General features: G+C 73.7%; 58 protein-coding genes and 1 riboswitch (1 of these 59 only partly in view). Of the genes, 29 read left to right on the forward strand and 29 right to left on the reverse strand.

Annotated elements, in window-relative coordinates; all coding sequences use genetic code 11:
- Positions 1-118 precede the first annotated feature (118 nt).
- A complete protein-coding gene (locus ACFY2K_RS25780) occupies positions 119-1051 on the reverse strand; it encodes an ROK family protein (RefSeq protein WP_380531803.1) in 933 nt (310 codons plus the stop codon).
- Between the two features lie 348 nt (positions 1052-1399).
- On the opposite strand from ACFY2K_RS25780, the gene ACFY2K_RS25785 reads away from it, so the two are divergent.
- Positions 1400-2638 carry an extracellular solute-binding protein gene (locus tag ACFY2K_RS25785; RefSeq protein WP_375888710.1) on the forward strand — a complete coding sequence of 413 codons (1239 nt, stop codon included), beginning with the start codon at positions 1400-1402 and terminating at the stop codon, positions 2636-2638.
- Positions 2639-2707: 69 nt separating this feature from the next.
- Here ACFY2K_RS25785 and ACFY2K_RS25790 read toward each other — a convergent pair whose 3' ends face one another.
- Complete coding sequence (locus ACFY2K_RS25790; RefSeq protein ID WP_375888707.1) at positions 2708-3052, reverse strand: cupin domain-containing protein; 345 nt, start codon at positions 3050-3052, stop codon at positions 2708-2710.
- Between the two features lie 92 nt (positions 3053-3144).
- Here ACFY2K_RS25790 and ACFY2K_RS25795 point away from each other — a divergent pair, with 92 nt between their 5' ends.
- Positions 3145-3411: a DUF3263 domain-containing protein gene (locus ACFY2K_RS25795; RefSeq protein WP_387714310.1), complete on the forward strand. Its 267-nt coding sequence runs from the start codon at positions 3145-3147 to the stop codon at positions 3409-3411.
- 317 nt (positions 3412-3728) lie between these two features.
- The gene (otsB, locus tag ACFY2K_RS25800) at positions 3729-4568 is read left to right on the forward strand and encodes a trehalose-phosphatase (protein WP_387714313.1); all 840 of its coding nucleotides are present in this window, start codon (positions 3729-3731) and stop codon (positions 4566-4568) included.
- Here otsB and ACFY2K_RS25805 read toward each other — a convergent pair.
- Complete coding sequence (locus tag ACFY2K_RS25805) at positions 4555-6021, reverse strand: trehalose-6-phosphate synthase (RefSeq protein WP_387714316.1); 1467 nt, start codon at positions 6019-6021, stop codon at positions 4555-4557. The two genes, otsB and ACFY2K_RS25805, sit on opposite strands and share 14 nt — an antisense overlap.
- Before the next feature lie 38 nt (positions 6022-6059).
- Complete coding sequence (locus tag ACFY2K_RS25810) at positions 6060-7064, reverse strand: glucosyl-3-phosphoglycerate synthase (RefSeq protein WP_380530520.1); 1005 nt, start codon at positions 7062-7064, stop codon at positions 6060-6062.
- Positions 7065-7213: 149 nt separating this feature from the next.
- Positions 7214-7349: riboswitch (SAM riboswitch) on the forward strand.
- A 17-nt stretch (positions 7350-7366) separates the two neighbouring features.
- Here ACFY2K_RS25810 and thrC point away from each other — a divergent pair.
- The 5 genes from thrC to ACFY2K_RS25835 all read left to right on the forward strand — a co-directional run bounded on the left by thrC (position 7367) and on the right by ACFY2K_RS25835 (position 12202).
- Positions 7367-8647 (forward strand): threonine synthase, encoded by a 1281-nt coding sequence (gene thrC / locus ACFY2K_RS25815; RefSeq protein ID WP_380530517.1) that lies wholly within the window; start codon positions 7367-7369, stop codon positions 8645-8647.
- Positions 8648-8675: 28 nt separating this feature from the next.
- A complete protein-coding gene (locus ACFY2K_RS25820) occupies positions 8676-8954 on the forward strand; it encodes a MoaD/ThiS family protein (protein ID WP_375888691.1) in 279 nt (92 codons plus the stop codon).
- Positions 8955-9500: 546 nt separating this feature from the next.
- Positions 9501-9704 carry a cold-shock protein gene (locus tag ACFY2K_RS25825; RefSeq protein WP_030289665.1) on the forward strand — a complete coding sequence of 68 codons (204 nt, stop codon included), beginning with the start codon at positions 9501-9503 and terminating at the stop codon, positions 9702-9704.
- A gap of 356 nt (positions 9705-10060) precedes the next feature.
- Positions 10061-11683 carry a chaperonin GroEL gene (groL, locus tag ACFY2K_RS25830; RefSeq protein WP_375888688.1) on the forward strand — a complete coding sequence of 541 codons (1623 nt, stop codon included), beginning with the start codon at positions 10061-10063 and terminating at the stop codon, positions 11681-11683.
- Positions 11684-11845: 162 nt separating this feature from the next.
- Entirely contained in the window at positions 11846-12202 is a 357-nt protein-coding gene (locus ACFY2K_RS25835) for a hypothetical protein (protein WP_375888685.1), read from the forward strand.
- 160 nt (positions 12203-12362) lie between these two features.
- Here ACFY2K_RS25835 and ACFY2K_RS25840 read toward each other — a convergent pair whose 3' ends face one another.
- On the reverse strand, positions 12363-13004 hold the full coding sequence (locus ACFY2K_RS25840; RefSeq protein WP_387714323.1) for a hypothetical protein: 642 nt from the start codon (positions 13002-13004) through the stop codon (positions 12363-12365).
- Positions 13005-13101: 97 nt separating this feature from the next.
- Here ACFY2K_RS25840 and ACFY2K_RS25845 point away from each other — a divergent pair, with 97 nt between their 5' ends.
- The 3 genes from ACFY2K_RS25845 (at position 13102) to ACFY2K_RS25855 (ending at position 15245) form a co-directional block, all read left to right on the forward strand.
- Positions 13102-13479, forward strand: a complete 378-nt coding sequence (locus tag ACFY2K_RS25845) for a PadR family transcriptional regulator (protein ID WP_375888681.1) — start codon at positions 13102-13104, stop codon at positions 13477-13479.
- Positions 13476-14435 carry a hypothetical protein gene (locus tag ACFY2K_RS25850; RefSeq protein WP_375888679.1) on the forward strand — a complete coding sequence of 320 codons (960 nt, stop codon included), beginning with the start codon at positions 13476-13478 and terminating at the stop codon, positions 14433-14435. Before ACFY2K_RS25845 ends, ACFY2K_RS25850 begins: the two co-directional genes overlap by 4 nt.
- 123 nt (positions 14436-14558) lie before the next feature.
- On the forward strand, positions 14559-15245 hold the full coding sequence (locus ACFY2K_RS25855) for a copper homeostasis protein CutC (RefSeq protein WP_375888678.1): 687 nt from the start codon (positions 14559-14561) through the stop codon (positions 15243-15245).
- 62 nt (positions 15246-15307) lie between these two features.
- Here ACFY2K_RS25855 and ACFY2K_RS25860 read toward each other — a convergent pair whose 3' ends face one another.
- Positions 15308-17365 (reverse strand): HelD family protein, encoded by a 2058-nt coding sequence (locus tag ACFY2K_RS25860; RefSeq protein ID WP_375888675.1) that lies wholly within the window; start codon positions 17363-17365, stop codon positions 15308-15310.
- A gap of 301 nt (positions 17366-17666) precedes the next feature.
- Between ACFY2K_RS25860 and ACFY2K_RS25865 the strand changes: the two genes are divergently transcribed.
- Positions 17667-17828: a hypothetical protein gene (locus ACFY2K_RS25865; RefSeq protein WP_375888673.1), complete on the forward strand. Its 162-nt coding sequence runs from the start codon at positions 17667-17669 to the stop codon at positions 17826-17828.
- Positions 17829-17834: 6 nt separating this feature from the next.
- Here the strand turns inward: ACFY2K_RS25865 and ACFY2K_RS25870 are convergent, their stop codons facing one another.
- Both ACFY2K_RS25870 and ACFY2K_RS25875 read right to left on the reverse strand, forming a co-directional pair.
- On the reverse strand, positions 17835-19472 hold the full coding sequence (locus ACFY2K_RS25870) for a DNA repair helicase XPB (RefSeq protein WP_380638945.1): 1638 nt from the start codon (positions 19470-19472) through the stop codon (positions 17835-17837).
- A gap of 91 nt (positions 19473-19563) precedes the next feature.
- Positions 19564-19965 (reverse strand): hypothetical protein, encoded by a 402-nt coding sequence (locus ACFY2K_RS25875; protein WP_375888670.1) that lies wholly within the window; start codon positions 19963-19965, stop codon positions 19564-19566.
- Positions 19966-20073: 108 nt separating this feature from the next.
- On the opposite strand from ACFY2K_RS25875, the gene ACFY2K_RS25880 reads away from it, so the two are divergent.
- The gene (locus ACFY2K_RS25880; RefSeq protein WP_375888668.1) at positions 20074-20325 is read left to right on the forward strand and encodes a hypothetical protein; all 252 of its coding nucleotides are present in this window, start codon (positions 20074-20076) and stop codon (positions 20323-20325) included.
- A gap of 33 nt (positions 20326-20358) precedes the next feature.
- Here ACFY2K_RS25880 and ACFY2K_RS25885 read toward each other — a convergent pair whose 3' ends face one another.
- On the reverse strand, positions 20359-22860 hold the full coding sequence (locus tag ACFY2K_RS25885; protein WP_387714330.1) for a helicase C-terminal domain-containing protein: 2502 nt from the start codon (positions 22858-22860) through the stop codon (positions 20359-20361).
- A 242-nt stretch (positions 22861-23102) separates the two neighbouring features.
- On the opposite strand from ACFY2K_RS25885, the gene ACFY2K_RS25890 reads away from it, so the two are divergent.
- Positions 23103-23981: a hypothetical protein gene (locus ACFY2K_RS25890; protein WP_387714333.1), complete on the forward strand. Its 879-nt coding sequence runs from the start codon at positions 23103-23105 to the stop codon at positions 23979-23981.
- Positions 23982-24057: 76 nt separating this feature from the next.
- On the opposite strand, the gene ACFY2K_RS25895 is transcribed toward ACFY2K_RS25890, so the two are convergent.
- A complete protein-coding gene (locus ACFY2K_RS25895) occupies positions 24058-24684 on the reverse strand; it encodes a TetR/AcrR family transcriptional regulator (RefSeq protein ID WP_375888658.1) in 627 nt (208 codons plus the stop codon).
- Between the two features lie 110 nt (positions 24685-24794).
- On the opposite strand from ACFY2K_RS25895, the gene ACFY2K_RS25900 reads away from it, so the two are divergent.
- Both ACFY2K_RS25900 and ACFY2K_RS25905 read left to right on the forward strand, forming a co-directional pair.
- A complete protein-coding gene (locus ACFY2K_RS25900; RefSeq protein WP_387714336.1) occupies positions 24795-25472 on the forward strand; it encodes a hypothetical protein in 678 nt (225 codons plus the stop codon).
- An 88-nt stretch (positions 25473-25560) separates the two neighbouring features.
- Positions 25561-26067, forward strand: a complete 507-nt coding sequence (locus ACFY2K_RS25905) for a hypothetical protein (RefSeq protein ID WP_380526315.1) — start codon at positions 25561-25563, stop codon at positions 26065-26067.
- Here ACFY2K_RS25905 and ACFY2K_RS25910 read toward each other — a convergent pair.
- Positions 26060-26932: an alpha/beta fold hydrolase gene (locus tag ACFY2K_RS25910; protein ID WP_380526313.1), complete on the reverse strand. Its 873-nt coding sequence runs from the start codon at positions 26930-26932 to the stop codon at positions 26060-26062. The two genes, ACFY2K_RS25905 and ACFY2K_RS25910, sit on opposite strands and share 8 nt — an antisense overlap.
- Positions 26933-26998: 66 nt before the next feature.
- Here ACFY2K_RS25910 and ACFY2K_RS25915 point away from each other — a divergent pair, with 66 nt between their 5' ends.
- Together ACFY2K_RS25915 and ACFY2K_RS25920 are read left to right on the forward strand one after the other, a co-directional pair.
- The gene (locus ACFY2K_RS25915) at positions 26999-27601 is read left to right on the forward strand and encodes a TetR/AcrR family transcriptional regulator (protein ID WP_375888650.1); all 603 of its coding nucleotides are present in this window, start codon (positions 26999-27001) and stop codon (positions 27599-27601) included.
- Between the two features lie 124 nt (positions 27602-27725).
- Positions 27726-28793, forward strand: a complete 1068-nt coding sequence (locus ACFY2K_RS25920) for a fatty acid desaturase family protein (protein ID WP_380526309.1) — start codon at positions 27726-27728, stop codon at positions 28791-28793.
- Between the two features lie 77 nt (positions 28794-28870).
- Here ACFY2K_RS25920 and ACFY2K_RS25925 read toward each other — a convergent pair whose 3' ends face one another.
- Both ACFY2K_RS25925 and ACFY2K_RS25930 read right to left on the reverse strand, forming a co-directional pair.
- Positions 28871-29326, reverse strand: coding sequence for a hypothetical protein (locus ACFY2K_RS25925; RefSeq protein WP_380593368.1), 456 nt, complete (start codon positions 29324-29326; stop codon positions 28871-28873).
- A 210-nt stretch (positions 29327-29536) separates the two neighbouring features.
- Positions 29537-30244: a carbon-nitrogen hydrolase family protein gene (locus ACFY2K_RS25930; RefSeq protein WP_380593369.1), complete on the reverse strand. Its 708-nt coding sequence runs from the start codon at positions 30242-30244 to the stop codon at positions 29537-29539.
- 226 nt (positions 30245-30470) lie between these two features.
- Here ACFY2K_RS25930 and ACFY2K_RS25935 point away from each other — a divergent pair, with 226 nt between their 5' ends.
- A complete protein-coding gene (locus ACFY2K_RS25935) occupies positions 30471-30953 on the forward strand; it encodes a hypothetical protein (protein WP_380593370.1) in 483 nt (160 codons plus the stop codon).
- Between the two features lie 14 nt (positions 30954-30967).
- Entirely contained in the window at positions 30968-32308 is a 1341-nt protein-coding gene (locus tag ACFY2K_RS25940) for a VanZ family protein (RefSeq protein WP_387714341.1), read from the forward strand.
- Between the two features lie 3 nt (positions 32309-32311).
- Here the strand turns inward: ACFY2K_RS25940 and ACFY2K_RS25945 are convergent, their stop codons facing one another.
- Together ACFY2K_RS25945 and ACFY2K_RS25950 are read right to left on the reverse strand one after the other, a co-directional pair.
- Positions 32312-32503: a DUF397 domain-containing protein gene (locus ACFY2K_RS25945; protein ID WP_387714344.1), complete on the reverse strand. Its 192-nt coding sequence runs from the start codon at positions 32501-32503 to the stop codon at positions 32312-32314.
- Positions 32504-32513: 10 nt separating this feature from the next.
- On the reverse strand, positions 32514-33563 hold the full coding sequence (locus ACFY2K_RS25950; RefSeq protein ID WP_387714347.1) for a helix-turn-helix domain-containing protein: 1050 nt from the start codon (positions 33561-33563) through the stop codon (positions 32514-32516).
- 53 nt (positions 33564-33616) lie between these two features.
- Between ACFY2K_RS25950 and ACFY2K_RS25955 the strand changes: the two genes are divergently transcribed.
- Positions 33617-33982 carry an ATP-binding protein gene (locus ACFY2K_RS25955; protein ID WP_387714350.1) on the forward strand — a complete coding sequence of 122 codons (366 nt, stop codon included), beginning with the start codon at positions 33617-33619 and terminating at the stop codon, positions 33980-33982.
- An 11-nt stretch (positions 33983-33993) separates the two neighbouring features.
- Complete coding sequence (locus tag ACFY2K_RS25960; protein WP_380638932.1) at positions 33994-34245, forward strand: hypothetical protein; 252 nt, start codon at positions 33994-33996, stop codon at positions 34243-34245.
- 177 nt (positions 34246-34422) lie between these two features.
- Here the strand turns inward: ACFY2K_RS25960 and ACFY2K_RS25965 are convergent, their stop codons facing one another.
- Entirely contained in the window at positions 34423-34791 is a 369-nt protein-coding gene (locus tag ACFY2K_RS25965; RefSeq protein ID WP_380593375.1) for a nuclear transport factor 2 family protein, read from the reverse strand.
- A 70-nt stretch (positions 34792-34861) separates the two neighbouring features.
- Between ACFY2K_RS25965 and ACFY2K_RS25970 the strand changes: the two genes are divergently transcribed.
- Positions 34862-35737, forward strand: coding sequence for a LysR family transcriptional regulator (locus ACFY2K_RS25970; RefSeq protein ID WP_380638930.1), 876 nt, complete (start codon positions 34862-34864; stop codon positions 35735-35737).
- Positions 35738-35762: 25 nt separating this feature from the next.
- Positions 35763-36218, forward strand: a complete 456-nt coding sequence (locus ACFY2K_RS25975) for a nuclear transport factor 2 family protein (RefSeq protein WP_380638928.1) — start codon at positions 35763-35765, stop codon at positions 36216-36218.
- A gap of 29 nt (positions 36219-36247) precedes the next feature.
- Here the strand turns inward: ACFY2K_RS25975 and ACFY2K_RS25980 are convergent, their stop codons facing one another.
- On the reverse strand, positions 36248-36835 hold the full coding sequence (locus ACFY2K_RS25980) for a TIGR03086 family metal-binding protein (protein WP_380638926.1): 588 nt from the start codon (positions 36833-36835) through the stop codon (positions 36248-36250).
- 64 nt (positions 36836-36899) lie between these two features.
- On the opposite strand from ACFY2K_RS25980, the gene ACFY2K_RS25985 reads away from it, so the two are divergent.
- Complete coding sequence (locus ACFY2K_RS25985) at positions 36900-37691, forward strand: DUF6597 domain-containing transcriptional factor (RefSeq protein ID WP_380526285.1); 792 nt, start codon at positions 36900-36902, stop codon at positions 37689-37691.
- A gap of 12 nt (positions 37692-37703) precedes the next feature.
- Here the strand turns inward: ACFY2K_RS25985 and ACFY2K_RS25990 are convergent, their stop codons facing one another.
- From ACFY2K_RS25990 to ACFY2K_RS26010, 5 genes are all read right to left on the reverse strand, one after another.
- On the reverse strand, positions 37704-38405 hold the full coding sequence (locus tag ACFY2K_RS25990) for a VC0807 family protein (RefSeq protein WP_387714355.1): 702 nt from the start codon (positions 38403-38405) through the stop codon (positions 37704-37706).
- A 150-nt stretch (positions 38406-38555) separates the two neighbouring features.
- Positions 38556-39545: an ABC transporter substrate-binding protein gene (locus tag ACFY2K_RS25995; protein ID WP_380526282.1), complete on the reverse strand. Its 990-nt coding sequence runs from the start codon at positions 39543-39545 to the stop codon at positions 38556-38558.
- Positions 39546-39615: 70 nt separating this feature from the next.
- Entirely contained in the window at positions 39616-40467 is an 852-nt protein-coding gene (locus ACFY2K_RS26000; RefSeq protein ID WP_375888600.1) for an ABC transporter ATP-binding protein, read from the reverse strand.
- Positions 40464-41513, reverse strand: coding sequence for a FecCD family ABC transporter permease (locus ACFY2K_RS26005; RefSeq protein WP_380593378.1), 1050 nt, complete (start codon positions 41511-41513; stop codon positions 40464-40466). Before ACFY2K_RS26005 ends, ACFY2K_RS26000 begins: the two co-directional genes overlap by 4 nt.
- Positions 41514-41586: 73 nt before the next feature.
- Positions 41587-42639 (reverse strand): FecCD family ABC transporter permease, encoded by a 1053-nt coding sequence (locus tag ACFY2K_RS26010; RefSeq protein WP_380526277.1) that lies wholly within the window; start codon positions 42637-42639, stop codon positions 41587-41589.
- Between the two features lie 99 nt (positions 42640-42738).
- Here ACFY2K_RS26010 and ACFY2K_RS26015 point away from each other — a divergent pair, with 99 nt between their 5' ends.
- The gene (locus tag ACFY2K_RS26015) at positions 42739-43383 is read left to right on the forward strand and encodes an HAD family hydrolase (protein WP_387714360.1); all 645 of its coding nucleotides are present in this window, start codon (positions 42739-42741) and stop codon (positions 43381-43383) included.
- On the opposite strand, the gene ACFY2K_RS26020 is transcribed toward ACFY2K_RS26015, so the two are convergent.
- Positions 43380-43619, reverse strand: a complete 240-nt coding sequence (locus ACFY2K_RS26020; protein ID WP_380399235.1) for a hypothetical protein — start codon at positions 43617-43619, stop codon at positions 43380-43382. The two genes, ACFY2K_RS26015 and ACFY2K_RS26020, sit on opposite strands and share 4 nt — an antisense overlap.
- A 498-nt stretch (positions 43620-44117) precedes the next feature.
- Between ACFY2K_RS26020 and ACFY2K_RS26025 the strand changes: the two genes are divergently transcribed.
- Positions 44118-44501, forward strand: coding sequence for a cold-shock protein (locus ACFY2K_RS26025; protein WP_350504961.1), 384 nt, complete (start codon positions 44118-44120; stop codon positions 44499-44501).
- 13 nt (positions 44502-44514) lie between these two features.
- On the opposite strand, the gene ACFY2K_RS26030 is transcribed toward ACFY2K_RS26025, so the two are convergent.
- From ACFY2K_RS26030 to ACFY2K_RS26045, 4 genes are all read right to left on the reverse strand, one after another.
- The gene (locus ACFY2K_RS26030; protein WP_380593380.1) at positions 44515-45366 is read right to left on the reverse strand and encodes a menaquinone biosynthesis family protein; all 852 of its coding nucleotides are present in this window, start codon (positions 45364-45366) and stop codon (positions 44515-44517) included.
- Entirely contained in the window at positions 45359-46120 is a 762-nt protein-coding gene (locus ACFY2K_RS26035) for a futalosine hydrolase (protein WP_387714364.1), read from the reverse strand. The genes ACFY2K_RS26030 and ACFY2K_RS26035 overlap by 8 nt, the downstream gene beginning before the upstream one ends.
- Positions 46121-46131: 11 nt before the next feature.
- The gene (locus ACFY2K_RS26040) at positions 46132-46662 is read right to left on the reverse strand and encodes a hypothetical protein (RefSeq protein ID WP_375888585.1); all 531 of its coding nucleotides are present in this window, start codon (positions 46660-46662) and stop codon (positions 46132-46134) included.
- 93 nt (positions 46663-46755) lie between these two features.
- Positions 46756-48120 carry an MFS transporter gene (locus ACFY2K_RS26045; protein WP_375888857.1) on the reverse strand — a complete coding sequence of 455 codons (1365 nt, stop codon included), beginning with the start codon at positions 48118-48120 and terminating at the stop codon, positions 46756-46758.
- 608 nt (positions 48121-48728) lie between these two features.
- Here ACFY2K_RS26045 and ACFY2K_RS26050 point away from each other — a divergent pair.
- Positions 48729-49610 (forward strand): DUF3027 domain-containing protein, encoded by an 882-nt coding sequence (locus tag ACFY2K_RS26050; RefSeq protein WP_375888854.1) that lies wholly within the window; start codon positions 48729-48731, stop codon positions 49608-49610.
- Between the two features lie 467 nt (positions 49611-50077).
- Positions 50078-53374, forward strand: a complete 3297-nt coding sequence (locus ACFY2K_RS26055) for a sacsin N-terminal ATP-binding-like domain-containing protein (RefSeq protein ID WP_380526272.1) — start codon at positions 50078-50080, stop codon at positions 53372-53374.
- A 2-nt stretch (positions 53375-53376) separates the two neighbouring features.
- Here the strand turns inward: ACFY2K_RS26055 and ACFY2K_RS26060 are convergent, their stop codons facing one another.
- Both ACFY2K_RS26060 and ACFY2K_RS26065 read right to left on the reverse strand, forming a co-directional pair.
- Positions 53377-53586 carry a hypothetical protein gene (locus ACFY2K_RS26060; RefSeq protein WP_380526270.1) on the reverse strand — a complete coding sequence of 70 codons (210 nt, stop codon included), beginning with the start codon at positions 53584-53586 and terminating at the stop codon, positions 53377-53379.
- Between the two features lie 56 nt (positions 53587-53642).
- Positions 53643-53769, reverse strand: the end of a protein-coding gene (locus ACFY2K_RS26065) for an HAD-IC family P-type ATPase (RefSeq protein WP_380526268.1). It continues 2333 nt past the right edge of the window; only the last 127 of its 2460 coding nucleotides appear in the window; its start codon lies off the right edge, out of view; it ends in the stop codon at positions 53643-53645.

Consider the following 53769-nt stretch of genomic DNA (forward strand, 5'->3'; position numbering starts at 1 on the left):
GCGGGGGAGAGGGCGGCGATGCGCTCGCCCTGGACGGCCAGGCGGCCGCCGTCGACGACCCCGCCGGGCAGGACGAGCCGGGCGCCGGACAGGGCAGTGCGGTCACGGTCCGCGCTGGTCACGCGGTCACCTCCATCGAGAGCAGGTCCCAGGCGAGCAGGCCGGCGCCCAGGGACGCGGCGGTGTCTTTGAGCATGGCGGGTACGACCTTCGGGGGCATCTGGAAGGTCAGGCGCTCGGTGACCGCAGCGCGCAGCGGGGTGAAGAGCGTGTCGCCGGCCTCGGCCAGTCCGCCGCCGACGATGACCGTGGACGGGTCGAGCAGGCTCTGGGCCAGCACGATGCCGTCGGCCAGCGCGTCGACCGCGTCCTGCCAGACGGCGCGGGCGCGGTCGTCCCCGGCGTCCACCGCGGCGGCGCAGGATGCCGCGTCGGCGTCGGGGTCACCGCTGGCCTCGGCCCAGGCGCGGGAGACGGCCGAGGCGGAGGCCAGCGTCTCCAGGCAGCCGCGGGCGCCGCAGCCGCACTGCGGGCCGCCGGGGCGGACCACGACGTGGCCGATCTCGCCGCCGTAGCCGTGCGCGCCGGCCTCGATCCGGCCGCCGATGCCGATGGCGCCGGCGATGCCGGTGCCGAGGGCGACGAACAGGAAGCGGTCGACGCCCTGACCCGCGCCGATCCGCCCTTCGGCCAGCCCGCCGGAGCGCACGTCGTGGCCGAGGGCGACCGGCAGGCCCCCGAGGCGCTCGCCGAGCAGCTCGCGCAGCGGGAGGTCGCGCCAGCCGAGGTTGGCGGAGAAGACCGCGATCCCGTTCTTCTCGTCGATCGTGCCGGGCACGGCCACGCCGGCCGCCAGCGGGGCGTGCCCGAAGCGGGCGCGGCCCTCGTCGGCGAGGTCGGCGGCGAAGCCGAGGATGGCGGCGACGACGGCGTCGGTGCCGTGTTCCCGCCCGGTCGGTCGGCGTGCTTCGAACAGCACGGAGCCGTCCTGGGCGAGCAGCGCGGCCTTCATGCCGGTGCCGCCTACATCGAGTGCGATGACGTGCTTCACGGAGGACAGTTTCCCTTGGTCGGGTCGAAGAGGTCTAGTCCAGTTGTCGGATTGGTCTGGTCCATACTGGGTGAGCTTTGTCTCGGCTGCGGCGGTGTGCGCGGCTTTGTGCCCCGGAGTCCGGCTGAGGGCCTCCGTTCGCCTGTTGTTGCGCATCGTGCAATGAACCAGGGCACTTCGGTAACTACTCGACGGGCGGGGGCGAGTGGTGTGGACCAGTGTGCGAGCGGTTTGGGAGTGTGGCGCTCCCCCCTGCCGGATTCCCTCGTCCGGCTGTAGTTCCCTCTGAAGGCGGTACCCGCGTTGGACAGGCGCGCCCACGTTTCCCTCCGTGTGCTCGGTACGGCGTTGGCCGGAGCACTGGTGCTCACCACGGTCAGCGCGTGCAGCGGGCAGGGCGACGGGCCGGTCACGCTCAAACTGGTCGCCGCGGACTACGGGGAGAACGCCGAGACCGGCTCCAAGCACTACTGGGACGAGGTCTCCAAGGCCTTCGAGGCGGCCAACCCCGGCATCAAGGTCCAGGTCGAGGTCGACAGCTGGACCGACATCGGCAAGAAGGTCGACGACATGATCGCGGCCGGGAAGTCGCCCGACCTGCTGCAGACCGGCGGCTTCGCCGAGCAGGTCGCGGCGGACCGGCTGTACGCGGCCGCGGACGTCCTCTCGATGGACACCCAGGCCAAGTTCATGGACAACTTCTCGCACGCCGGGCAGGTGCTGGGGACCCAGTACGGGATCCCCTTCGTCTCCTCCTCGCGGGTGCTCTTCTACAACAAGGCGATCTTCAAGCAGGCCGGGATCACCCAGCCGCCGACCACCTGGAACGAGCTGCGGGCCGCGGCCGAGAAGATCAAGGCCAAGGTGCCCGGGGTGACCCCGTACGGGCTGCCGCTGGGGCCCGAGGAGGCGCCGGCCGAGTCGATGCTGTGGACGCTGAGCGGGGGCGGCTCGCTCTCGGACGACGTCGGCAACTACACCATCGACAGCGACCAGAACCAGGCGACCTTCACCTGGCTCAAGAACAACCTGGTCAGCACCGGGCTGACGTACCCGGACCCCGGCAAGATGAACCGCACGCCGGTGTTCCAGGACTTCGCCTCCGGGAAGGTCGCGATGCTCAACGGGCACCCGACCCTGCTGCGGATGGCGTCCGCCGGGAAGATCGACTTCGGGACGGCGGTCATCCCGAAGAAGGACGGCGTGGGGAGGACCGGGAGCCTCGGCGTCGCGGACTGGATGATGGCGTTCAAGGCCAACGGGCACAAGAACGAGATCAAGAAGTTCCTGTCCTTCGTCTACACCAAGGACTACCAGCTCAAGTTCGACGAGCAGTACAACCTGCTGCCGGTGACCCAGGACGCCTTCAACCAGATGTCCTCGGACCCCAAGCACGAGGACCTCAAGCAGTTCGCGGTGGGGCTGACCAACGCCAGCTTCTACCCGTTCGGGGACCCGGCCTGGGGTGAGGTCAGCAACCGGATCAAGACGGGGATCGGGCAGGCCGTGACCGGGGACCCGAAGCAGGTGCTGCAGGGGCTGCAGGACGCGGCGATGAAGGAAGCGGGCCGGGTCCGCAAGCAGTGAGGCCCCCTGCCGGGGGGGCGGGGGGCGGGGGGCGGGGGGCTCACCGCGAGGGCCGGTGCCGGGGCGGGGTCAGGGGAGCGTGATCGCGTAGGCCTTGCGGAGGGTCTCGTGGACCGTCCAGGTGGTGCGGTCGCCCTCGCGCAGGACGGCGCAGTCGCCGGGGCCGACGGACAGGGTCGGGCCGCCCTCGATCTCGATGGTGGCCCGGCCGCTCAGCACCACGAACATCTCGTCGGCCTCGACGTCGGTGACCACGCCCGGGGTGATCTGCCAGATGCCGCGCAGCTGGCGGCCGTCGGGGGACTCGGCGAGGACCTTTCCGGTGACCTCGGGGGTGCCGGAGACGATCTGGGACGGGTCGAGGGGCTCGGGGTCGAGGTCGGCGGTGGGGATGTGGACGGCGAAGCTGGTCATGGGGGTGACGCTAGCCGGGCGGGGGCACCGGGGTGGGGGGCAGAGTGTGTCGGGGGCGCGTCCGAGAATGACACTTCGTAGGTCCGTGGGGGATGCGGGGGGATGTGCGGAGGTGGTGCGTGGTGGGCGAGCCGAGTGGGCTGAGTGAGCGGGACCGGGCGGTGCTGGCGCTGGAGGGGCGGCAGTGGCGGACGGCGGGGGCCAAGGAGCGGGCGATCCGGGAGGAGCTGGGGCTCTCCTCCACGCGGTACTACCAGGTGCTGAACGGGTTGTTGGACCGGGAGGAGGCGTTGGCGTTCGCGCCGGTGCTGGTGAATCGGTTGCGGCGGGTGCGGGAGGGGCGGCGGGGGGCGCGGTGACGGCCGCTGCGCGGGGCTGTTGGTGGGTGGGGGGCTCTCGGGAGGGTGGGTTGGTCCGGGGGCGGTTCCGGGGGTGGGCGCTCCGGGGGCTGGGTGATTTTCCGACCGCCGACCCTCATCGAGGGGGGGGTGAGACCGTTGGCGGTCGGAAAATCACCCGTTACGCCCCTCTCCGCACCCACCCCCTCCACCGCCCCCTCCCGCAGCGCGTCCCTCTCGCCTCGGTCGGGTGGGGAGGTGGGTGGGGGGTGGGTGTTGGTGGGGGCGCGGGTGTTGGTGGGTGGGTGCGTCCTTGGGGGCGGGGTATGGGTGTCGGTATGGGTCTTGACGAGATGGTGGTGCCGGCGACCGAGGCCGGGCGGGACGGGTTGCGGGCGGTGCTGGCGGCGCCCGGTGAGGCGGTGGTCGCCCTGGACTTCGACGGGACGTTGGCGCCGATCGTGGCGGATCCCTCGCGGGCGCGGGCGCATCCGGGCGTGGTGGGGGCGTTGCGGGGGTTGGCGGAGGTGGTGGGGGCCGTCGTGGTCGTGACCGGGCGGCCGGCGGGGTTGGCGGCGGAGTACGGGGGGTTCGCCGGGGTGCCGGGGCTGGTGGTGCTGGGGCACTACGGGGCCGAGCGGTGGGAGGCGGGTGAGCTCTCGGCGCCGGAGGTGCATCCGGGGGTCGCGGGGGTGCGGGGCGCGTTGCCGGGGGTGTTGGAGCGGGTGGGTGCGCCCGAGGGGACGTGGGTGGAGGACAAGGGGCGCTCGGTGGCGGTGCACACGCGGCGTACGGCGGAGCCGGAGCGGGCGCTGGAGTCGTTGCGCGGGCCGGTGGGGGAGTTGGCGGCCGAGTACGGGCTGGTGGTGGAGCCCGGGCGGCTGGTGCTGGAGTTGCGGCCGCCGGGGGTGGACAAGGGGGCGGCGCTGACCGGGTTCCTGCGCGAGCGCGGGGCGCGGGCGGTGCTGTACGCGGGGGACGACCTGGGGGACGTGGCGGCGTTCCGGGCGGTGGAGGAGTTGCGGGGGCAGGGGCTGGCCGGGCTGTTGGTGTGTGCCGGCGCGGTGGGGGACGCGCCGGTGCGGGAGCTCGCCGACCTGGCGGACGTGGTGGTCGACGGGCCCGACGGGGTGGTGGAGCTGTTGGGGGCGCTGGGGGAGGCCCTCAGAGGGCGTTGAGCTGGTCGAGGAACCACTGCTGCGGGGGGAGCGCGGTGGCCGCGGCGGCCAGGCGCTTGGTGCGGTCGGCGCGTTCCCCGGGGCTCATGGTGAGGCCGGTGTGCAGGGCCTCGGCGGTGGCGATGACGTCGTACGGGTTGACGGTGAGGGCGTCGTCGCCGAGTTCGGCGTGGGCGCCGGCCTCGCGGGACAGGACGAGGGCGCAGCCGTGGTCGGAGACCACCGGGACCTCCTTGGCGACCAGGTTCATGCCGTCCCGGATCGGGTTGACGAGGGCCACGTCGGCGAGGCGGTAGGCGGCGAGGCTGCGCGGGAAGTCGTCGTTGACGTGCAGGATCAGGGGCTGCCAGGCGGGGGTGGCGAACTCGGCGTTGATGGCGGCCGCGAGGCGTTCGACGGCGGCGGTGTAGTCGCGGTACTCGGCGAGGTCGGTCCGGGACGGGTAGGCGAAGGCGATGTGGACCACCCGGTCGTGCCACTCGGGGCGGGTGCGGAGCAGGTGCCGGTAGGCCTGGAGGCCGCGGACGATGTTCTTGCTCAGCTCGGTGCGGTCGACCCGGACGATGGTGCGGCGGTCGCCGACGGCGGCCCGGAGGGCGGCGAGGCGTTCGTCGACGTCGGGGCGGTGGGCGCGTTCGCGCAGGAAGTCGGCGTCGGCGCCGAGGGCGTGCACGCCCAGGTGGGTGGTGCGGCCCTCGTGGGTGACGGTGAGGGCGGCCGGGTCGAAGGCGGCGCCGAGCAGGTCCTCGCAGCAGGCGGCGAAGGCGCGGGCCCAGCGTTCGGTGAGGAAGCCGGCCCGGTCGGCGCCGAGGATGCCGGTCAGGACGGCCCGGGCGACGTCGTCGGGGAGCAGCCGGTAGTACTCGGGCGGCGCCCACGGGGTGTGGGAGAAGTGGCCGATCCGCAGGTCGGGGCGGGCTTCGCGGAGCAGCGCCGGGGTGAGGGAGAGGTGGTAGTCCTGGACCAGGACGGCGGCTCCCGGGGCGGCCTCGGCGGCGAGGGCGTCGGCGAAGGCGGCGTTGTACGCCCGGTAGGCGGCCCACTCGGTGCGGAAGCCGGCGTCGAAGGAGGGCGCGGTGGGGGTCGCGTAGAGCAGGTGGTGGACGAACCAGAGGGTGGAGTTGGCGACGCCGTTGTAGGCGCGGGCGAAGGTCTCCGGGTCGATGTCGAGCATCCGTACGGCCTGTCCGCCGACCTCGTGCCCGGCGAGGTCGAGGCGGCCGGCGGGGGCCTCCCGGGCGGCTCTGCGGTCGGCGTCGCTCAGCGCGGCGCAGACCCAGACGGCGGTGGGGTCGTCGATCGCGGACAGGCCGGAGACCAGGCCCCCGCCGCCGCGGCGCAGGGTCAGCGTGCCGTCGTCGGCGGTGCCGAAGGACACCGGTCCCCGGTTGGAGGCCACCAGGACGGGGGCGGTTCCGGTCGCACTCGAACGTTCGGTCGTGAGATCGCCCATGGTTGGGATGTTGCCGGGGGGTCGGGGCGGCAAACCCGTCAGCGGCGGGTGGCGTATTCCGGGACGGTGTGCATCGGGGGGCGTTCCAGGGCCGTCACGGGGTGGGTGTGGGCGGTGAAGGCGCGGGTGTGGGGGTCGCGGGTGAACTGGGTGAGGTGGGGGTGGACGAGGTCGGCGGAGGCCTTGAGGCGGTGGGAGCGGTCGAGGCGTTCCAGGGCGGTGCGGTAGATGGTGGCGGCCATCCGGCCGAGGGCCTGGCCGTCCTGGTGGCGGTGGTGCCGCACGCCGACGTCGACCTGGGCCAGCGCGTCGAGGCCGACCTGGTCCAGGGCGTCGACCAGGAGGCCGAGTTCGACGCCGTAGCCGGTGGGGAAGGGCAGCCGTTCGAGCAGTGAGCGGCGGGCCGCGTACTCGCCGCCGAGGGGCTGGACGAAGCCGGCGAGTTCCGGCCAGTGGAGGTTGAGCAGGGGGCGGGCGACGAGTTCGGTGACCCGGCCGCCGCCGGCCGGGACGATCGCGCCGCTTTCGGTCTCGAGCGGGCGGTCGTACATGGCCTTGACCAGGTGGATGTCGGGGTCGGTGAGGAGCGGGCCGACGATGCCGGAGACGAAGGCCGGGTCGAACTCGCGCAGGTCGGCGTCGATGAAGCAGACGATGTCGCCGTGGGTGACCAGCAGGGAGCGCCAGAGCACCTCGCCCTTGCCGGGGACGGCGGGCAGCCGGGGGAGGATCCGGTCTCGGTGTTCCACCCGGGCGCCGGCCTCGGCGGCGACGGCGGCGGTGGCGTCGGTGGAGCCGGAGTCGACCACGACGAGTTCGTCGACGAGCGGGATCCGGTCCATGAGCTCGCGCCGGACGGTGCGGACGATGTCGCCGACGGTGGCCTCCTCGTCGAGGGCGGGGAGGACGACGCTGACCGTCCGGCCGGTGCGCCGTTTGGCGGCGAGGAGGGCGTCGACCGGCCGCTCGGCCGCGCTCCACGAGCGGCGGCGGAGCCAGGACGCCGCCTGTGGGAGGAGGGCGTGGGTCGGTTCGGCGGGCACGGTGACTCTCCTCGGCGGGATCGGGTGGGACGGGTCATCTCGCTTGGCGGACGGTCCCGTTCAGGGTTGGCGCCTTCGGATACAGTCTTCGTACAGCGGTCGGACCTTTGCACGCCGGGGTCGCCGCTGCGCACCACCACAATTTCACAAGCTCATCCAGAGGGACTGAGGGAACGGCCCGTTGACGTCCCGGCAACCTTCTCGCTCGGCTGTCGTTGACAGGCCCCGGCGGGACAGGTGCCAATTCCGGCCTGTGGCGCGACCGCGCCGCGGGGAAGATGAGGAGAGAGGCCTCCGCCATCATGGCTATCGACATCGCCGCACCTGTTTCCGTCGACCTCGGCCCCGCCGCCGCCCTGTCCTGTCGGGAGTGCGGAACCCGCTTCCCGCTCGGCCCCAGCTTCGCCTGTGTGGAGTGCTTCGGGCCGCTGGAGATCGCCTACGAGTTCGGCGGCGAGCGCGCCGAGGAGCTGCGCAGGCGGATCGAGTCCGGCCCCGCGTCCATCTGGCGGTACGCGCCGCTGCTGCCGGTGCCGGCCGACGTCGCCTCGAAGCCCAACCTGAACCCCGGCTGGACCCCGCTGGTGAAGGCGGACAACCTGGGCCGGGAGCTCGGGTTCACCGCGCAGCTGCACGTCAAGGACGACTCGGGCAACCCGACGCACTCGTTCAAGGACCGGGTGGTGGCCTGCGCGATCGAGGCGGCCCGGGCGTTCGGCTACACCACGCTGTCCTGCTCGTCGACCGGCAACCTGGCCGGTGCGGTGGGTGCGGCGGCGGCCCGGGCCGGGTTCCGCTCCTGCGTGTTCATCCCGCACGACCTGGAGCAGGGCAAGGTCGTGATGGCCGGGGTGTACGGCGGTGAGCTGGTCGGCATCGAGGGCAACTACGACGACGTGAACCGGTTCTGCTCGGAGCTGATCGGGGACCCGGCCGGCGAGGGCTGGGGCTTCGTCAACGTCAATCTGCGGCCGTACTACGGCGAGGGCTCCAAGACGCTGGCGTACGAGATCTGCGAGCAGCTCGGCTGGCGGCTGCCGGAGCAGATCGTCATCCCGATCGCCTCGGGCTCGCAGCTGACGAAGATCGACAAGGGTCTGCAGGAGCTGATCAAGCTGGGCCTGGTGGAGGACCGGCCGTACCGGATCTTCGGCGCCCAGGCGGAGGGCTGCTCGCCGGTGTCGGCGGCGTTCAAGGCCGGCCGGGACGTGATCAGGCCGGTGAAGCCGGACACCATCGCCAAGTCGCTGGCGATCGGCAACCCGGCGGACGGCCCGTACGTGCTGGACATCGCCCGCCGGACCGGCGGCGCGGTGGAGGACGTCACGGACGCGGAGGTGGTGGCGGCGATCCGGCTGCTGGCCCGGACCGAGGGGATCTTCGCCGAGACCGCGGGCGGGGTGACCGTCGGTGTGCTGAAGAAGCTCGTGGAGACCGGTCAGCTGGACCCGTCCAAGGAGACCGTCGCGATCAACACCGGGGACGGCCTGAAGACGCTGGACGCCGTCTCCGAGGCGGGCATGACCGCCGTCATCCGCCCGACGCTGGACTCCTTCCACGCCGCCGGCCTCGCGTCCGTCTGATCCACCCCCCCACCCCGCTAGGAGAGTCATGAGCGCCAACGTCCGCATCCCCACCATCCTGCGCACCTACACCGGCGGTGCGGCCGAGGTGCCCGCCGAGGGGGCCACCCTGGGCGAGGTCATCGCCGACCTGGAGCGCAACCACGCGGGCATCGCGGCCCGGATCCTGGACGACACCGGCAAGCTGCGCCGCTTCGTCAACGTGTACGTGAACGACGACGACGTGCGGTTCGCCGAGGGCCTGGCGACCGGGATCGCGGACGGTGCGAGCGTTTCGATCATTCCGGCGGTGGCCGGCGGCTGCTGAGCCGTTCCCGCTTCCCGGCCGTCCGCGCGTACGGAATTCCGCTCTCCGTACGCGCGGACGGCCGTCGGCATTTCGGTGGGAATATTTTCGGTCCGAGTCGGAGTAGAGTGTGGCTCTGCTGGGAACAGGGCTTCCCCTTCCGGCGGTGGGTGCTTCGCCGGAGCCCGTCCGGGCGCTGAGACCGGCCCGGGGCCCGGGCGGTGAAACATGTCAGGCAGATGTCAGAATTCCTGCAGGCATTTGAGTAATTCGTCCGCTATGTCCGGCGCTAATTGCCGATTTCCTCCCGGTTTGTTCGCTCTTGTCTCTCGACGGGGCTGCGGAATTCCCGGCGGCGGACCCTGTTGCAGAGGGCGTCGATCCGGATACATTCAGCGGCGGTCGACGTAATCAACCGCTCACGGAAGCCGTCCGGCGCCCCCGTGCGGAGGATTGCGGCGTGCACGGCTGCGTCCAGGGGGGTTCCCCGGGCCGGCCTTCAAACCAGACCCGGGCCCGCGACCTGCTGGCCCGTGAAGGGCCAGCACAGCACTAGGGGAGTTCGGAATGGCTCAGGGCACCGTCAAGTGGTTCAACGCGGAGAAGGGCTACGGCTTCATCGCGGTCGACGGTGGTGCGGACGTCTTCGTCCACTACAGCGCGATCCAGATGGACGGCTACCGCACCCTCGAGGAGGGCCAGCGGGTCGAGTTCGAGATCTCCCAGGGACAGAAGGGCCCGCAGGCGGACATGGTCCGCGCGGCGGTCTGACCTCTTCCGGAACCCAGGAGCTCGGCGCGGCCCACGGCTGGTGACCACTCGCTTCTCGACGGGCCCGTACGACACGCGTCGTACGGGCCCGTTCGCTTTCCCGCGCCGGGCCGTCCGGGGTGCCGGGCGGGGGCGGGCGGAGGTGGGCGGCGGCTCGCGGGTCGGCCGTGGGGCTTGCACTCGACCACCCGGAGTGCTAATCATTGGCGTTAGCACTCACAGTGTGAGAGTGACAGCGGACCGGGTCGGTGAGGCCCCCGGGAGCGGCAGGGGAATGGACCTCCGCACACCAGGGCCGTCCGTCGCGGGCACCCCTTGGTCCGAGCAGTCGACCGTGTCCCGGAGGACCACTTCTGATGGCCAAGATCATCGCCTTTGATGAGGAAGCTCGCCGCGGCCTTGAGCGTGGCATGAACCAGCTCGCCGACGCGGTGAAGGTCACGCTCGGCCCCAAGGGCCGCAACGTCGTGCTGGAGAAGAAGTGGGGCGCCCCCACGATCACCAACGACGGTGTCTCCATCGCCAAGGAGATCGAGCTCGAGGACCCCTACGAGAAGATCGGCGCGGAGCTCGTCAAGGAGGTCGCCAAGAAGACGGACGACGTCGCGGGTGACGGCACCACCACCGCCACCGTGCTCGCCCAGGCCCTGGTTCGCGAGGGTCTGCGCAACGTCGCCGCCGGCGCCAACCCGATGGCCCTCAAGCGCGGTATCGAGAAGGCCGTCGCCGCCGTCTCGGACCAGCTGCTGGCCCAGGCCAAGGACGTGGAGACCAAGGAGCAGATCGCCTCCACCGCCTCCATCTCCGCCGCTGACACCCAGATCGGCGAGCTCATCGCCGAGGCCATGGACAAGGTCGGCAAGGAAGGCGTCATCACCGTCGAGGAGAGCAACACCTTCGGCCTGGAGCTCGAGCTCACCGAGGGCATGCGCTTCGACAAGGGCTACATCTCCGCCTACTTCGCCACCGACCTGGAGCGCATGGAGGCGACGTTCGAGGACCCGTACATCCTCATCGCCAACTCCAAGATCGGCTCGGTCAAGGACCTGCTCCCGCTGCTGGAGAAGGTCATGCAGAGCGGCAAGCCGCTCGTCATCATCGCCGAGGACGTCGAGGGCGAGGCCCTGTCGACCCTGGTCGTGAACAAGATCCGCGGCACCTTCAAGTCCGTCGCCGTCAAGGCCCCGGGCTTCGGCGACCGCCGCAAGGCCATGCTCGGCGACATCGCCATCCTCACCGGTGGCACCGTGATCTCCGAGGAGGTCGGCCTCAAGCTGGAGAACGCCGGCATCGACCTGCTGGGCACCGCCCGCAAGGTGGTCATCACCAAGGACGAGACCACCATCGTCGACGGTGGCGGCGACAGCGACCAGGTCGCCGGCCGCGTGAACCAGATCCGCGCCGAGATCGAGAACAGCGACTCGGACTACGACCGCGAGAAGCTCCAGGAGCGCCTCGCCAAGCTGGCCGGCGGCGTGGCCGTCATCAAGGCCGGCGCGGCCACCGAGGTGGAGCTCAAGGAGCGCAAGCACCGCATCGAGGACGCCGTCCGCAACGCCAAGGCCGCCGTCGAGGAGGGCATCGTCGCCGGTGGTGGCGTCGCGCTGCTGCAGGCCGGTGTCGCCTTCGACAAGCTGGAGCTGGAGGGCGACGAGGCCACCGGTGCCAACATCGTCAAGGTCGCGCTGGAGGCCCCGATCAAGCAGATCGCGACCAACGCCGGCCTGGAGGGTGGCGTCGTGGTGGAGAAGGTGCGCAACCTCCCCGCCGGTCACGGCCTGAACGCCGCCACCAACGAGTACGTCGACCTGGTCGCCGCGGGCATCATCGACCCGGCCAAGGTCACCCGCTCCGCGCTGCAGAACGCCGCCTCCATCGCGGCGCTGTTCCTCACCACCGAGGCCGTCATCGCCGACAAGCCGGAGAAGGCCGCCGCGGCCGCCGGCGGCGGCATGCCGGGCGGTGACATGGACTTCTGATCCTGATCGGACTCCGATCGGATCGGCTGATCCTCGTCCGCGTGGGCGGTTCCCTTCGGGGGGCCGCCCACGCGGCGTTTCCGCCCCGGGGCGTTCCGGCTCCGGGGCGTTGCGGTCCCGGATCCGTTTTGAAGCCACGGGCGGGCCGCGGAGAATGGACGGATGGCTTCCGACGACATCGAGACCGCCCTGCACAACGCCCGGGCCCAGATCCTGGCCGACCTCACCGCGCGGGACGTGGCGGACGCCGCCGTCGTCTCGCTGGTGGAACAGGCCGTCACCCACCGCCGCTGGTGGCTGGAGCAGTGGCCGGACGGCACCGAGTACGTGCTCGGGCTGGTCGCCCAGGACGTCCAGGACGCGCTGCTGGAGGCGTACGGCCGGTGGCCGCTGTGCACCGGCTGCGCGGCCGACGGGGACCCGCACGCGCTGAGCGTGGAGCCCGAGCTGGGGCCGGAGCCGCACTGGGTGTGCGGCAAGCAGGGGGCCGTGGTGGCGCCGGTGGGGGAGCTGGGTTAGGGCCTGTCCGGCGGATCTTGGCAGATCAGCGCGCGGCGTTGGGCGCCCGGCTGGGCGTGCGCCCGAGTCGGCCTCGTACTGGACGTACTTGGGCGATTCGGGCGTGCGTCCAGGCGGGATGCCCGGCGTCGCGCGCCTGGCAAGATCCGCCGGACAGGCCCTAGTCCTCCAGGCGCTGGAGTTCGGTGGTGAGGTTGGTGCGGGCCGGTTCGGCGAGGCGCCGGTGGGCGTCGGGGGTGCGGTAGAGGGCCGGGAGCGCCAGCAGGTGGCGCAGGACGGCGGCGCGGCCGGTGCGGAAGTCCGGCTCGGGGACGAAGGCGTACTCCTCCCGAACGGCGGCCGCGTACGCCGCGTAGGCCTCGGGGGTGCCGCCGAGGACGGCGAGGTCCGCGTCGCAGAGCACCTCGCCGTCGCGGTCGCCGGGGGCCGGGGCGTGGCCGACGGTGAGCAGGACCAGCCGTTCGACCTCGGCGACGCGCTCGGCGGGCAGGCCGACGGCGGTCAGCGCGCGGACGGCGAGGGCGGCGCTGCGCTCCTCGTTCTCGGTGCGGTCGGGGCGGTACACGGCGTCGTGGAACCAGGCGGCGAGCCGGACGGTGTCGGGGTCGGCCGCGTGCCCGGCGAGCGCGTCGACGTGGCGCAGGACGGCGCGCAGGTGCTCGGCGGTGTGGTACCGGCGGCGCGGGTCCGACCAGCGGCGCAGCAGTTCGCGGCCGTACGGCTCGGGGTCGTCGGTGGCGCCGCAGCGGTGCAGCAGGGCGGTCCAGGCGGTGAGCAGGTCCTCGGTCGGCATGGGGCACATTGTGGCGGGTCTGGTCGGGGCGAGGCGGGTCGGACCGGGTCGGATCGGCACGGGCCGGTACTGGACCTATAGGTAGGTTGACGATATATGTAGTCGTATGACAGAACGCTCCATGCAGGAGCCCACGCTGCTGCTGCTCACCGCCCTGGCCGACCAGCCCAGACACGGCTACGCGCTGATCCAGGAGGTCGCCGCCATCTCGGACGGCCGGGTCAAGATGCGTACCGGCACCCTGTACGGCGCCCTCGACCGGCTGCTGGGCCAGGGCCTGATCGAGGTCGCCGCCGAAGAGGTGGTGGACGGCCGGGCCCGGCGCAGCTACGCGCTGACCGCGGCCGGCCGGGACGCGCTGGCCGCCGAGGCCGGGCGGTTGCGGGCCGTGGCCACCGAGGCGGAGCGGCGGCTGACCAGGATCCGGTCGATGCTGCCGGGCAGGGCCGGGGAACGGCCCGCGACGGGGGGAGGACTCTCATGACCATGCCGGTGATCGGCCCCGCGCCCTCGGCGGTGCTGCGGGCCGCGCTGCGGCTCTACCCGGCGCGCTACCGGCACGAGCGCGGCGAGGAACTGGCCGAGGTGTTCGCCGACACGACGGCGGCGGGCGGCCGGGTGGCCCTGGCCCGGGAGGTGCTCGGCCTGGCGGTGTACGGGCTGCGGGTGCGGCTGGGGCTGACCGGCGGGTCGGCGGCCGGACGGCTGCTCGCGCTGGTAGCGCCGATGATCGCCGGTGCGGCGGTCGGGGCCACCATGGTGCCCTGGGCCGCCCACCTGGAGCGGACCACCAGGTGGCTCGCCTGGGACGACTCCTTCGGCAACCACGTCCGGGCGTTCGCCCCGCCGGCGGCCGCGCTGCTGCTCGGGGTGGCGGCCCTGCTGGGGCGGTGGACGGCCGTCCGGGTCACCGCGCTGCTGCTGGGCGCCATCGGGCTGTACGACCTGGGCCGGGCCGTCTGGGAGCCGGGCGGCCTCGACGTCTGGTGGGTCGGCTACATCGGGATGGCCACGCTGCCGTTCGTGGTGGCCGCGCTGCTGCTGGCCGTCGCGCCGACCGACCTGCTGCCCCGGCCGAACCTGCGGACCGCCGCTCTGGTGCTGGCCTCGGCGGTCGTCGGCGGGGTGCTGGAGGTGGTCCAGGACTGGGACGACACCAGCTTCCGGCTGGACCTCCAGTGGTTCGTGGTGCTGCTGCTCGCCCCGACCCTGCTGACCTTCGCGGGGCTGCGCGGGCGGACGGGGCCGGCCGCGGTGGGGCTGGCGGTGCTGGTGCTGACCGGGCCCGGCAGCCTGTTCAACATCTGGCGGGAGGCCCGCGGGGTCTCGCACCTGTTGCCGGTGGCGGTGCCGGTGCTGGCCGTGCTGGTCCTGGTGGCGCTGGCGGAGCGGCGGTTCGGTCGGCAGGAGTCCTTCGGGATGGTGCCGGGACGGGTGTGACCGGCTCCACCACTGGCCTGTCGCGTCCCCGCCCCCCGGCGTGACCGCACCCCCGCTCCCGGCGTGACCGGAACGGGGGTGCGGGTCTCGCCGGGGGCGGGGGGATGTGGCAGGCTGTCTGATATGTCTAGACCAATTTTCGAAGTCATCGCGCTGACGCCCCAGGACGCCCAGGCAGCCGAGTCCGGCGGCGCCGACCGGCTCGAACTGGTCACCGACATGGCCGCCGACGGACTCACCCCCTCCGTCGAGGACTTCGCCCGGATCCGGGCCGCCGTCGACCTCCCGCTGCGCGTCATGCTCCGGATCCGGGACGGCTTCGCCCCCGGCGACCTCGACGAGCTGTGCGCCCGGGCCGCCGCGCTGCGGGCCGAGGGCGCCGAGGAGTTCGTGCTCGGCTTCCTGGACGCCGGGGGCGCCGTCGACCTGGCCGCCACCACGGCCGTCGCCGAGGCGATCGCCGGCTGCCGCTGGACCTTCCACCGGGCGATCGACCACAGCGCCGACCGGGCCGCGCTGCGCGCCGCCGTCGGGGCCCTGCCCGGGCTGGACACCTTCCTCACCTCCGGCGCGGCCGCCGGGGTGGACGCCGGCCGGGAGGTGCTGTCCGCCGAGCTGGCCCGGGCGGGCGAGCCCGGGTACGCCCAGCGGATCCTGATCGGCGGCGGCCTGCGGGCCGAGCACGTCGAGGGGCTGCGGGCGGAGGGCTTCGACGCCTTCCACGTCGGCGGCGCGGTGCGGGCCGACGGCTGGCTGACGCCGGTCGACGCGGCCAAGGTCGCCGAGTGGCGGGCGATGATCGACGCCTGAACCAGGCGCCCGAGCCTGTCGGAGGGGCCGGTCCCGGTGCCGGGACCGGCCCCTTCCGCGCGTTACCCGAGCTGCTCCGGGAGCGGCTCGGCGTGCAGCACCGTCAGGCCGGAGACGGCACGGGTGAGCGCCACGTACAGCCGGCGCAGGCCGGTCCGCTCGTCCGGCTCGCCGGCCACCACCGCGGCCGGTTCGTCCAGCACCACGTAGTCGTACTCCAGACCCTTGGCCAGCGAGGCGGGGACGAGGGTCAGCCGGCTCTCGGCGCTGGTCTCGGTGCCGGGGGAGAGGTGCGCCAGTCCGGCGGCGGTGAGCAGCTCGGCGAGCCGGGGGATCCGGGCGTCGGCGGCGATCAGGCCGGTCGAGCCCTCGTGCTCCAGCGCCTCCCGGCAGGCCGCCAGGACGGCCGCGTCCAGGTCCGGCTCCGCGCCGTCGACCGGGCGGATCTCCAGGGCGCCGGGGGTGTCGCGGACGGAGGTCGCCGGGGCCAGGCCCGGGGCGATCGCGGGCAGCAGCCGGGAGGCGTAGGCGATGACCTCCTCGGGCACCCGGAAGCCCTTGGTCAGCTCCTCCACGTGCGCCTCGGGCTTGCCCAGGTGGTGCAGGGCGTCCGGCCAGCTCGCGGTCGCCCACGGGGTGGTGCCCTGGGCGAGGTCGCCGAGGACGGTCGCCGAGCCGGTGGTGCAGCGGCGGCCGACCGCGCGGTACTGCATGGGGGAGAGGTCCTGGGCCTCGTCCAGCACCACGTGCCCGAGCGAGGGCGTGCGCTGGACGAGGTCCGTCGCCTCGTCGACCAGGACGGCGTCGGCGGGGGTCCAGCGGGCGGTCTTCACCGAGCGGCCGGGCTTGGGCCAGAGCACCGCCCGCTGCTCCTCGGCGGTCAGCACGCCCTCGGCGCACGCGGCCAGGAACTCCGGGTCGGAGAGCAGCCGCAGCACCAGCTTGGCCGGGTCGACGGCCGGCCAGCACTCCTTGACCACGGCCTTGACGGCGGCGTTGCGGGCCACCGCGTCCTGCACCCGGTCGTCCGGGGCCTCGCCGCCCTGCTCCATCTTGAGCAGCACGGTGTGCGCGATGCGCTGCGGCAGGGCGTCCCGGGCGGCGCCGTAGCGGACCTCGCGGGCCTTCAACTCCTCGATGATCCCGATCAGTTCGTGTGCCGGGACACGCCAGCGGCGGGAGCCGCGGACCACCACGCAGGGTTCGGTGGGCAGCGTGATGCCCGCCCGTACGGCCCGGCGGAGCACCTCGGCCATCCGGGCGTCGCCCTTGAGCCGGGCCGCCTCCGGGTCGTCCTCGCCCCGCACCTCGACGTGGGCGACCAGCTGCTGCACGGTGGCCTGGGCGACCTCCAGCTCGCCGAGGGCCGGCAGGACCTGCTCGATGTAGGAGAGGAAGGCGTTGTTCGGCCCGATCACCAGGGTGCCGGTCCGGGCCAGCCGCTCGCGGTGGGCGTACAGCAGGTAGGCGACGCGGTGCAGGCCGACCGCGGTCTTCCCGGTGCCGGGCGCCCCCTGGACGCAGATGGTGCCCGTGATGTCGGAGCGGACGATCTCGTCCTGCTCGGGCTGGATGGTGGCGACGATGTCGCGCATCGGGCCGACGCGGGGCTTCTCGATCTCGGCCGCGAGCAGGGCGGAGGAGGTCTCCTGCTCGGCGGGGTCGGTGAGGTGCTCGTCCTCGTAGGCGGTGAGCTCGCCGCCGGTGTAGCCGAAGCGGCGGCGGCGCTCGACGTCCATCGGGTCCTTGCGGCTGGCCCGGTAGAACGGCTGGGAGACCGGGGCGCGCCAGTCGATCACCATCGGGTCGCCGTCGGCGTCGTGGACGTGCCGGCGGCCGATGTAGAAGTTCTCGCCCCCGCCGCCCTCGCTGAGTTCCTCGCTGACCGCGTGGAGGTAGTCGAGCCGGCCGAAGAACAGCGGGGTGTCGGAGAGGTCGGCCAGGGCGGCGATCCTGGCCTCGATCTGGTTCTGCAGGATGACGGCGGTGACCCAGGTGCCGGTCACGTCGCGGATGTCGAGGGACTGGACGTCCTCGCGCATCGCCCGCAGCGCGGACCGGGACGAGGCCAGGTGGTCGCGCTCGCGCTGGAGCGGGTCGGTGGTGGGGGTGGCGGGCACAGCGAACCTTCCCGGCTGCCCCGGAGGCGGGCGCAGCGGATCGATGGAGCTCACGGTGGGGTACAGCCGACCGGTTGCCGTGCGGTCGGCACCTCCCCCGGCTGCCGGCGGAAAACGCGCCAGGTACCACGGTTCGGGAGGGGGCAGACGGACGATCTTAGACCCGTGCGCCTCGGGGTTCCAGCCCCGCAGGTCTCAGGGGGTGCCGGGGGTCCCGTACACCCGCAGGAGGACGTCCGTCCTGGTGGGTACGGCCTTCGGAGTGATGCCCTGGGCCGTCCGGGTGCCTACCGTTGGAGACATGAGCACCGAGAACCGCAACCCCCGTACGGGCCCGGCCGGCGCGACCGCCGTCCAGGGCCGCCACCGCAACCCGCTGAGCACCGCCGTGCGCAACGTCGGGATCGCGCTGGACACCGCCGCGCGCGTGATCTTCCTCGGGCGCGACGGTGTCCGGTACTGAGGCCCGCTAGAGGACGTCGTCCGCGTCGATGATGCGGTAGGCGTAGCCCTGCTCGGCCAGGAAGCGCTGCCGGTGGGCGGCGAAGTCCTGGTCCACGGTGTCCCGGGCGACCACCGAGTAGAAGTGCGCCGAGTGCCCGTCCGCCTTGGGGCGCAGCACCCGGCCGAGGCGCTGGGCCTCCTCCTGGCGGGAGCCGAAGGTCCCGGAGACCTGGATGGCCACCGTGGCCTCGGGCAGGTCGATCGAGAAGTTCGCGACCTTGGAGACGACCAGGACGCCGATCTCCTTGTTCCGGAAGGCGTCGAAGAGCTTCTCGCGCTGGGCGTTGCTGGTCTCGCCCTTGATCACGGGCGCGTCCAGGGCCTCGCCGAGCTCGTCCAGCTGGTCGATGTACTGGCCGATGATCAGCGTCTGGTCCTTCTCGTGCTTCTTGACCAGGGCCTCCACCACCCGCCGCTTGGTCGCCGTGGTGGCGCAGAAGCGGTAGCGCTCCTCCGGCTCGGCGGTCGCGTAGGCGAGCCGCTCGGAGTCGGTCAGGGTGACCCGCACCTCGCAGCAGTCGGCGGGCGCGATGTAGCCCTGGGCCTCGATCTCCTTCCACGGGGCGTCGAAGCGCTTCGGGCCGATCAGGCTGAACACGTCGCCCTCGCGGCCGTCCTCGCGCACCAGGGTGGCGGTCAGGCCGAGCCGGCGGCGGGCCTGGAGGTCGGCGGTGAACTTGAACACCGGCGCGGGCAGCAGGTGCACCTCGTCGTAGACCACCAGGCCCCAGTTGCGGGCGTCGAACAGCTCCAGGTGGGCGTAGACGCCCTTCCGCTTGGTCGTCATCACCTGGTAGGTGGCGATGGTGACCGGGCGGATCTCCTTCCGGGTGCCGCTGTACTCGCCGATCTCGTCCTCGGTGAGCGAGGTGCGCTTGACCAGCTCGTGCTTCCACTGGCGGGCCGAGACGGTGTTGGTGACCAGGATCAGCGTGGTCGACTTGGCGTGGGCCATGGCGGCGGCGCCGACCAGCGTCTTGCCGGCGCCGCAGGGCAGCACCACGACGCCGGAGCCGCCGTGCCAGAAGCCCTCGACGGCCTGGGACTGGTACGGGCGCAGCTGCCAGCCGTTCTCGTCCAGGTCGATCGGGTGCGCCTCGCCGTCCACGTAGCCGGCGAAGTCCTCGGCGGGCCAGCCGAGTTTGAGCAGCACCTGCTTGATCTGGCCGCGTTCGGAGGGGTGCACCACCACGGTGTCGGGGTCGACCCGGGCGCCGACCAGCGGGACGATCTTCTTGGAGCGCAGCACCTCCTCCAGGACCGGGCGGTCGGTGGTGGTCAGCACCAGCCCGTGGGTGGGGTGCTTGGACAACTGGAGCCGGCCGTAGCGGCCCATGGTGTCCGCCACGTCGACCAGCAGGGCGTGCGGCACCGGGTAGCGGGAGTACTTCACCAGGGCGTCGACGACCTGCTCGGCGTCGTGCCCGGCGGCCCGGGCGTTCCACAGCCCGAGCGGGGTCACCCGGTACGTGTGCACGTGCTCGGGCGCCCGCTCCAGCTCGGCGAACGGGGCGATGGCGCGGCGGCAGTCGGCGGCCTTGGGGTGGTCGATCTCCAGGAGGAGAGTCTTGTCGCTCTGGACGATGAGCGGTCCGTCGTTCACGCGGGGGAGCCCTCCACTGGCTGACAGGCTGACTGACTGGGTCTGACGCAGACCCTCCAGTGTCGCTCATTTCGCGCGGAACGTGGGCGGGCTACTTCCATTCGTAGAGCACGGCCCGGCCCGCGCCGGTGGGCTCGTTGTCGAACTCGAACAGGCCGACCAGGTCGTTGAGGCGCAGGAAGGCGTCGGCGGCGCTCTCGAAGTAGATGCTGCCGCGCCAGCTGACGGCCCCGCCCTGGGTGAAGTGGCCGATGCCGCTGCCGTGCCAGCTGTAGGTCTCGCCCTTGTCGGTCATGCCGACGCCCTGGCCCTCGCCGAACAGCGAGCCGTCGGGCCGCAGCTCGGACTCGTAGGTGACGAACTCCCGGACGGAGTGGCCGAGCACCTGGCCGACGCCGGTCATCGACACCTCCAGTGCGGGCCCGCCGACCGTGGCCAGCACCCGTCGGCCGCTCTCCGTGGTGGTCAACTCCGCGATCCGGTCACCGAGCATGGTGGGTGCCTCCTTGTCGAGAACCCCCTGTTCCCGGAGTACGCCCGTGGGCGCGGCCCGTCAACTGCTCCGAGTGACCACGGTGCGTGCTCGCTCGTTGAGCCGGGCATGAAGAACTCGAAGCGCGTTCTCACCGCCCTGGCCCTGATGGGCACGGCCTTCGCCGCCACCGCCTCCTCGGCCGGCTCCGCCCACGCCCTCGCGGGCATCGGGGAGGGGCCCGGCGGGCTGCTGGCCGCCCCCGGATTCCTGATCGCCGACCAGGTCGGCGGCGGCTCGCTGCCGGTCGGCCAGGGCCAGATCGGCAGCCTGGCGGACCAGGCCGTCAAGCAGAAGATGAAGGAGTCGCAGGGGCACTGACGCCCCTTCACCTCCCGTCCTGCTCGTCCCGCGCTACTCGTCCAGTTCCGCGACCCCGGTGATCCGGTGCAGGGCGAAGGTGCGGAGTTCGTCGGCGTGGTGGTCGAAGGCGGTGACGAAGCCGCCCTCGACCTTCACCGGGTCGATGATCCGCTGGCTGGCGATGCCCTCGGCGTTGAGGTAGCCGATCCACATCCGCTCGCCGAGCAGGACGGCGGTCTGGAGGGTGGCGAGGGTCTCGGCGGCGGCGGTGCGGGGGAGTTGGCGCGGGTCGGGGGTCGGCTCGCGGCGGCTGGCGGTGGCGGCGCGGTCGCCGGCCCGGACGGCCTTGATCGCGGCGGCGAGCAGGGTGTCGTCGGGGGTCGGCGGCCCGTCGGGGACGGGCGTGGGGGCGCTGCGGGGCGGGGTGCGGTGGCTGTCCGGCCGGGTGATCAGGACGTCGCCCTCGGCGGATTCGGCGGCCGGGGCGTAGCCCATGGTGCGCAGGGCGGCGAGCAGGACGTCCGGGGCGGCCTGGGCGGCGAGCACGGTGGGGGCGAGCAGGCGCAGCCGCAGGTCGGCGGCGCGGCGGTCGGCGAGCACCTCGTTCAACAGGGCCGGGTCGTCGCAGCGCAGGTACGAGGAGGCGGCGCCGACCCGCAGGATGCCGTGCCGCCGGGCGACGTCGTCGATCAGGTAGGCGAGCGGCTGGGGGACGGGCGTACGGCTGTGCTGGGCCAGGAAGGCCTGGAGGTCGGCGGCGGTGCGGCCGGCGTCGAGGGCGCGGCGTACGGAGGTCGGGGTGAAGCGGTAGACGGTGGCGCCGCCCTTGGACTCGATGTCGGCGCAGAGCGCGAGCGCCTGGGCGAGCGGGGTGAGCAGCGGGCCGGGGGCGATCGCGGTGAGGTCCGGCTGGAGGATCACGTGGTCCAGCGGCCGCGGGAGCAGCGGGGCGAGCACCTCGGCCGGGTCGGACTCGGCGGTGAGCAGGGCGCGGGCGGGGGCGCCGAGGGCGCCGCGGCCGGTGATGCCGAGCAGTTCGGCCTCGGCGAGGGTCCAGGTGGTGAGGTCGTCGCGCAGCTCGTGGCCGTCCGGGCCGGTGGGGCCGCCGCGCAGCGGGCGCTGCCAGCGCAGGGTGGGCAGCAGTTCCGCGGCGGTGGCCGGGGTGCCGGGCGGGAGTTCGGCGAGCAGGGCGAGGGCGGCCCGGCGTACGGACGGGGCGAGGGTGCGGTCGAGTTCGGGGCCGAGGGCGGCGCGCGGCTTGCCCTTGCCGTCCTGGGTGCCGGTGAGGGCGGGGACGCGGGTGGCGGTGAGCCAGGCGGCGGCCAGGACGGACCAGCGTTCGGCGGTGTCCAGTTGCAGCCAGCCGTCGTAGGCCGGGGTCGGCGCCCAGCATTCGTCGGCCTCGCCGTCGGGGGCCAGCAGCCCGGCAGTGTAGGCGAGTTCGAGCCAGAAGGCGGCCTGCTGCTCGGTGGCTTCCAGGCTCTGGGCGGCGCGCTTGAGGTCGCGTACGCCGAGGCCGCCGGCCCGCAGGGTGGGCGGCGGGGTGAGGCCCCAGGTGTCGAGGAGTTCCTCGACGGTCTTGACGGCGGTGTGCGCCTGGCCGGCGGCGGCGCTGTCCACGGTCTGTGGATCGCGCGGGGGCGCGGCGGGCGCGGGCTCGGGCTGGAGCGGTTCGACGGTGCGGTGGGTGCGGCCGCCGCGCAGGTGCAGGGCCAGTTCGCGGGGCAGCACCACGCTGCCCGGGCTGGTGGGCAGCAGCAGGCCGCGGGCCAGCAGCCATTCGACCGGGCTCTGCGCGTCCTCGGCGGTGACCGGGCGGGTGGCGTCCGGGACGGTGCCGGTGGGCGGTCCCCAGACCAGCCGGTCCAGCAGCCGCAGGGCCGGCTCGGGGGCGGTGTCCAGCAGGGCGGTGCAGCGGGCGCGGTCGGTGAGCAGGGCGGCCAGGGCCGCGACCGCGGTGACCGGGTCCGGGGTGGCGGGCTGCCCGGCGGAGGCGAGCAGTTGTTGCAGCCGGGCCGGGGACATGCCGGTGGTGGCGTCGGCGAGGGTCGGGCCGAGGCCGGTGCGGCCGGGGTTGGCGGCGGTCGGGGCGAGCGCCTCGCGGACGGCGAGCACCAGCCGCAGGCCGTTGTCGGGGCCCCAGAGCAGCGCCCGGTCGCGCAGGACGGCGACGGCGCGGGGGAGCGCGGCGGCGACGGCGGCGCGGTCGGCCGGGGTGAGCGGGGTGGCGCCCGGGTGCGGCTTGACCTTGGCCGGGCCGGTCAGCAGGGTGCGGACGGTGGCCAGGGAGGTGCCGTCCGGGGCGGTCGCCAGGGCCTCGGCGACCTGGAGGGTGAACCGGTCGAGCCGCTCCAGGGCGCGCAGCGCCGAGGCGCGCGAGGACAGCCGGGCGGAGAGCTGGGTGAGGTCGCCGGGGACGGGGTTCAGCAGGTCGGGGCGGGACCGGAGCAGGGCGGCGAGCGCGTCGTCCGGGCGGGCGCGCAGTTCCTCGGCGAGGGTGCGGGGGCCGGCGGGCGTCCTGCTCTGGCGTTGAGGGCCCTGCTGTGTGGTCATTCGACCTAGGTTAGTCGGGCGCGCCGACGGTGGGGTGTGCTCCTGCGGCGGGCCGGGGTCGGGCCGGGTGGCCGGCCGGGGTCGGTGCGCTCGGGGGCGGCGGCGTGCGCGGCGGTGTGCGCGGCGGGTTCGTGGCGGGACTCGCGTCGGCGGGGCACGGTGGGTAGCGTCACCGCCGAGGGCGGTTCGGTGGGCGGTCGCCGCTGTTCGGCGGACGGCGTGGGCGAGGCGGGGTGTCGGTGATGACGGACGGCGAGTGGTGGCGCAAGAGCGGGCCGTGGAGCGAGCGGTCGGGGTCGTCGGGTGCGGCCGTGCCGTCGACGCCCGCCGCGCCGTCGACGCCTCCCCCGGCTGCTCCGCCGGCCGGTGCGTCCGAGGGGCCGGCGGCGGAGGACAGTGTGTACGGGCCCTCGGTCGTGTCCGGGTACACCGGGACGGGCGCCATCCCGAACGTGTCGCTGGACCTGCCGGGCGTCTCCTCGCCCGAGGCCGGTGCGGAGTCGATCCCGCCGCCGACGGTGCAGAGTTCGAGCCCGTGGACGATGACGATGCTCGACTTCTCGGACGCGCCGCGGCCGGTGCCGAAGCCGATCCCCGAGCAGCGCGCGGAGGAGGCGGCGCAGGACGCGGCGCAGGCCGGGGGACCGGCCGGACAGGCCGGTGGGCGGCCGGTGCGCCTGTCGAAGCGGCAGCGGAAGGCACAGGCCAAGGCCACGCAGGCGAAGGCCGCGAAGGCCGCCGCGGCCCAGGGGGCCCGCAGGCCGTCCCCGCTGATCCTGCTGTCCTGCGGGCTGTTGGTCGGCGGTGCGGTGTCCGGGTTCTTCCCGGCCATGCTGGCGGGCTGGGGGCTCGGCTACCTGTCCCGTCAACTCTCCGATCTGACGCGTAAGTTCGTGATCCTGGGGATCCCGCTGGTGACGATGAGCGCGACCGCGCTGTTCGCGATGCGAACGGCCAAGCAGGGGGCGGGCGGTGGCGGTGGCGGGGTGCAGACCGGTTCCCCGCTGGGGCAGTTCAGCTGGTCGATGGCTCCGGGCGTGTTGCGCACCGCGGCGGTGCTGACGGCGGTGGTGCTGTTGCTGCTGAGCATGCGCCGCCGGCCGCCGCAGCAGCAGGGCTGAGCCCTCGGGCCGTCCCCGTCCCCGTGCCCGTGCCCGTGCCCGCCCCCGCCCCCGGGCCCGGGGGCGGCCCGGCGGTTCAGCAGAGCGCCGTGAAGCCCGTGCAGAGCAGGCGGATGCTGCGGACGTACTTCTCGTCCTGGCCGATGCGCGGGATCAGGTCGCCCATGACCAGCGGGAACCGTTCGCACAGGTCGGCGTAGAGCTCGGCGGTGACGGTCGGCGGGGCGGCGGGCTGGTTCTGCTCCTGGAGCACGAAGCCGGTGACGTGGCTGAGCAGGGTGTCGGCGGCGGTGCCGCAGTGCTCGGCGGGCAGGCCGGCGTCGAGGAGGGTGCGCAGCAGGCGTTCCATCAGGGAGAGGCCGCCGGTGCTGAGCACGCCGGGGCTCTCGGCGAGGAGTTGGGCGCCGCCGGCGTGCTGTTTGATCTCGTGGCGCAGGGTGGTGGCCTGGGCCTCGACGCGGTCCTGCCAGCGGGCGTCGGGCGGGAGGGCGGCGAGGGCGGCGGTGCCCGCGTCGTAGGCGCGGCGGCTGATCCGGTCGGCCATCAGGGCGAGCAGTTCGTCCTTGCCGCGCACGTGGTAGTAGAGGCTGCCGGCGTGGGCGTCGAGGCGTTCGGCGACCTGGCGCATGGACAGGTTCTGGTAGCCGACCTCGGCGAACACGGCCATGCCGGCATCGACGATGCGCTCCTTGGTGAGCTTCATGCGGTCCACCGTACCTCGTTTTCCAACACTGTTCGAAAACTGTGCTAGCTTGGCCCCATCAGGTTTTCGAACGGCGTTGGAAAACGTCGGAACCGGGGGGAGGGCCAGTCATGGACGCCATCGTCTTCAACGTGACCACGGCTGCGCTGATGGTCATGATGGTCAACTGCGGGCTCGGCGTGGTCGGCCGCGACACCCTGCGCGGACGGCCGCTCCCGTGGGCGGCGATCGCCCTGACCGCCGTCGCCGTCGGCGGGGTGCTGCTCCAGCTGGTGTGGTCCGGCGCCATGGACGCGCTGGACGCGGACCCGGCCCGGTCCGGCTGGTGGCGCGAGTACACCTCGGTGTTCATGCAGAACGGCGGCCTCTTCGGCGGCCTGTGGAACCTCGTCACCCTCGCCGCCGTCGCCGCGCTCGCCCAGTGGTACTGGGGCGGCACGCTCACCCTCGGCTTCTTCCTGGCCGGCATCCTGCTGCCCGGCCGGATCGACACCCTGCTCGGCATCGGCGGCGGCCCCAGCACCGACCCCCGCAACTTCGCGGGCAGCTCCGGCGCCACCTACTTCCTCGGCGCCACCCTGGCCCTCGCCTTCCTCACCCGCACCCGGCTCCCCAAGGAGCTCGCCCTGGCCGCCGGCGTGCCGGCGCTCGGTCTGGCGATGTGGTTCGCCCAGGAGAACGGCCACGGGCTGGTGGCGGTCTACGGCTTCGTGCTCGGCGGGGCGGTCTGGGCGGTCCGGCGGCAGGTGGTGGCGCGGCGCGGGGCGGCGGACCGGGCGGCGGCCTGACGGTAGCGCGGCCCCCGGGCCCGTCGCCCAACTCCCTTGCGGGGTACGGTGACGGGCCCGATCCCGTTCCGCGACCCGGAGGTGCCCGGTGGCCCGTCTGTACGTCCGTTCCGACCTCGACCCGAGCGACCGGGAGGCGCACGTCGCCGTCCTGGTCGTCGACCCCGACGGCACCCCGGGCGAACGGGCGCTGGACCGGCTCGGCTCGTACTGCTACGAGGGCGACCGGGCCTTCTTCCTGCTGGCGACGGACGGTTGGGCCGAGCAGAGCCGGGACGGCGACCGGTTGACGGTGTCGATCGCCGTCTACCCGTACGCCCTGGTGCAGGTGCGCGTCGACCCGTTCGACTTCCCGCTCCGTTCGGCCCTCGATCCGGAGGCCGCCGTGGTCCTCACCGCCGAGGTGACCGTCCCGGGCCTGCCGGCCCGGCTCTCCGAGGCCACCGCCGTGTTCACCGGGGCGGCCGACGTGCCCCTGGAGGTGCTGCTGGCCTCCGAGGACGACTGGCCGATGGTCCTCGCGCCCGGGCCGGCCGAGGACGAGGACGACGACGGGGCGGACGGGGCGTACGAGGGCGCCAGGGCGGTCAACTGACCTGCGAGGCGGCCATGGTGAGGATCCCGTCGAGGACTGCCGCCGGGTCGTCCGTGGTCAGCGAGTGCCCGGCGCCGGGCACGATCCGGACCCGGGCGGCCGGGGCGAGCCGGTGCAGCCGCTCGGCGACGGCCCGGGTGTCGTGCAGGGCGCTGCGCTCGCCGAGCAGGAAGAGCGCGGGCACGTCGAGGCGGGCCAGTTCGGCGTCGTCGAGGGTGGTGGCCAGCGGCAGGCGGCGGCGGAAGCCGGTCGAGGCGCGCATCAGGGTCATCAACTCGGCCTCCAGGATGGCGCTGTTGCCGACCGCCCGGGCCAGGCGGGGGCGGAGCGCGCGCGGGGCCAGGGCGGCGAGGCCGCCGAGGATCACCCAGGTGTAGAAGCGGCGGCCGACGTCGGCCAGGCCGGCCGGGTCGACCAGGGTGAGGGTGGCGGTCCGGCCGGGGTGGCGGAGCTGGTGGTGGAGGGCGATCCAGCCGCCGTAGGAGCAGCCGACCAGGTGGGCGGTGGGGACGTCGAGCGCGGCGAGGAGGTCCTCCAGCCAGTCGGCGGCGTCGTGGCCGTCCCTGATCGGGGTGGTCTGCACGCTGGCGCCCGGTTCGCCGACGGTGTCCACGGCGATGACGGGGTGCCGCTGGGCGAGGCGTTCGACGTACGCGTGCCACATCAGCGCGTTGCCGCCGGAGCCGGGGAGCAGGACGACCGGCTGTCCGTGGGCGGGGCCGGCGCGCAGGACGCGGGTGGCGCCGAAGGCGGTGGGCACGGTCGTCGCGGTGCGCTGCCCGGGCCAGAGGCGGGTCAGGGCGTGCTCGTAGGCGGTGCGGAAGCGGGCTTCGGCCTTGCCGTTCGTGAACTCGCTGATTCGCATGGTACATGTGTATCACATGCATGATACGTGTGTACCAATGTGCACCGGGACAAGGGAGGCCGAACCGTGGCCGAGAAGGTCGACCATGAGGAACGCCGACGGCAGATCGCCGAGGCCCTGCTGCGCATCGCCGACACCGAGGGCCTCCAGTCGGCCAGCATGCGGGCGGTCGCGACCGAGGCCGGCGTCTCGCTCCGGCTCGTCCAGTACTACTTCACGACCAAGCAGGGCCTGCTGCTGGACGCCCTGGCCCGGCTCGGCACCCAGCTCCAGGCCCGGATGGAGCGCTGGATCGGCGAGGCCCGCGCCCCGCGCGAGGTGGTGACCGCGATCCTCTCCTGCATCCTGCCGACCGACGCCGAGAGCCGCCGGATCACCCGGACGTACGCGGCGTACTACACGCTGGTGCTGGGCGACCCCGAGGTGCTGGAGCAGCGGGCCGCGCAGCCGCCCGTCGTCCTGGAGGGCTTCCTGGTCAAGCAGTTGCGCGCCGCCCAGGCGGCCGGAACGATCGCACCCGGGCGGGACGTCGGGATGGCCGCCGCCGGGCTGCTGGCGATGGTCAACGGGCTGGGGGCGAGCGTCCTCGGCGGCCAGCGCACCGGCGAGCAGGCGCTGGCCGTCCTCACCCACCACCTGGACGAGCTGTTCCTGGCGCCGCGCGGTTAGCGTCCCCGCTGCCCTCGGTGCCGCTCCGGCCTGCTGCCACCCCTCCGGCTGCGGGGGTTAACACCCGTACGGGAAGGGTGCTTTCCCCGTTCTGCGGCCGTGTCCGGCGCACCAGACTCGGGGCATGCCCACACAGCCCGTGACGATGACCAAGGCCGCGCCGGCTCCGGCGGCCGCCGCCCCGCAGCCGGAGGGCGGCGGCAGCGACTTCGCCCAGCTGAGCCGCCGGATCGCCGCCGAGGGCCTGCTGGACCGCCGTCCCGGCTACTACGCGGCCCGCATCGGGCTGGTGCTCTTCGCGTTCGTCGACGGCTGGTGCGCCCTGTACGCGATCGGCGACACCTGGTGGCAGCTCCTCCTGGCCGCCGTGATGGCCGTGGTCTTCGCCCAGGTCGCCCTGCTCTCGCACGACCTGGCGCACCGCCAGGTGTTCACCCGGCGGGCGCCCAGCGAGATCGGCGGCCGGATCGCCGCCAACCTGCTGATGGGCATGAGCTACGGCTGGTGGATGAACAAGCACACCCGCCACCACGCCAACCCCAACCACGAGGAGCGCGACCCGGACGTCTCGCCCGACCTCGTGGTCTGGTCCCAGCGGCAGGCCCGGCAGGCGAGCGGACTGGCCCGCTTCATCGGCCGCCGGCAGGCGTACCTGTTCTTCCCGCTGCTCCTGCTGGAGGGCCTCAACCTCAGCTTCAACAGCTTCCGGGCGCTGCGCGGCCCCGCGGTGAAGCGGCCGGTGCTGGAGGGCGTCCTGCTGGTCGTCCACTTCGCGGCCTACTTCGGCCTGGTCTTCGGCGCGCTGCCGTTCGGCAAGGCCGTGGCCTTCGTCGCCGTGCACCAGGCGCTGTTCGGCGTCTACCTGGGCTGCGTCTTCGCGCCGAACCACAAGGGCATGCTGATGGTGACGCCCGGGATGCGGCTCGACTTCCTGCGCCGCCAGGTGCTCACCTCGCGCAACGTCCGCGGCGGCCCGATCCTCGACGCGCTGATGGGCGGCCTCAACTACCAGGTGGAGCACCACCTGTTCCCCAGCATGCCGACCCCCGCGCTCGGGCGGGCCGCCCGGATCACCCGGGAGTTCTGCGCGGAGAAGGACATCCCGTACTACGAGGTCGGCCTGCTCCGTTCGTACCGGGAGATCCTCACCCACCTGCACCGGACCGGGGAGCCGATCCGTTCCGGGAGTTGAGGGGCCGCCGGGGCCGCCGGGGCCGGTACGGCGGGGATGCGCAGGAAGTCGGCGGGGCCGACTTCCTGCGCCGTGGTCTACTCCCGGCCGTTCCGGCCCGGGAGGGCGCCGGGGCCGGGCGGAAGCTGGGGCGGCAGGCCGTCCCCGCCCGCGGTGAGGGTGTCCGGCATGGTGGCCGCGGTGCAGAAGCCGTACACGTACAGGTCGAACGGCTGCGAGCTGTTGTTCCGCCCGCCGGCCATCCACCCCCGGGGGCCGTGGTTCCACCAAGGCGTGCTGACGGTCATGGTGAAGTCGCCGGGGCCGGCACTCGACTGGACGCCGCCGCTGATGGCCATCTCACCGGCCGGGCACTGCCTGCTCAGCACCGTGGCCTCCTCTCCCGGCTGGAGGGTGAGGTAGTTCCCCACCGCGTGGAGCAGGAGCGGCTCGTCGGCGATCCGGGCGGGGCCGGCCTGCTCCGCGAAGGCGATGTCGGAGCCGACGGCGAGCGCCGCCAGGACCGACACGGCGATGACACGACTGCGTTTCACGAGGACCTCCCGTACGACCGATGCGTCGCGAGGCTCCATCACCGTTCCGCGGGCCTTCCACCGCCCCGTTCACCCGGAGGCCGCAAGAGGCAACGATTCTCCGCCGCCTCTTCGAGTGAGGTCAGGCGGCCCCCACCGGATGGCCGGGGTCGTCCAGCCACACCGCCTGGCCGTCCGGCGAGACGGTGAGCCCGGCGGGGGCCGTCTCCGCTACGGGATGTCGGCGACGGCGACCGTCGGCGTGTGGTCGTCGGCCTCGGCGAGGGGGGTGCCGTCGGGGGACCAGAGGGCGGCGCCGCCGCAGCCGGTCCAGGGGCCGGAGGGGCCGACGTGGTTGGCGAGGACGACGTGCATGCCGGTCTGCCGGGCGATGCCCGGGTAGACGGTGGCGCGTTCGTGGATGCCGCCGCCGGTGCCGTAGAGGGAGCTGGCGAGGTGGACGTCGCAGCCGTCGGTGCCGCCCCGGCCGGTGAGGTCGGGGAAGTGGTTGTCGAAGCAGGTGGCGAGGGCGAAGCGGAGGCCGCCGAGTTGGAAGCGGCCGTCCTGGTCGCCCGCAGTGAAGGTGCCCTGTTCGTTCTCGTAGAGGTGCTGCTTGAGGTAGGTGGTGATCAGTGTGCCGTCGGGCCCGTAGACGTAGGTGCCGATGGCGGGTCGGGGTCCGTCGGTGGGGACGGCGCAGTTGAGGACGACGGCGATGCCGGTGGCCCGGAGCGGGGCGAGGCGGGGGTCGTCCGGGGTGACCCAGAGGGTGGGGTCGGCGGCGAGGGCTTCGAGTTCGTAGCCGGTGAGGGAGAGTTCGGGGAAGACGATCAGTTCGGCGCCCTGGGCGCGGGCCTGCTCGGCGAGGGCGACGAGTTGCCGGACGTTGGCGGGGATGTCGGCGGGGGCGCAGGTCAGTTGGGCGGCAGCGATCTTCATGACGTTCAGCATCGCAGGAAGTCGGCCTGGTCGACTTCCTGTTTTCGGTGCCCCCGAAGCACTCCCGGGGGCACCTTCGGAGGTGCCTCCGGGAGTGCTTCGGGGGCCGGGGAGTGCCTCTCGACGTGACTAGATCAAATGTTCCTCAGATGAGCTCACGAACCGTCGAACCGCGACCCTAGAGTCGGTTCGCACACCCTCTGGTTCACAATTCCGATGGAGCATCATGACGTTGATACGCCTGGCAGCCCTCGCGGCATCCCTGCTGGTCGCCCCGGTCGCGGGCGCCACCACCGCCCAGGCCGTTCCGGCCGACCCGACCCCGCCCCTGAGACAGGTCTCGGTCGAGATCGACGACAGCGCCGCGCCCGTCGCGGCCGGGACGGTCTCCGCCTTCGCGGACACGAAGCTCAGCAGCGGGGTGCTGAGCTTCTGGGCGCAGAGAGGTAGCCAGGCGGGCGGCAGCTACTACTCGATGAACGCCGGGATCTCGTACAAGAAGGACAAGGGCGGCAAGATCAACGCCCGGTTCTTCTACGAGGAGGGCGGCAACAAGCACTGGGACCAGGGGGCGTTCGAGCAGAAGGCCGGCGAGACCAAGAGTTACGGCTGGGGCGGCGCCGCGCTGCCCGCGAACTGCAGCGCGGTCGGCGGCATGGAGGTCACGGGCCAGGGCACCTTCCTGACCCCGCCGGAGCACCCCTGCTGAGGGGCGTCCGGTGAGTGAGTGAGCAGGTCGGTGGGCGCTCGGGGGCGTCCACCGGCCCGCTGCGTTGTCCGAGAGAAGTGCTGCCGGAAGAGCCGATGATCGAAGCGAGTCTGTCCGCCGTTCCCGCCCTGCTGCCCGTGTTCGGGGTGGTGGCGTTGTTGTTCTGTTCCGTCGCCGTGTGGCTGGCCCGTCGGAAGGGGGCGCCGGTGGTGCCGGCCGGGCTGCTGGGGGTGTGCCTGGCGGGGGAACTGGCGGTGACCCTCACTCCGACGACCGGGGGAGCGTCGTCGCGGCCCAGCTGTTCGGTCGGGCCGGAGGTGTGGGGGGAGGCGCTGTCCGAGCAGGGGGTGCTGAACGTCGGGCTGTACGTGCCGGTGGCATGGCTCGGGGTGTTGGTGTTCCGGCGGCCGGTGACGGTGCTGGCGGGCTGTGGGGTGCTGTCTGCGGTGACCGAGCTGAGCCAGACCCTGCTCGGGACGGGGCGGGCGTGTGACGCGGCGGACTTCGTCGACAACTCGGCGGGTGCGGTGCTGGGGGTGCTGCTCGGGGTCGCTTGGGTGCTGGTGCGGCGGGGTGGGTTTCCGAGGCCGGTGCGGGACGTCCGGAACGGGGTGGTGCTGGGCGTGGTGGGGTCGGTGGCCGTGGGGCTGGCGCTGTATGTCGCCGTTCCGGTCTACCGGAATCCTGCGGGCTTCGTCCGGTCGGAGACGGAGGACATCGTGACGGTGACGGAGGAGGCGAAGCGGTTGTTCGGGGCGGAGGTGAAGGTGCTGACCACCTCGTCGGGCGGCGCCGTGCTGAGCGTCGGCACGGATCGGGGCACCTTCGAGCTCGAACAGCCCGGCGGGAAGCTGATCACTTTCGTTGCCGCGGACCATGGCGTGGACGGCGGAAGCCTTACGGAGGAGCAGGTGCGGAGCGTCGGGCGTGCGTTCGCGGAGGCCTGGTTCGCCGACCAGATCGTGGGCGCGGAGCAGACGGTTGCTCCGGTCGGCTCCAACGGCGATGCCCGCGTGATCAGTTACCGGCGGCGGAACGCCGATGGCGTGCTGATGCCGATGCGGCTGGACATCACGGTGTCGACGTCGGGCCGCATCATGGCAGCGACGGCGAGGCGGGTCGCTGATCCTGAACTCCCGCACGTCACCGTGACGGTGGAGGTCGCGAAGAAGGCGGGGACTGCCGCACGGCCCGGGACGCGGGCCGATACGGCGTTCCTGTTGGCGAAGGAGGTCGGGGGGAAGTGGCGACCCTGCTGGGCGGTCAACCTGGTGAGGGAGGGTGAGGCGAAGGCTGCGGGCTTGGTGGCCTTCGTTGATGCGGTCTCCGGGCAGGTCGTCGCACAGCAGGGCTGAGGGTTAGATGTGGTGGTCGAACTCCCCGGCCTTGATGCCGAGGAGGAGGGAGGCGAGCGCGGCGGGAGCGGTGTGGAGGATGAGGTGGCCTTCGTCGGACTCGCGGAGTTCGACCGAACTGTCGGCCTTACGGATCTCCACGCACTCACTACCGGACCCGCTGAAGGATGACTTCTGCCACTCGGTGTAGGTCATGTTCGGCCTTTCATAGGCTTTTTGCGATCTTGCGGATCAGGCTACGAGACTTGCTCTCACTCAACGCCATCGATTCGGTACGGGCGAAGATCGATCGGTAGCTGGTGAGCTCGTTGACAGCGTCCATGTAGACGGGGCCGCGAGAGGACTCGATCTCCACGGTGTCGAGTTCGGATACCTTCCCGAGCGCATAGGTGAGGTTCTCGATAGCTCCGGGGAAGGTGTCGATGTCGAACGGCACGATCCGGACGGTCATCCATGGCAGCTCGGAGTCTTCGAGCAAGGATGCAAGCTGTTCCCGGAGGATCTCGACGCCTCCGAAGCGAGTCCACAGCGCCGACTCGTAGATGAAGAAGGTCATCTGCTTCTGATCGCGACGAAGATCCGTCTTGCGACGCATCCTGAAAGCGGTTCGTACCTCCAGCTCGTGCCTGGGGACCGGCGGGATCGATCGCCCGAACATGGAAGATGCGTAGCTGAGCGTCTGGCAGGAGCCAGGCATGTGGGTGAGCACCCACAGCATGAGGCTTTCCGCGCTCTTCTCAAGCTCGGCGACTTCCAGGAAGCCGTCCGGGATGGTGCCGCGATAGTCCTCCCACCAGCCCTTGGAACGGTCCTGGACCATGACTTCAAGAGCGTCGATCAGCGGGTCGTTCATGCACTTGCAGGCGGCGGCGAAGGAACGGAGTCGCTCCGGGCTCACCCCGACCTTGGCAGCTTCTATCTGGCTGACCTGGGTCCGGTCGATGCCGAGGTCTCTGGCGAGGGTGCCGGTCGACAGTCCGGCGGCCTCGCGCATCTTCCGAAGTTCGCTCCCGATGCGGCGCTGACGGAGCGTCGGGTTGATTCGAGGCGGCACTGGTTCCCTCCTTGCCGATGTGGCCCAAGTCTGCCGTTCTGCGCGGGCATGGGTCCACTTGAGGGTGAAGTTATCTGAACTTGGAATCACATGTGACTTCGATGGGCTATGGTCAATCTCACTTCGATCCGACGGATCGTCAGTAACGCTTGCCAGCAAGCGCCGCAGAGCAGCCATGCCCATCTGCCTGGCCTGGCTCACGGCGACGTGTGTCCGCCGGATTCCCCCTCTCAACCACGCCCGGGAGAACTCCCATGCGTCACCTCAACACGCCCTCGCTCGCCCTTGGCCGCCAGTCCCTCCAGGACGCCATGGTCCGCCTCGGCTGGCCCGCCACCACCATCTTCGAGGCCGAACTCTGCCTCCACGAACTCCTCGTGAACGCCTGGCGCCACGGCAAGACCCCCGCCCCCGTCGTCCAGATCCTCGCGATGACCCGCAACACCCTCCGGGTCTCCGTCTCCGACGAGAGTCCGCTCTTCCCCGACCTCCACGCCCCCTCCGTCCTCGCCGAGTCCGGACGAGGGCTCCAGCTGGTCGAGGGCCTCACCACCCGCTGGGGCGTCGACCCCCGCGAGCACGGCAAGGTCGTCTGGTTCGAGCTGGACGGTGCCCAGTGAGCCGCCACCCCATGCAGCCGACCGATCCCCGGATCCGCGCTTTCACGGACGCCCACATCCGTACGCTCCTCGCCGAACTCGACGAGCGCGGGCGCAAGTTCGGCCTGATCTTCCCCTCGGTCGCCACCGACCGCACCCTCGACGGCCGCGTCCTGGTCTGCTTCAACACGGCCCCGGCGTCGACCCTGCTGAACCTCCTCACCCTCCTCCTCGACGCCGACCGCGACCGAGAGCGCGAGCGGAACACCCCGTGCGGTTCCTGATCGCCGCCGCCTTCGCGACGCTCCTCGCCCTCGCGATCGCCACGGTCGCCCTGGGCGTCGTCACCGCCCTCCGGGCGGCTCCGCCGGAGCCCGACGAGGAGGCCTGAGCGCGAACAGCCGAAGAGGGCCGCCACCGCCCCCGGCGATCACGGCCCCCTGCTGTTCTGCCCGCCCTGCTCAGGCCTTCTTCTCGAACCCCGCGATCAGTTCGCGCGGGTCGAAGGTGACCCGGATCCGCGCGATCTTCCCGTCCTCCACGTGCATCCAGTTCGCCGTCGGTGCCGGCGGCGCGATGCTGGTGTTCAGCTCGAACCAGGTGATGACCTCGTCGCCCTCCGCCACCCGCACCTTCACGTCGATCTTCTCCAGCGCCTGACCGAGCCCCCGCAGCCCGCCCAGCGCCTGGTCGATCCCGGCCGCCTTGCCGAGCGGGCCCACGAAGTCGACGTCCTCGGCCAGCAGGCCCCGGAGGGTGTCGAAGTCGCCTGCCTCCCAGGCGGTGAAGTAGGTCTCGGCCAGCTCTCGCGCGTTCTTCGTCGTCGTCATGCCTCCATCCTTCCGCTACCTCATCCATTCGTCCAACAGATAGATCCGATGCCAGTTATCATCATCAGTTATGGAGATACACCAGCTGCGCTACTTCGCCGCCGTCGTCGACGAGGGTTCCTTCACGGCCGCCGCCGCCCGCCTGCACGTCAGCCAGTCCGGAGTGAGCACCCAAGTGGCCAAGCTGGAGAAGGAGTTGGGTCAGACCCTGCTCGACCGCAGCGGCCGCCGGGTCCACCTCACCCCGGTCGGCGAGGCCATCCTCCCGCTCGCCAAGAACGCGCTGGCCACCCTGGACGCCATCCAGCACACCGCCGCCGAGTTCGCCGACGCCGTACGCGGCCGGGTCCGGCTCGGCATGATCATGGGCTGCTCGATCCCGCCGTTCCTGGACACCGTGGCCGACCTCGGCCGCACCCACCCCGGTATCGAGCTGAGCCTCCACGAGGGGCACTCCGACCTGCTCCAGTCCCAGGTCCTGGCGGGCGCCCTCGACCTGGCCCTGATCGGCTACGCGGGCGAGGTGGCCCCCGGCCTGGAGGTCGGGGTGGTGGTCGACGACCCGATCGCCGCCGTCGTTCCCGTCGGCCACCCCCTCGACCGTCCGGGGCTGACCCTCGCCGACCTGCGCGGCGAGAAGATCCTCTGCCTCTCCCCGGGCACCGGGCTCCGCGCCGCCTACGACCGCTCCTGCGCCCAGCTCGGCCTCGACCCGCGCGTGGACATCGAGGCCAGCTCCCCGGCGGCGGTGCTCCGCCTGGCCGAGCGCGGCGCCGGGGTGGCCGTGCTCAGCGCCTCCGCCGTGGAGGGCGTCGGCCTGCGGGCCGTCCCGCTGACGGACGCCGCCGCGAACGCCCGCCTCGGCCTGGTCGCCCGCCGCGACCAGCACTCCCCGGCCGTGCGCCTCCTCCACGACAAGCTCACGGCGGCGATGCGGACCGACTGAACTGCCATTCCTGACAAGCGATGTGATGGAGTGGAACTCCGAGCCCGAGCCCGAGGAGGCCGCCGTGTCCCGCACGCCGCAGGAGATCTTCCAGAGCTACGTCTACGCCGGTGCGATGACCCGCAACGCCGACGCCCTCGCCGAGTGCTTCACCGAGGACGGCATCCTGGAGGCACCGCTGATGCCCGCCGGCGCCGCCTTCCCCCGGCGGCTGGTGGGTCGCGAGGAGATCCGCACCGTCATGGCCGCGTACTACGCACGGAGCGAGGCGAAGGCCGACCGCCCGCCGAACGTCGAGAAGTCCGCGTACGTGCTGCACACCACCGCCGACCCGGACGTGTTCATCGCCGAGATCGACACGGTCTTCGACGGGGACGAGGGCGAGGAGGACAGGGCCGTCTCCCTGGTGCAGATCGTCCGCGTCCGGGACGGCAGGATCGCCCGCCTCCGGGACTACTTCGCCCCCGACCTCATGAGCTGAACGGGCCGGCCGGCCCCTTCCATCGCTCGTCAGCCCGTCCACCGCGGGTCACGCCCCGAGGCCGCCAACGCGCGCTCCCACGCCGAGGCGTCCTCGGGCACTGCCACCGGCTCCGCGAACCCGCCGTACTGCCGGAACAGTTCGGCGTTCTCCGCGACGATCCCGCCCACCAGCAGGGCCAGTTCCTCGTCCACCTCGATCGCGCCGCCGACGGCCCGCGCCACGTCCCAGCCGTGCAGCAGCAGCTCCAGGACCAGCATCCGGGCGATCCCCACCGCCGGGAACGGCGAGCCGCCGAGGTCGACGTCCCCCTCCCAGGCCGCCGGGTCGGCCCAGGCCGCCACCGCCCGCTCCAGCTGGGCCGCGTACCCGGCGCGCCAGTCCGGATCCGCCGTGAAGTCCCGCTCGACCAGTGCCGCGGGCAGTTCGAGGCGCCGGGCCCGGTGCTCCAGGCCGTGCGAGGTGTACAGCACCCAGTGGTTGATCAGCGTCCGGGTGTCGAACTCCCCGCAGGGCGTCGGCGCGTCCATCGAGGCCCCGGCCGGGACGCCGGCGGCGACCTCGGAGGCGACGGCGGCGGCACGGGCCAGGAAAGGGTGCAGGGGGTGGGCGTTCATGCCCCGATCGTGCGCCGGGGGGCGCCGCCCGGTCTTGAAGAAACGCGACGGCTAGCCTGGCCCCATGGTTGCCCCCGACCCTCCCGACCTCGGGCGCGGCGTGCTCCACCCGGCCCGGGCCGCCGAGCTGATCAGCGTCGAACGGCTCGCCCCCGCGCCCGCCGTGGCGCGCTTCGTGGAGTTCTACTGGGTGGTCCGCTGGGACCTGGCCGGCCGGCCGCCGTACGAGCAGAAGGTGCTCGCCCACCCGAACGTCCACCTGGTCTTCGAGGCCCCGCGGGCCCGCGTCTACGGGGTGGACCGCTCGCTCTTCGTCCGCCGCCTCGAAGGCACCGGGCACGTGCTGGGCGTGAAGTTCCGGCCCGGCGCCTTCCGGCCCTTCGCGGGGCACGCGGTGAGCGCCCTCGCCGACCGGTCCGTCCCCGCCGCCGACTACTTCGGGCCGGGGGCGGACGAGGCCAACGCCCTGGTCCTGGACGGGCCGGGCGCCGCGCGGGCCGACGCCTTCCTGCTGCCGCGCCTGCCCGCGCCCGACCCGGTGGCCGAGGAGGTCGCCGCGATGGTGGAGCGGATCACCGGCTCCCCGGACCTGCGCCGGGTGGACGACCTGGCCCGCGAGCTGGGCCTGAGCGTCCGCCGTCTCCAGCGGCTGTTCGCCGAGTACATCGGCGCCTCCCCGAAGTGGGTGCTGCGCCGCGCCCGGCTCCACGAGGCCGCCGAACGGGCCGCGGCGGAAGGGGCGTTGGACCTGGCGGCGCTCGCCGTCGAACTCGGCTACGCCGACCAGGCCCATCTCACCCGGGACTTCACCGCGGCGGTCGGCACCTCCCCGGCCCGCTACGCGGGTTCGGGCTGAACATCAGGCGACTCAGGCGGCCGCCGTCGCAGCCGCAGCCGCAGCCGCCTCGGCGGCGGCCCGGCCACGGGCGCCGGCCCGCTTGGCGTAGGTGATGGTGAAGTAGATCAGCCCGCCGAGCACCGCGAACGGAAGGACGCTGTTGATGGTGACCACCGTGCCGTGCGAGAGCGTGTAGACGAACACGATCCGCAGCGCGGCCTCCAGGATGAACGCGGTGCCCCAGACGACGGTCAGGTTGCGCTGCACCAGCCGGAAGCCCGGGTACTGCCACATCGAGTTCCACCAGGAGACCATCTCCGGGGTGCCGTCGGTGGCGAACTTGCGGCCGAAGTAGAACATGATCGGCTTGGGCGCGGCCAGCGAGGCGAGGTAGAGCACGCCGAGCAGGCCCGAGACGAAGGAGTCCTTGGCCAGCAGCATCTTCGGGTCGGTCGGGCCGACCAGCGAGACCACCAGCGTCAGGGCGACGAAGACCAGCGAGACGACGGCGAACTCGTCGATCCGGCGGTGCCAGGCGAGGTAGATCACCGTGTCGAGCACCGGGCCGAGGCCGGAGAGCAGGATGGCGGTGGACTCGTTGTAGCCGTGGTCGTGCAGCTGGTTGTAGATCATGATCGGCGCGACCACGTTGAAGGCGATGCTGATCAGCCAGCCGAGCGCGGCGGCCTTGCCCTTGCGGGCAGGAGCGGTCGGAGCTACCGCAGTTGACATGGTGGTGTCCCCCGGACGAAACGGTGTGCATGGGCGGCGCCATTGTGGCGGAAGCGACGGTCGGCTGCACAACCCGACGATGTCGACTAATCGTCAGTGGGCGGACGAGGCCCGCCCGTGGCCCGGCCCCAACCCCGGCCCCGGCCCCGGCTACGCCCCGAGGAAGCGCTGAAGCTCGTCCAGTACGAAGTTCGCCCCGGTGTACCCGATCCCCTGGAACCACAGCTGGTCGTCCACCGGGAACGCCCGGTGCGCCTTGACCGCCCCGAGGCCCTGCCACCCCGGGCTCGCCAGCGCCGCCTCCTCGCCCGCCTTCTCCGGATCGCCGTAGGTCGCGTACAGCAGCAGGTCGCCGTCCGCCCTGCCGATCTGGTCGAGCGGGATCTCGAAGTCGGACTGGTCGACGTTCTGCGCGTCCGGCCGCCCCACCTCGGCGTCGGCCAGCACGCTGCCGGGGAAGCTCTGCCGCCCGAACAGCCGGATCCCGCCGCCCTCCGTGAACCGCACCAGGCTCACCTTGCGCCCGGACAGCTTCGCCGCCGCCAGCGCCCCCGCCACCTGCCCGGCGTGCTTCTGGTACGAGGCGACGAAGGCCGCCCCGGCCGCCACCCGGCTCAACGCCTGGGCGTGCAGCTGGAAGTTCGCCTTCCAGGGCGCCCCGGTGGTCTGGGTGAGCACGGTCGGGGCGATCGCCCGCAGCTGCTCGTACCGGTCGCCGTCGCGGGTCTGGTTGGAGAGGATCAGGTCCGGCCGCAGCGCCCGGAGGGCGGCGAGGTCGGGCGCGCCGGCCGGGCCGACCAGCCGGACGCCCGCCGTGCGGGAGGCCGGCCAGTAGGCGGGGAAGCCGGTGTCGGCGGCCGGGAGCGCGGCCCCGACCGGGGTGATGCCCAGGGTCAGCACGGAGTCGAGCACGTCGGTGTCCAGCACGACCACCCGCAGCGGCTCGCCCGGCACCTGCACCGGCCCGGTCGCGGCGTTCACCGTCACCGGGGGCGGCGGGGTGGGGGAGGGCGTGCCGCTCGCCTCGAAGTCCGCGGCCGGCGGCTGCGAGCCCCCGGAGCCGCTGCACGCCGTGAGCGCGGCGGCCCCGCCGAGTCCGCCGAGCCCGGCGAGGAACGTACGGCGGGAGATCCGGGGCATCGGCGGGTCCTCGGGCGGTGAGGCTGCGGTGGGCCCGTCGATTATGTCCGAAATGGTGGCTAAAAGGTCGTTAAGCGTCCACGGCACCGGCGGTTTCCGCCGCCACCGTCCACGGCGCCCCCGGCACGACCAGCGGAGTGCCCGTCACCGGGTCGGGCACCACCACCGAGTCCAGCCCGAACACCTCGCGCACCAGCTCCGCCGTCACCACCTCGCCCGGGGGGCCCTCGGCGACCACCCGGCCGTCCCGCATCGCCACCAGGTGGTCCGCGTACCGGGCCGCCTGGTTGAGGTCGTGCAGCACGGCGACGACCGTCCGGCCGCGCTCGACGTTCAGCCGGCGCACCAGGTCCAGCACCTCCACCTGGTGCGCGATGTCCAGGTAGGTGGTCGGCTCGTCCAGCAGCAGCACGTCGGTGCCCTGGGCGAGCGCCATCGCGATCCAGGCCCGCTGGCGCTGCCCGCCCGACAGCTCGTCCATGCTGCGCTCGGCCAGCTCCGCCGTCGAGGTGCGCTCCAGCGCCTCGGCGACGGCCGCCTCGTCCTCCGCCGACCACTGCTGCCACCAGCTCTGGTGCGGCTGGCGGCCGCGCGAGACCAGGTCCGCCACCGAGATGCCCTCCGGCGCGGTCGGCGACTGCGGCAGCAGGCCGAGCCGCTGGGCGATCCGCTTGGTCGGGATCCGGGCCAGCTCCTCGCCGTCGAGCAGCACCGCGCCGCGCACCGGCTTCAACAGCCGGCCCAGCGCCCGCAGCAGCGTCGACTTGCCGCAGGCGTTCGGGCCGACGATCACCGTCACCCGCCCGTCCGGGATGCCGACGTCCAGGCCCTCGACGACCGTGCGCGCCTCGTAGGCCAGGGTGAGGCCCCGGGCCTCCAGGCGGTGCGGGCCCGCCGTCGTACGGTGCGTGCTCGCGGTCATCGGGAACCTCCACGGCGGGATCGGATCAACAGCCACATCAGGTACGGCGCGCCGACCATGCCGGTCACCACGCCCACCGGCAGCTCGGTCGGGGCGAGCAGCCGCCGGGCGATCAGGTCCGCCAGGACCACCACCAGCGCCCCGGTCAGCGCCGAGCACAGCAGCGGCACCTGCGCCGAGCGGGCCAGCCGCAGCGCGATCTGCGGGGCCATCAGCGCCACGAAGTCCACCGGCCCGGCGGCGCCCGCCGCGCAGGAGGCCAGCACGATGCCCAGCAGCGCCATGCCCAGCCGGATCCGGTCCAGCCGCAGCCCGAGGCCCACGGCCGTCGCGTCGTCGAAGGAGATCGACCGCTGCGCCCGCGCCGCCCACAGCGCCACCGGCAGGGCCGCCAGCAGCACCCAGGCCAGCCATCCGGCCTGGTCGAAGCCGGTGCCGTTCAGGCTGCCCGTCATCCACACCTTCGCGGCCTGCGCCTGGAAGCCGTCGCCCTTGGTCAGGAAGACGGAGGTCAGCGAGGACAGCGCCACGCTGATCCCGATCCCGATCAGCACGAAGCGCTGGGCGTGCAGCCCCCGCCGCCAGGCCAGCGCGTACACCAGCAGCCCGGCCGCCAGCCCGCCGCCGACCGCCGCGTACGGCGCCTGCCCGGTCGAGCCGACCACCCCGTACGCCGTCAGCCCGACCACGGTGACGGTCGCGCCCCAGGTCACGCCCACCACGTCCGGGCTGGCCAGCGGATTGCGGGCCACCGTCTGCACCAGCGCCCCGGCCAGCCCGAGCGCCGCCCCGACCAGCAGCCCCACCACCACCCGCGGCAGCCGGAACTCCCCGACCACCAGCTCGTCCGGACTCGGCTGCCCCAGCACCACCTTGACCACCTCGCCCGGCGAGACGGTCGACTCACCCAGGCACAGCGAGGCCACCACCGTCGCCGCCAGCACGACCAGCAGCCCGGCGGCGGCCAGCGCCGACCGCCGGTGCAGCAGGAACGAGGCCCGCCCGGCCCGCACCACCGAGTAGCCCCGGAGCGAAACCGACGTCATGCGCCCACCTCGCTGCGCTCGGCAGGGGCATGCCCCAACGCGCGCCTCTCAACGGTTCCCTCGCTGCGCTCGCTCACGCCGCCACCACCTTCCGCCGCCGCACCAGGGCCACCAGCACCGGCACCCCCACCAGCGCCGTCATCACGCCCGCCGGGACCTCCGAGGGCGGGAACAGCACCCGGCCGAGGGTGTCCGCGAGCAGCAGCAGGGCCGGGCCGAGGACGGCCGAGAAGGCGAGGATCCAGCGGTGGTCGGCACCGGCCACCGCCCGGGCGGCGTGCGGCACGGCGAGGCCGATGAAGGCGATCGGGCCGGCCGCCGCGACCGCCGAGCCGGTCAGCACGGTGGCGCCCAGCGCGCCGACCGCCCGGACCAGGCCGGTCTTCGCGCCCAGCCCCTTCGCGGTGTCCTCGCCGAGCGCCAGCGCGTCCAGCCCGCGCGCCACCGCCACCACCAGCACGGTGCCGACGGCCAGGAACGGCAGCAGCTGCCAGGCCACGTCCGCCGTCCGGCCGGAGAGCGAGCCGACGTGCCAGAACCGGAACTGGTCCATGGTGGCCGCGTCGGTGGTCAGCACCAGGGTGTTCAAGGAGGCGATGAACGCGGACATCGCCGAGCCGGCCAGTGCCAGCTTGATCGGCGTCGCCCCGCCCCGGCCGCGCCCGGCCAGGCCGTACACCAGCACGGTGGCGATCACCGCGCCCGCGAAGCCGAACCAGACGTACCCGGTGAGGTTGGAGACCCCGAAGCCCGAGATGGCGACCACCACGCCCGCCGCCGCGCCCTGCGAGACCCCGAGGATGCCGGGGTCGGCGATCGGATTGCGGGTCAGGCCCTGCATCACCGCGCCGGCCAGCCCGAGCGCGGCGCCCACGGCCAGCCCGACCACCGTCCGGGGCACCCGCAGCTCGCGGATCACCACGGCGTCGGCGGAGCCGCCGCCGTGCAGCAGCGCGTCGACGGTCGCCGACAGCGGCACCGTGCGGCTGCCGACCGCCAGGCTCAGCAGCACCGCGACGGCCAGCACGGCCAGTGCGGCGGCGAGCCACAGTATTCGGTGACGGGGAGTCCGCCGTCTGCCCGGCGGTGCGGTGGTGGTGCCGGTCGGTGCGGTGGTGTCGGTCATGAGCCCTCTCCGCGGAAAACTCAGGTAAACCTAAGTTCCGCCTCGGAGGCGGGGCAAATCGCCTCGTCCCGGCCCGGGCCCGTTGGGTAGCCTGGCGGCATGCCCGCGACCCCGCCCGCCCCGCTCACCGTCGGCTTCGACCTGGACATGACGCTGCTGGACACCCGGCCCGGCATCCACGCCACCTACCGGGCGCTCTCCGCCGAGACCGGCGTCCCCGTCGACGCCGACCTGGTGGTCACCCGGCTCGGCCCGCCGCTGCTGGACGAGATCCGCAACTGGTTCCCGGCCGAGGAGGCCGAGCGGGCCGTCGCCCGCTACCGCGAGCTGTACCGCGAGCACGCCTTCGCCCCGACCGTGCCGCTGCCCGGCGCCCACGCCGCCGTCGAGGCGGTCCGCGCCCACGGCGGCCGGATCGCCGTGATCACCGGCAAGTACGAGCCGAACGCCCGCCTCCACCTGGAGCACGCCGGACTGGACGCGGACGTCCTGGTCGGCGACCTCTGGGCGGAGACCAAGGGCGAGGCGCTGCGCGCGCACGGCGCGAGCATCTACGTCGGCGACCACCTCGGCGACATCGTCGGCGCCCGGCACGCGGACGCCGTCGCGGTCGCCGTGGCCACCGGCCCGTACGACGCCGACCGGCTGCGCGAGGCCGGGGCGGACGTGGTGCTCACCGACCTCACCGGCTTCCCGGAGTGGCTCGACCGGCACCTCGGCCCGAACCAGGACTCCCGGGGCTAGGACTCCTGGGGCGCGATCCGGGCGCGCTGGGCCCGGGCGTTCAGGAACAGCCCGGTCAGCGCGGACAGGAAACCGGCGGGCATCAGCATGCTCAGCCAGTACATGGCCGTCGGCAGCGGCGTCAGGTGCAGGAACAGCGGGACGAAGGTGACCAGGGTGGCGAGCGCGCCGACGCCGAAGACCACCGTCCCGGCCTTGACGTACACGTCGCCGGGTTCGGCGCTCTGGCTGCTCACGTCCGCTCACTCCTCCGAGCCGCGCCGGGCCGCCCGTCCGGGGCCCGGTCCGCGCCCCAGTCTGGCAGAACCGCCCCCGCGGCGGCCCACCGGAGCGGCTCGGTCACGTTGCGCAGTTTCCCGGCAGCGATGCGTTTTGATCCCTGCTGGGCGAGGGTATGCAGGGGGTGCCGAGGGGCGCTACAGGTGCGTCCCGTGTCCTCAGACCCGGGGGTGTGAGCCGATGGACTGCGCAGAACCGCGCCCCGGCCGTGCCAGTACCGGGTCGTCCGTGACCGCGAGATCCCCGCGCGCCCGTCGGCCCCTCCGGCCCTCGGAACGCGGAGCGATCGCGGACCGCTGACGAGGCAGTGACGGACCATTAGTCTGCTCCTGACAACGCGCCGGCCGTGAGCGCCCACGGGCTCCGAGTCGAGGTCGGCCGTCTTTCTCCCCACACCACCCAGTGATCCCCGGCCAGGGCCGGGATCCCTCACACCCATTCGAGGACTGTTCGAGATGCCCACCGGCCAGGTCAAGTGGTTCAACGAGACGAAGGGCTTCGGCTTCCTGTCGCGCGACGACGGTGACGACGTCTTCGTCCACACCAAGGCGCTGCCCGCCGGTGTCACCGTGCTGAAGCCGGGCCAGCGGGTCGAGTTCGGCGTGGTCGCCGGGCACCGCGGGGACCAGGCGATGGCCGTGCAGCTGCTGGACGCGCTGCCGTCGGTGGCCGCCGCCCAGCGCCGCAGCGCCGACGACATGGCGCCGATCGTCCAGGACCTGATCACCACCCTGGACGCGGTGCTGCCCGGCCTCCAGCGCGGCCGCTACCCGGCCAAGCCGACCGGCCAGAAGCTGGCCGGCCTGCTGCGCGCGGTGGCCGACCAGTTCGACGTCTGAGGCCCCGAGGGGTCTAGAACGCGAGCGCACCCGGGTCGAGCGGGGGCACCAGCCCCTCCGCGGCGGCCCGGGTGAGCAGTGCGCGGACGGCCTGGTAGCCCTCCTCGCCGAGGTCGGCGGTGAACTCGTTGACGTACAGCCCGATGTGCTGGTCGGCCACGGCCGGGTCCATCTCCTGGGCGTGCGCCAGCACGTACTCCCGGCTGGCGGCCGGATCCGCCCAGGCCTGCCGGACGGACGCGCGGATCGTCGCGGCGAGCTCGCGCAGCCGCTCGGCGCCCAGCGAGCGCCGGGCCACGATCGCCCCCAGCGGGATCGGCAGGCCGGTCTCCGCCTCCCAGGCCTCGCCCATGTCGGCCAGGCTGTGCAGGCCGTACTGCTGGTACGTGAAGCGGGCCTCGTGGATCACCAGGCCGGCGTCCACCCTGCCGTCCCGGACGGCGGGCATGATCTCGTGGAACGGCAGGACGACGATCTCGCCGAAGCCGCCCGGCACCGCCTTCGCCGCCCAGAGCCGGAACAGCAGGTAGGCGGTGGAGCGCTCGGAGGGCACCGCGACGGTCCGCCCGGCCAGGTCCGCGGGCGAGGCCACGCCCGGCAGGGTGAGCACCAGCGGCCCGCAGCCGCGCCCCAGCGCGCCGCCGCAGGGCAGCAGGGCGTACTCCTCCAGGACCCACGGCAGCGCGCCGTAGCTGATCTTCAACACGTCCAGCTCGCCGCGCTCGGCCAGGCCGTTGGTGATGTCGATGTCGGCGAAGGTCACCTCGGGGGCGTCCGCCCCGGGGACGGCGCCGTGCGCCCAGGCGTGGAACACGAAGGTGTCGTTCGGGCAGGGCGAGTACGCGATGCTCAGCCGTTCAGCCACGGCCGGCCTCCTCGATCAGTTCTCGGACGGGAAGCGCGGCGAAGGCCCGCTCCAGGGCGGCCAGCGCCTCGCCGATCCGCCAGGCGGCCCGGTCGCGCGGGCCCACCGGGTTGGACACGGTGCGCAGCTCGAAGGCCGGCACGCCGAACCGGGCGGCGGCCTCGGCCACGCCGAAGCCCTCCATCGCCTCGGCCGCGGCCCCCGGGTGACGGGCGGCCAGCGCGGCGGCCCGCTCGGTGCTGCCGGTCACCGTGGAGACGGTCAGCACCGGGCCGGTCACGGCCCGGACGTCGCGGTCCGCCAGGGCCCGTTCGGCCAGGACGACGACGGCCGGGGGAGGGGTGTGCCGGGTGGTGCCGAAGCCCAGCTCGGTGACGTCGGCGAAGCCCTCGGGGGTCTCGGCGCCGAGGTCGGCGGCCACGACCGCCGACGCCAGCACGGTCGCGCCGACCGGCGCGTGCGGGGCGAAGCCGCCGGCGATCCCGGCGGAGGCGACCAGGCCGTACGGGCCGGTGGCCAGCGCGGCGCAGGCGCCCGCCGCCGCGGCGGCGGGGCCGACGCCCGCGGCCAGCACGTCCACCGGCGCGCCCGCGCAGCGGTGCAGGGTGCCGCCGGGCAGCGGCAGGTCGGCGGCGCCGCCGGGCAGGCCGCGCAGCACCGCCTCGGCCTCGGCCGGCACCGCGACGACCACGAGCAGCCGGGCCCGTTCGGGGCCCGGCTGCCCGGGGTGCGCTTCGGAGACCTGTGCGGTCATCGCGGGGAGCGTCAGTCGTTCTTGGTGTTCAGCTGGAAGTACCACACCGCGATCGGGCTCTCCGACTTCTTGTCGATCTCGACCACGGTGATCACGGTCTTGCCGCTGGAGTTCAGCACCTTGCCCGCGGTCTGGGAGCCGGAGAAGCTCGGGCCCTGGGCGTAGGAGAACAGGCTGGTCTGCCCGCCCTGGCTGCTGGCGCCACCGTTGCTGGAGGCCCACCAGCCGGTCTTGGCCACGTTCGGGCTGACGCCGACGCCGATCCGGTCGCTCGCCCGCACGTCGGACTGCGGGAGGTCGCCGCTGGCCAGGGCCTGCTTGGCCGCGGTCTGGCACTGGTCCTGCTGGTCGTCGCTCAGCGGGCTGCCGCCGTTCCAGCACAGCGGGTCCGCGACGGTCGACGTGGTGCCGACCTGGAGGGTGGCCCGGTGGGTGTTGTGCTCGGTCTGCCCGGCGGCGATCGCGACGGAGGTGCCCACCGTGGCGGCGCCGACCACGACGACGGCGCCGAGGGCGGCGATGACACGGGTATTGAGGCTCATGCGACAGAATCTACCGGGCCCGGGCGATCACGCGACGCGGGGGTCGGCCACCGCGTGTTGCCCCGTCGTGGAAACCGACCGGTTCAAGCCGTTTCAGGCCACCCTGGGCGCGGCCGGGTGCCGCCGCAGGCCCAGCCGCAGCAGCGAGCGGGCCGTCCACAGCAGCACCAGGCCGACCACCGAGGCGGCGATGGACAGGCCCAGCACCCCGTTCAGCGGCAGCACGATCCCGACCCCGCCGCCGACCACCCAGGACATCTGCATCAGGGTCTCCGAACGGGCGAACGCCGAGGTCCGCACCGCCTCCGGGACGTCCCGCTGGATCAGCGCGTCCAGCGCCAGCTTGCCGAACGAGGCCGCCATCCCGGACACCGCGGCGACCAGAACCACCGTCACCACGCCGTACCAGAGCGCCGCCGCCGCCGTCACACAGGTCGCCAGCAGCAGCATCGCGGTGACCGTCGCCTCCGGGCCCCGGGTGCGCAGCCAGGAGCCCAGCACCGAGCCCAGCGCGTTGCCCGTCCCGGCGGCCAGCGCCACCAGGCCCAGCGCCAGGGTCGGCCGCAGGCCGCCGATCGGGTCGGTGCGCAGCAGGAAGGCCAGGAAGAACACCAGGAAGCCGACCAGCCAGCGCATCCCCGCCATCGCCCGCAGCGCCAGCACCACCGAGGGGCCGACGGTGCGCAGCGAGGCCTTGACCTTCGGGGGCTTGTGGTGGATCAGGTGCGAGCCGCCGCCCGGGGCCTCGGCGGACACCTCGGCGTGCAGCACGGCCCGCTGCTCGCCCTTCGCCGAGTCCACCGCGTGCGGCAGGTGGAAGGCCATCAGGGTGCCGATCACGAACACCAGGAAGGCGCCGCGCAGCGGCCAGCCGGGCCCGATCAGGTGCAGCAGCCCGCCCACCGCGGCCGCCACCCCGGTGGCCAGCAGCCCGGCCAGGGTGACCCGGGAGTTCGCCTTCACCAGCGACAGCCGGCTCGGCAGCAGCCGGGGCACCACCACGCTGCGCACCACCCCGTACGCCTTGGACGCCACCAGCACGCCCAGTGCCTCCGGGTAGAGCGCGATGCCGCCGCCGGAGATCACCCCGGCCATCGTCCAGGCCAGTACGGCCCGGGCCAGCATCGACATCGCCATGGCGGCCCGGCGGCCGTGCGGCAGCCGGTCCAGCAGCGGGCCGATCACCGGGGCGAGCAGGGCGAACGGGGCCATCGTGATCAGCAGGTAGAGCGCGACCCGGCCGCGGGCCTCGCCGGTGGGGACGGAGAAGAAGATGGTGGAGGCCAGCGCGATGGTGATCAGCATGTCGCCGAAGGAGTTCAGCGCGTGCAGCTCGATCAGCTTCGCCAGGCCGGACTCGCCCGCGCCCTCGGCCGAGGTGGCCCGGCGGATCCGGCGGCCGGTGCCGTGCACCAGCTTGCCGGTGCGCAGGCCGGCGGCGGAGGCGGTGCGGACCAGGAAGGGGCGGTGGGGCTCGGGGGCGTCCTCGTCGGCTTCCTCGGCGGCTCCCGCGACCGCTTCCGTGACGGTTTCCTCGTCGGCGCCCGTGACGGCTTCCGTGACGGCTCCTGTGACGGCTTCCGTGACGGGGCGGTCGGGCTTCTCCAGGTCGACCCGGTCGGCTGCGGACGGCCCGCCGCCCGCCACCGGCCGCGGTTCGCCCGCATCGGGGAGGGGAGACTGTTGTCGCGGCGCGGCCTGCGTCTCGTCGGGGCTGCCGGCCTGCGAGGGGCGCAGTGCGTGCTGCGACGGGTTTTCGTCCGCCACAAGCCCATCCTGCCCCAGATTCGCCGGGGTGACGCGGGATTCGGCTCCGCTCGGCGCGGCCTCCGGAAGGCTCGGCTCCGCCCCGGACTGTGCCGGGGCGCCGACCGGCGGGTAGCCTGCCCCAAGGTCCGCCCGCGTGGGCGCCGGGGCGCCGGCAGGCCGGACGGGCGGCGCGGTCGGTACCCGTGGCGGCCCCAGGTCGCGCAGAATGGACGCGGGACTACCGAGCCGCGACGGAGAAGGCAACACGCCGTGGGCGACAGAAGAACTGGGAGAGAATCGACGCCGTGAGTGCTGCGATGCGAAGCCGTACCCCCGACCGGCTCTGTGCCGACGCCGTCGAACTCGCCCGCCAGGCTGCCGAGGAGGCCGTCGGGCCCGAGGCCGTCGGCCCGCACCTCGGTGCGCAGGCGGACGCCGACCGCGTCGTCACCCACAGCTTCGAGTGCCTGGACGCGGCCTACCGCGGCTGGCACTGGGCGGTCACCGTCGCCCGGGCCCCGCGCGCGAAGAACGTGACCGTGGACGAGGTCGTGCTGCTGCCCGGCCCCGACGCGGTGCTCGCGCCGGAGTGGGTGCCGTGGAGCGAGCGGCTGCGCCCGGGCGACATGGGCCCCGGCGACCTGCTGCCCACCGGCGCCGACGACGCCCGGCTGGAGCCGGGCTGGACCGGCGAGGACGAGCCCGCGCCGAACTCCGCCGTCGCCCTGGCCGCGGAGGAGGACGTGGTCCTCAGCGACCCGCACGTCCAGCCCGCGCCGGCCCGCGCCCGGATCAACGCCGTCGCCGAGGAGCTCGGCCTGGGCCGCAGCAGGGTCCTCTCCCGGCTCGGCCTGCACCTGGCCGCCGACCGCTGGGAGAAGGCCCACGGCTCGCAGACCCCGATGGCGCAGGCCGCCCCGGCGGCGTGCGGCAGCTGCGGCTTCCTGATCACGATCGGCGGCTCGCTCGGACAGGCCTTCGGCGTGTGCGGCAACGAGTTCGGCCCGGCCGACGGCCAGATCGTCTCCTTCGCGTACGGCTGCGGCGGGCACTCCGAGGCGGCCGTCATCCCGGCCCCGCCGGCGCCGTCCGAGCTGATCCTGGACGAGCTGGTGGTCGAGCCGCTGCAGCTCCACCCGGACCGGACCTCCGGCTCGGTCGAGCCGGACGCCCCGGCCGAGGAGCTCGGCCACTCCTGACGTTCCCCGTCCGCGGCCCGTCCCACTGAACCGGTGGGGCGGGCCGCGACGTTGTTGCCGGTAGGGGCGCCCGCCGGTGGCGGGGCCCCGCCCGCCTGCCGTCCGTGGGGACTCCCCCCAGCCCACGGGCGGCAGCAGGGCGGGCCGTCGGGCCCCGGCAGTGGGGTGCCGGCCCGGCGGTTCCGCCCCCTCCGACCCCCTCGGCCTCCCTCCGGTCCCCTCGGCCTTTCTCCGCTTTCGCCGGCCCGCTCCGCCCTCCGCCGGCTCCCGTGGTGCTCCTGGTCCCCCTGGGACGGGAGTGGCGGACCGTGCGGCCGGACGGTCCGCCGCCGACCGGCCCCCGCCTGCGGATTCCCGCGCCCGGCCGGGCCCCGCGCCGCCCCCGGACCGGGCGGTGGTCGGGAGCAGTCGGTGGGGCAGGGAAGAATGCCCTACGACGTACAGGGCGGCGGAAGGTGGCAGGTCCCGTGGAACCTCGGATCATCGGCAGCGGCACGGACGAGCACCTCGCGGACCCGTTCGGGAGCGCCGCGCTGCGCCGGCGGGTGCTGGACGCCTGGGCCGCCTCCCCGGCCCGGTTCCGGGAGGACGCCAACGCCGAGGAGGAGCTGGCGCTCGGCGGCTACCGCGACCGCCTGGTGGTCGAGTTGGCGCAGAACGCGGCCGACGCCGCGGTCCGGGCCGGGCGCGGCCCCGGGCGGCTGCGGCTGACCCTGGCCGACGGCGTGCTCGCCGCCGCCAACACCGGCGCCCCGCTGGACGCGGCGGCCGTCGAGTCGCTGTCCACCCTGCGCGCCTCCTCCAAGCGCGGCGAGGAGCCCGCCGTCGGCCGGTTCGGGGTCGGCTTCGCCGCCGTCCTCGCCGTCACCGACGAGCCCGCCGTGCTCGGTGCTGCCGGCGGGGTGCGCTGGTCGCTGGGCGAGGCCCGCTCGCTCGCCGAGGCGCAGCCCGCGCTGGCCGACGAACTGCGCCGCCGGGACGGCCACGTGCCGCTGCTGCGGCTGCCCTTCGCCGCCGAGGGCCCGGCCCCGGACGGCTACGACACCGTGGTGGTGCTGCCGCTGCGCGACGCCGCCGCCGAAGACCTGACCCGCCGTCTGCTGACCGCCGTCGACGACGCCCTGCTGCTCACCCTGCCCGGCCTGTCCGAGGTCGTGGTGGAGACCCCGGAGGGCACCCGCACGCTCACCCGCAGCGCCGCCGAGCCCCGCCCGGACGGCGTCACCGAGGTGACCGTCACCGACGACGGGGGCGGCCGGCTGCGGCGCACCCTCTGGCAGACCGCCGGCGCCACCGGCCGGCTGGCCGCCGAACTGCTCACCGACCGGCCCACCGAGGAGCGCGCCCGCCCGTACTGGACGGTGACCTGGGCCGTCCCGGTCGAGGAGGACGGCACTCCGCAGCGGCCCGCCATCGCGCCGGTGCTGCACGCGCCCACCCCCAGCGACGAGCCGATCGGCCTGCCCGCGCTGCTGATCGCCTCCTACCCGCTGGACTCCACCCGCCGGCACATCGCCCCCGGCGCGCTCACCGACTTCCTCACCGAGCGCGCCGCCGACAGCTACACCGACCTGCTGCGCGCCCGCGGCGCCGACCTCGGCTCGCTCGGCCTCGTCCCCGGGCCGCTCGGGCAGGGCGCGCTGGACAACGCGCTGCGCGCGGCGGTGCTCTCCCGGCTGCCCGGCACGCCGTTCCTGCCGCACCCCGGCGGCGTCGAGGAGGGCACGCCCGCGCTGCGGCCGCGCGACGCCACGCTGCTGGAGGGCGCGGACGGCTCGGTGGTGGAGGCGCTCGCGCCGATCTTCCCCGGCCTGCTGCCGGCCGGACTGGAGCGCCGCACCGAGCTGCGGGTGCTGAACGTGCGCCGGGTGCCGCTGGCCGACGTGGTCGACCAGCTCGGCGGGCTGGACCGCGACCCGGCCTGGTGGCGCAACCTGTACGCGGCGCTCGGCGCGGCCGACCCGGAGGCGCTCGGCGCGCTGCCCGTGCCGCTCGCCGACGGACGGACCGTCACCGGGCCCCGGCGGGTCCTGCTGCCCTCCGAGGACGCCGACTGGGCGGCCTTCCCCGGCTACCCCGAGTCGCTGGCCGGGGCACTCGCCGCGCTCGACCTGCGGCTGGCCCACCCCGAGGCCGCCCACCCGCTGCTGGCCAAGCTGGGCGCCGGCACCGCCACCCCGGCCGGGGTGCTGGACACCCCCGAGGTGCGGGCCGCCGTCGCCCGCTCCTACGAGCTGGCCGACGACGACCTGGACGCCGCGCTGGAGCTGGCCGACGCCGTCCTGGCCCTGGTGAAGGCCGCCGCCCCGGCCGTCGGCGAGCACCCCTGGCTGGCCCGGCTGGCGCTGCTGGACGACGAGGGCGAGCCCGCCCGGGCGGGCGAACTGGTGCTGCCCGACAGCCCGTTCGCGGCGCTCGCCCGCGAGGAGGACGCCGGCTGGGTGGACGACGAGCTGCTGGAGCGCTGGGGCCCCGAGGTGCTGGCCGCCGTCGGCGTGCTGGCCGACTTCGTGCTGGTGCGCGCCGAGGACGTGGTGCTCGACCCGGACGACCTGGAGCGGCTCGACCCGACCGCGCCCGCCGACCGGGCGGCCGGCGGGCACCCCACCGGGCTGCTGGACGAGGCCCCCGACGGGCTCGCCGAGTGGGCCGAGGACGCCCTGGAGGCGCTGAACGCCGACGAGGTGCTCGGGGTCCCGCCCGTGGCCGCCGAACTGCTGGCCGTGCGCGACCTCGACCTGGTGGACGACGACGCCTGGCCCGAGGCGCTCGCCGCGCTCGCCCGCCCGCCGTACCGGGAGGCCGTGGTCAACCCGGTGCGCACCCTGCTGCCCGACGGCAGCTACGCCGACCTCCCGCCGTACACCGCGTGGTGGCTGCGCGACCACCCGGTGCTGGGCGGCCGCGAGCCCGCCGGGCTGCGCGCCGCCGGGGCCGACCCGCTGCTGCGCGGCCTGTACGACGAGGCCCGCACCACCCTGGACGACCAGTTCCTGCACGCGCTCGGGGTGCGTACCACGCTGGCCGCGCTGCTCGCCGAGCCGCACGGCCCGGACGAGGCGCTGGACCGGCTCACCGACCCGGCCGCCGAGGTCGGCCACCGCCAACTGCACGGCATCCACAGCGCGTTGGCCCGGGTCGACCGGGACCGGATCGAACCGCTCGACGTGGTACGGGCGTTGCCGCCGCTGGACCCGGCCACCGGGCGCCGCCCGGACCACACGGTGGTGGTGGACGCCACCGAGGCGGTCGTCGCGGACGCCCCCGACCTGGTCCAACTCCTGCACCCGTACCCGCTGCTGCCGGTCGCCCCGGCGCTCGCCGCGGACCTCGCCGAGCGGCTGCACGTGTCGCTGGCCAGCGAGGTGGCCGGCGGGCGGGTGCTCTCCGAGGGCGTGCTGCACCGGGTCCCCGCCGTGGTGCGGGAGCTGCTGCCCGGCTGCCCGGTCGCCTACGAGGAGCACGAGGAGCTGCTGGTGGTCGGCCCGGACGGCGGCGAGGCCTCCGTCGACTGGCGCTGGGACCACGCGGCGGACGCCCCGGAGCCACCGTACGACCCGGAGCTGGCCGAAGCCGGCGACGAGGACGACGAGTTCGAGGTCCCGCCGGTGCCCGGGCTGCTGCACGCCGCCACCCCGGAGGGCCTGGCGGCCGGGCTCGCCTGGTCGGTCGGCCAGTGGCACCGGCGCTTCGAGGTGCTGGCCGCGCTCAGCGAGCCGGACCGGGCGTACGAGCTGTCCGCGGCCCGGGACTTCGAGGGCTGAGTTCAGCGGTCGCGCGGCCTGAGCCGCAGGTAGACGGTGGTGGTGACGGTCAGCCAGACCGCGCCGAGCGTCACCACCGCCGCCGTCTTCACCGCGGGCGTCGGCCGGACCGTCAGGCCGACGCCCGCCATCGCCAGCGCCGCCAGCCCGGCGGCCAGCAGCCCGCCCAGGAAGGCGATGAACGCCTCCAGATCCCCGCCCCTGCGTGCCATCGGGCACCCCCTCTCGGGGAAATGCTAAGGGTGCCGACGGGGGCGGGGCGGGCCGGTCACTCCATGCCGCGGCGCTTCATCCAGGCCCAGGCGCACTCCAGGACGATGCCGCAGACCACCGCGATGGCCACGCCCGTCCACGGGTCGCGCTGCCCGACCAGGGAGAGCTCGAAGAAGTTCGAC

The organism is Kitasatospora sp. NPDC001309, assembly GCF_042896295.1.
Lineage (GTDB): Bacteria > Actinomycetota > Actinomycetes > Streptomycetales > Streptomycetaceae > Kitasatospora.

Coding starts and splice junctions, on each gene's coding strand:
- ACFY2K_RS25790 (WP_375888707.1), bottom strand. CDS start 3,052: ATGACCAGCTTCGCCGTCCACATCCCCACCGCCGACCTCGACCCCGAG.
- ACFY2K_RS25795 (WP_387714310.1), top strand. CDS start 3,145: ATGCGGGGGGATGTGCGGAGGTGGTGCGTGGTGGGCGAGCCGAGTGGG.
- otsB (WP_387714313.1), top strand. CDS start 3,729: ATGGGTCTTGACGAGATGGTGGTGCCGGCGACCGAGGCCGGGCGGGAC.
- ACFY2K_RS25805 (WP_387714316.1), bottom strand. CDS start 6,021: ATGGGCGATCTCACGACCGAACGTTCGAGTGCGACCGGAACCGCCCCC.
- thrC (WP_380530517.1), top strand. CDS start 7,367: ATGGCTATCGACATCGCCGCACCTGTTTCCGTCGACCTCGGCCCCGCC.
- ACFY2K_RS25820 (WP_375888691.1), top strand. CDS start 8,676: ATGAGCGCCAACGTCCGCATCCCCACCATCCTGCGCACCTACACCGGC.
- ACFY2K_RS25825 (WP_030289665.1), top strand. CDS start 9,501: ATGGCTCAGGGCACCGTCAAGTGGTTCAACGCGGAGAAGGGCTACGGC.
- groL (WP_375888688.1), top strand. CDS start 10,061: ATGGCCAAGATCATCGCCTTTGATGAGGAAGCTCGCCGCGGCCTTGAG.
- ACFY2K_RS25835 (WP_375888685.1), top strand. CDS start 11,846: ATGGCTTCCGACGACATCGAGACCGCCCTGCACAACGCCCGGGCCCAG.
- ACFY2K_RS25840 (WP_387714323.1), bottom strand. CDS start 13,004: ATGTGCCCCATGCCGACCGAGGACCTGCTCACCGCCTGGACCGCCCTG.
- ACFY2K_RS25845 (WP_375888681.1), top strand. CDS start 13,102: ATGACAGAACGCTCCATGCAGGAGCCCACGCTGCTGCTGCTCACCGCC.
- ACFY2K_RS25850 (WP_375888679.1), top strand. CDS start 13,476: ATGACCATGCCGGTGATCGGCCCCGCGCCCTCGGCGGTGCTGCGGGCC.
- ACFY2K_RS25855 (WP_375888678.1), top strand. CDS start 14,559: ATGTCTAGACCAATTTTCGAAGTCATCGCGCTGACGCCCCAGGACGCC.
- ACFY2K_RS25865 (WP_375888673.1), top strand. CDS start 17,667: ATGAGCACCGAGAACCGCAACCCCCGTACGGGCCCGGCCGGCGCGACC.
- ACFY2K_RS25875 (WP_375888670.1), bottom strand. CDS start 19,965: ATGCTCGGTGACCGGATCGCGGAGTTGACCACCACGGAGAGCGGCCGA.
- ACFY2K_RS25880 (WP_375888668.1), top strand. CDS start 20,074: ATGAAGAACTCGAAGCGCGTTCTCACCGCCCTGGCCCTGATGGGCACG.
- ACFY2K_RS25885 (WP_387714330.1), bottom strand. CDS start 22,860: ATGACCACACAGCAGGGCCCTCAACGCCAGAGCAGGACGCCCGCCGGC.
- ACFY2K_RS25890 (WP_387714333.1), top strand. CDS start 23,103: ATGACGGACGGCGAGTGGTGGCGCAAGAGCGGGCCGTGGAGCGAGCGG.
- ACFY2K_RS25895 (WP_375888658.1), bottom strand. CDS start 24,684: ATGAAGCTCACCAAGGAGCGCATCGTCGATGCCGGCATGGCCGTGTTC.
- ACFY2K_RS25900 (WP_387714336.1), top strand. CDS start 24,795: ATGGACGCCATCGTCTTCAACGTGACCACGGCTGCGCTGATGGTCATG.
- ACFY2K_RS25910 (WP_380526313.1), bottom strand. CDS start 26,932: ATGCGAATCAGCGAGTTCACGAACGGCAAGGCCGAAGCCCGCTTCCGC.
- ACFY2K_RS25920 (WP_380526309.1), top strand. CDS start 27,726: ATGCCCACACAGCCCGTGACGATGACCAAGGCCGCGCCGGCTCCGGCG.
- ACFY2K_RS25930 (WP_380593369.1), bottom strand. CDS start 30,244: ATGAAGATCGCTGCCGCCCAACTGACCTGCGCCCCCGCCGACATCCCC.
- ACFY2K_RS25935 (WP_380593370.1), top strand. CDS start 30,471: ATGACGTTGATACGCCTGGCAGCCCTCGCGGCATCCCTGCTGGTCGCC.
- ACFY2K_RS25945 (WP_387714344.1), bottom strand. CDS start 32,503: ATGACCTACACCGAGTGGCAGAAGTCATCCTTCAGCGGGTCCGGTAGT.
- ACFY2K_RS25955 (WP_387714350.1), top strand. CDS start 33,617: ATGCGTCACCTCAACACGCCCTCGCTCGCCCTTGGCCGCCAGTCCCTC.
- ACFY2K_RS25960 (WP_380638932.1), top strand. CDS start 33,994: ATGCAGCCGACCGATCCCCGGATCCGCGCTTTCACGGACGCCCACATC.
- ACFY2K_RS25965 (WP_380593375.1), bottom strand. CDS start 34,791: ATGACGACGACGAAGAACGCGCGAGAGCTGGCCGAGACCTACTTCACC.
- ACFY2K_RS25970 (WP_380638930.1), top strand. CDS start 34,862: ATGGAGATACACCAGCTGCGCTACTTCGCCGCCGTCGTCGACGAGGGT.
- ACFY2K_RS25975 (WP_380638928.1), top strand. CDS start 35,763: ATGGAGTGGAACTCCGAGCCCGAGCCCGAGGAGGCCGCCGTGTCCCGC.
- ACFY2K_RS25980 (WP_380638926.1), bottom strand. CDS start 36,835: ATGAACGCCCACCCCCTGCACCCTTTCCTGGCCCGTGCCGCCGCCGTC.
- ACFY2K_RS25985 (WP_380526285.1), top strand. CDS start 36,900: ATGGTTGCCCCCGACCCTCCCGACCTCGGGCGCGGCGTGCTCCACCCG.
- ACFY2K_RS25990 (WP_387714355.1), bottom strand. CDS start 38,405: ATGTCAACTGCGGTAGCTCCGACCGCTCCTGCCCGCAAGGGCAAGGCC.
- ACFY2K_RS25995 (WP_380526282.1), bottom strand. CDS start 39,545: ATGCCCCGGATCTCCCGCCGTACGTTCCTCGCCGGGCTCGGCGGACTC.
- ACFY2K_RS26000 (WP_375888600.1), bottom strand. CDS start 40,467: ATGACCGCGAGCACGCACCGTACGACGGCGGGCCCGCACCGCCTGGAG.
- ACFY2K_RS26005 (WP_380593378.1), bottom strand. CDS start 41,513: ATGACGTCGGTTTCGCTCCGGGGCTACTCGGTGGTGCGGGCCGGGCGG.
- ACFY2K_RS26010 (WP_380526277.1), bottom strand. CDS start 42,639: ATGACCGACACCACCGCACCGACCGGCACCACCACCGCACCGCCGGGC.
- ACFY2K_RS26015 (WP_387714360.1), top strand. CDS start 42,739: ATGCCCGCGACCCCGCCCGCCCCGCTCACCGTCGGCTTCGACCTGGAC.
- ACFY2K_RS26025 (WP_350504961.1), top strand. CDS start 44,118: ATGCCCACCGGCCAGGTCAAGTGGTTCAACGAGACGAAGGGCTTCGGC.
- ACFY2K_RS26035 (WP_387714364.1), bottom strand. CDS start 46,120: ATGACCGCACAGGTCTCCGAAGCGCACCCCGGGCAGCCGGGCCCCGAA.
- ACFY2K_RS26040 (WP_375888585.1), bottom strand. CDS start 46,662: ATGAGCCTCAATACCCGTGTCATCGCCGCCCTCGGCGCCGTCGTCGTG.
- ACFY2K_RS26050 (WP_375888854.1), top strand. CDS start 48,729: ATGCGAAGCCGTACCCCCGACCGGCTCTGTGCCGACGCCGTCGAACTC.
- ACFY2K_RS26060 (WP_380526270.1), bottom strand. CDS start 53,586: ATGGCACGCAGGGGCGGGGATCTGGAGGCGTTCATCGCCTTCCTGGGC.